The organism is Synechococcus sp. NOUM97013 (assembly GCF_014279815.1).
Classification (GTDB): Bacteria; Cyanobacteriota; Cyanobacteriia; order PCC-6307; family Cyanobiaceae; genus Synechococcus_C.
Genome location: NZ_CP047941.1, coordinates 2292510 through 2350180 on the forward strand (window position 1 = coordinate 2292510; position 57671 = coordinate 2350180).

Below are 57671 nucleotides of genomic sequence, written 5' to 3' on the forward strand. Positions count from 1 at the left end.
GGACGGCGCTGATCTCAATGGCGCCGATCTCAGCTTCACCAGCCTGCGCGGCGCATCACTGCGCGGAGCGGATCTGAGAGGGAGCCAGCTCTACGGAACGGATCTGCGAGACGCCAATCTCAGCGGTGCTCAGCTCGACCCGGACGCCCTTGAGCAGGCGCATTGGCAAGGAGCCCAGGGAATTGCAGGGGGAAGTCGCAGCCATGCAGCGCTGCATAACGCTGGAGTGGAGGCGTTCTTAGCCGGAAACTGGACATCGGCAGAAACGCTATTTAGCGATGCCATCCGCAGCCAACCGCAAGAACCCCTGAGCTGGGTGGCCCGTGGCATCAGCCGCAGCGAACAGGCCAAAGACGACCTGGCGGCAGCCGATTTCAACTACGCCGCTTCGCTGTATCAGCAACAAGGGAGCTCAGCCTGGGCTGATCAGCTCAAGGCAGCAGCTGATGCCATCAGCCAGCGCCGATTCGAAGAGAACGCAACGGAGGAAGGAAGCGGTATCGGCAGTCAACTGCTGGGCGGCGCCATTTCAGGGCTGCGCATGATCGCGCCGCTGGCCGCCAAAGCATTCATGCCATTCGGATTGGGGCTCTAAAAGAAGCTCCAATCAGTAGCCACTCATCACCTGTCGAGCCGCTGGAAGATTTGGACGATATCCATAACCAAAGCTCCCACCTTGAACATCATCGATAATTCGAGGCGTAACTAAGACGACCAACTCCCTTTTTGATCTACTTCCAGCGCTCTGCCTGAAGAACTGGCCAATGAGCGGGATATCACCCAAAATCGGCCACTTTCTGACAACTTGAGCATCGTTTTCTGAGATCACACCCGTAAGAATCAACGTCTGACCGTCTCTAACCCTTAACGAGCCTGTATCAAGACGTCGGAGACTGAGGATGCTGACAGGGCCACAACCCTCAATTACCTGCGTACGCGTCACCGCAGCAATCGATGGAGAAAGAGCAAAACTAACGAATCCATTATCATCAATCTTCGAAACTCTTGCGCCGAATGTCAGCCCTGCTGTTTGAAATTCAGGCTGGCAAGAATTAGGAGCTCCATTTTGACCCGCACGCACAGTGTAATCAACAATTTCCTGAGTACCAACAGTCACAAAAGACTCATTGGCCCTATCTCGTCCAATCGTTCCGCTTGACAAAGCCCGATCAGCATCCGAAACGCTGTCAGACGAACCGCCCTGCAGCTCTACTGGTGACTCGGAAAGAATGAGCGTTGGAGACGCCAGTGTCTTTGTACTGTTCGACTCAATCTTGGCCCTCAAAAAATCCAGAAATTCATTCTCAGGGAAATAATCACCTGGGTTAATTCTTGCAGGAGCGACAGGAGGCAAAACTTCCTGAGCAACAGCAGCATTCTCACCAGTCGCCGTGATTGTTTGAGGCTTTCCACTTTCAGCCTCCCCCGCGATCACATCAAAATTACCTTCATTTGGAGGCAGCAAAGAACCCGACACACCGATGAGCTCCCCACGATCACTAACAATAAAGTTATTGCCACTCCTAAAAGCAAAACTATTGGCGATAGAAGAGTCATTATCGAGCGCGATATCCAAAATCTTCACCGAAAGAGCCACTTGCCTCTGACGGAGATCCACTTGACGCAAATAACCCTCCGCAATTCTGACCAATCCAGAATCACCCACAAGAGTAATTGCTTGCAACCTGGAATCTGTAGTAATCACAAGCCCCCGCAAGGGACCAACCGAAGCGCCGAAAGATTCAGCAGTAGTAATCGTTGAACTTTCCTGCGATGTTCGATTACTAATCTCAGCGGTGCCTTGCGAAGCGGGATCCCCAGAAGTCACTCGGATCGTATTCGTAAAATTAACAGTAGCACCAAGATTCCCAAGATACTCAGCAGCTGCTTTTGCGCTGACTTGGTTGAGTCGAATGACCTTCGAAAACTGAGGCCCAAACGTTTTGGAAGCTGCAGCAGGGCCCACCAACAATGTGCGTCCATCAAGCTTGCCCTGCAGCCCCGAAGCCAGCAGAACACCATTCAGCGCACGCGCGTAGCTTTCATCTCGAAAAGCCATCGACACCAAAGCGTCCTGATCGTTTGGGCCTGAATCCGCAGAACTCGCAGTCGGATCCGCCACAAACACAAAGCCATACCCCCCCAAACGCGCCAATGCCATCAGGGCATCCTTCGCAGGCGCGTTATTAAGTGTGAGTGTCACGGGGGGGCCACTGACATTCACAAAGCTGCGGTTCTGCAACACCATCGAACCGACCGCCATATCGCCCAGGGGCGGCGCGACAGCTCTGGGGCGCAGCTGTGGGGCGTAGCGGCTTTGGGGAACGGCCCCAGGCGTTGCAAGATCGAGCTGTCCGACCTGACGCGACGAAGCAACGCGCAAGCCAGAAAACTGAAGGATCAAAGAGTTCCCGGCAGCGCTCACAACAGGAGCTTGAAGAAGCTGACCACCTTCGGCAGTGACACGCAGGTTGAATTGATCACCAGAACCACTGAGGGCGACTCGCTCCAGACCTGCCTGGGGATCTGACAACTGTTGAAGACCTTCTCGAAGCCCCCTTGGGCCCTGGGTCTGCAAACGCCCTTCCCAGACCTGGCCATTGAGACGCTGCTGCAGCACCGGCTGCGCACCCACGCCATCGATCACCACCTCCACAGCATCCTGCGTGCGACGGATCTGCAGGGACAGCATTCCTTGGGCCATCGCGACTGCGGAGCCGCCCTGGGTTATGCCGTGCAGCAGACCCAAATCACCAGCACTAAGGCCGGCCACCAGCATCAATGCGCTCAGCCGGGAAAGGTTGCAAGACATACCCGGGGCTGAAACGCCACGCAACTTGGCGGATGGTATCGATCGCGATCGTGGAGAGCCAGCCCTGGCGGCAGAGCTGACATCCAACCGTCAGAAGGAAGTGTCAGGAAGGCTCTTGCGCTTGAGCCTCCGCGTCGGCCCCTGACACAGAGCCATCCGACCCAGCAGCCTCATCAGAACCAACCGCTCCGTCAGAGTCAGCAGCCTTGTCGAAGAAATTCAGGGTGAGCTTCAAGCGCGTGCGCGGTGGGCTGATGGGCCCGGTCTGCTCATCATCGGCAGGCTCCTGTTGTTCCAACGCCGTGAGCTCCAGATCAACGGGCTGCACCAGCAGCTCCAGTTGTTCCATGCGCCTCAGGAACTGCAGCAAGCCCACATAGGGCCCATCCACCTGCAACAGCACCGAACTTTTGTCATAGCCACGCGCCTGCAGTGCTCCCGCAGCCCCTCTAGGACCAGAATCACTCTGCGCATCAGCCCCCGACGGAGACTGGGCGCCTGAGCTCTCGGACTCAGCTATCGGCACAGGCACTGGTTCATAGAGCTTGATCACCACTCCGGTTGCTGCAGCTTCACGACTGAGTTGGGCCAGGAAGGTCTCCATAGAGCCGCGGCCAGCGACCAGATCCACCAGCACGGCCTGCTGCAGTTCCAGCTCGGCGAGGCTCGCATCAGTTGACTCGAGCTGCCCCGCCAGCAAGGGCAGCGAGTTCCCCTTGTTCTCGAGTTCCACAAGGCGCTGCTTCTGCGCCTGAATGCGGCCCAGCATCGGCAGACCCATCAGCACAAAGACCCCACCCGCAAGTGCGCAACCGATCAAGACTGGCGCCAGCAGCAGCACGCGCTCCCGGGTGATCTGAGCTCGCCAGGCCGGCCGATCAGGACTGAGGTTGGTCATGGCGCCACTCCCTGGCGTTCCAGCAGGCGATAGCGCTGAACCAAGCCCGAGGCCCCCAACTGCTGCAGTTGCTGGATCGAAGGGCTGCGTTGCGCATCCAGAGCCCAGTCGAGACTGAAGCTGACCGACGGCTGTTCGTCATCCCGGGTCACTTTCACCACATCTACCCCTCCAGGGCGAGAGATCGGCAAAGCCCCAAGAGTGAGCACCAGAGCATTGATCCGCTCCAGCGGTCCCGGAGCGCCGCCGGCGGCAACCGTTCCTGAAACTTGAATGCGAGCCCCCTGAACGGACACATCCTCGAGCTGGATGCCCTCCGGTGTGACCCGGCGCAGTTGCTCCAGCAGAGGCGACCCGGAAGGAACAGCCACCAAGGTCTCGGCAATCTTGAGGTTGTCTTTGCGAAGCGCATCCGCGCGACGCCGGCCCGCGCTGAGACGCGCCTCCAGCGCTTGCAGCTGCTGCTCCACAGGCTCCAGGGCCTGCAACTGCCGCTTCTGGCGTGATTCAGTCCAATGGAGCAACACAAGCGAAGCCAGCGCAATCAGCAGCCCTGCCGCGCCCACCAGCGAGCCGCGCAGCAGCAGGAAACGGCTGGAACGCCATGGCGGAAGCTCAGCGGGCAAACCCAGCTCCCGGCGACGCTCCCGCAACAGATTGGGCAGGAACTGCTGCTCAGGATTGGCGCTCATACCACCACCTCCCGGGGGGCGATCAACGCCAGATCCAGCAGCGTCATCTCGGCATCGGAGTGCAGGACACCCAGCTGAGGGTCGTGCTCAGGAGCCCACTGCCCCTGCCATTGGGGGGACGCGCTCACCCACCACCCCATCCGCTCCTGCGGCTGGCGCCAGGCCTGGACCAGCTCCAGGACCTCCCGCCGCAGCTCTGGGAGTTCGACAGCTTCGAGCGCGAGATCCACATCCGGACAGCCCCCATCCAGCAACAACAGCCGCCAGCGACCGGCGTGTTCCACCAGCCAGACCAGTCGCTCTTCGCGATCCCCCCAGGCGCTGGACAGACCCCGGAACGCCGCTGACAGCAACCATTCCGCACGACGCACGGACAGATCAGCGGCGGCCAGGGTCTCGATCCACGACTGCAGCAACAGACGATCCGTGCCCATCACAAGCGTTCGGTCGTCGTGGGCCAACGGCAGCAGATCGAGATAGCTCTCCTGCAGCGTCAGCGACCAGCCGAGATCAGGCTGCAACGCCCTCAGAGCGTCCAGATCCCAGGCCTGGCCAGGCTCCGCCACCTGAACCACCCGCCACTGACAGCTGGGGAGCGGCAACAACAACTCCACGCTGACTCTGGCCGGGATCTGCCCTCGTTCCAGCAGCAGATCCGCAATCGTTTCCCCTAACGCCTGGCGGTCGAGGGGTTGCCCCATGCGGCAGAGATCCGGAGGCAAGGCCAGCGAAGCGATCTGCCGCTCCCCCTGTGAGGACAAGGCGAGGTGCAGGCTGTCATCCTCCGGAGCCAGCACCACATGGCTGGGCTCCAGCAACCCCTGCAGCTGCACCATCCAGCCATCGAGGGCGGGGAAACGATCACGCAGGTCAGCCAGCACCACGATGCAACTCCGAGCCGGTGAACCCGTGACTTGATCGCAGCGTATCGATTACTGCCAGGGCGCGCCGCTACCCACCGCCTCACGAATGTTGCGGAAGCCATGGCGATCCAACTGCTCCAGCAAACCTTCCAGCACCCGCGGCACCAAATCCGGGCCTTCAAAGATCCAGCCGGTGTAGAGCTGTACCAGAGATGCACCCGCAGCGATCCGCTCCCAGGCGGCCTCCGGCGTGCTGATTCCACCGACACCCACCAGGGGCAAGGCAGGCCCGGCAGTAGCACGCAGGCGCCGCAACACCTCGAGGGCCCGTTGCCGGAGTGGATCACCACTGAGACCACCCGCCTCTTCGCGCAGGGTTCGCCCGGTCTGGCTGATCACCCGACGCTCCAGCCCAAGGCGATCAAGGCTGGTATTCACGGCGATCACGCCGGCCAAGCCTTCCTCATAGGCCAAGCGCGCGATGCCATCGATCGCGTCATCTTCCAGATCCGGCGCGATTTTCACCAACAGCGGAGGGCAGCCCGGCAGCCGGCGCAACCGTTCCACCAAGCGGCGTAGCTGGGTGGCGTCCTGCAGATCCCGAAGCCCCGGGGTGTTCGGTGAACTGACATTGATCACCGCATAGTCGGCCAGGGGAGCCAGCAGCTCCAGCGATGAGGCGTAGTCATCGGGCGCCAGCTCCAGCGGCGTGACTTTGGATTTGCCCAGATTGATGCCGAGCACCGCTGGCCGCTGGCCGCGCGGCGGCAGCGCCTGACGCTCCAACGTGCGAAGCATCACTTCCGCACCGTTGTTGTTGAAGCCCATCCGGTTGAGCGCCGCCCGCTCATCGGCCAGGCGGAATAGCCGCGGCCGCGGATTGCCGGGCTGGGCATGCCAGGTGACGGTGCCCACCTCAGCAAAGCCAAATCCGAAACGATCCCAGACCCCCGCTGCAACACCGTTCTTGTCAAATCCGGCGGCCAAACCGACGGGATTGCTGAAGCGACAACCGAACAGCACCTGCTCAAGACGCAGATCACGGCGTTGGAGCTCCGCACCAACACCATCCAAGACACCCGACAGCCCAGGCCACTGCCGGCGAAGACTGAGCTGAGCGAGGGCCTGCAGCGCTGCACGGCTGAGCTGCTCGGCATCCACACCTTCATCCTTGGCCAGCACGGGACCAAGCCAGCGCCGATAAAAACCTGCGGTGCTCATGACCGCGGAGGCTGACGGCTCAGCCATCGGCATTCCTCGACTGTGTTGATCCTGCCTCGGCACGGCGCAACCGCCAGCGATCGCCATCCGTTGGCTCCACCAGCCAGTCGCGCCAGCGCCAGATGTCCTGACGCTCCGCCAGACGCGTAAGTGGTTGCTCCACCAGCTGGGCCAGCTCCACGGCCGACAGGGCAAAGCCACCCTCCGCAAGACGATCGGCCAATTCCAGACGCGTCAGCAACTGCTGCAACGCTGCTGGAGCCGGCGCATCGGCAGGGGGCAGATCAACAGAAGGCCGATCAACAGCCTTGGTTGGCCTGGATCGACTCCCCTGCTTCAGGCGCGGCGCGGTGCCCTTGGAGTAGGCGACGGCGATCTGATCCACACGATCGTTATCGGGATCACCGCTATGGCCTTTCACGTAACGCAGCGGCACGTCTGCGAGGCGCGCCTGATCGAGAGCCTGCCAGAGATCCTGGTTGAGCACCGGTTTGCCAGCGGCCGTTTTCCATCCCTTGCGCTTCCACCCAGCCATCCAGGAACCGAGGCCATCAATCAGATATTTGCTGTCGGTGCGCAGCACCAGATCGGGGTGACGGGGAAGCTCCGCCAATCGCTCCAACATCGCCAGGGCCGCCTGGAGCTCCATGCGGTTGTTGGTCGTGGCCGAGTCGGCGCCGCCGAACTCTTCCACACTGCCGTCTTCAAAGCGAATCAAGGCGCCCCAGCCTCCTGGACCTGGGTTGCCGCTGCATGCTCCGTCGGTGGCGGCAGCCACGACACGACCTCTGCCATCGGCCTTAGCCATTGATCACGCCACCCCTTCTCGGTACAACTCGGTTCTTCGACACCCAGGAGGTCTGGGCCATGGGCCGAACCTACTTCCGCAGAGCTGCGCTGGGTGCTGCGGCGCTGGGATTGACGGTGGCGGCCGGCAGCCTCCCCGGCTGGACACGTGCCCTCTTCGACAGCCGCCCTCTTCAACAGGAACGCTTCGCGATCTTGGCCCAACCGGTGGGCCAGGATCGCTGGAAACTGCTGGTGCTGGAGCAGATCAAGGCGCGCCCTCTCTGCTGGGAGGAGCGCCGCGATGGCTTGATGAATCCTTCGCTGAATACTTTCGATTTCACCGGAATCTGCAGCCGGTATCTCGACAGCAATGGCTACTCGCTGCGCACGTCAGGAGCGGACGCCGATCGACGTTTCCGCCTGCGCCTCAACCAAAGCCGCAATGGCCTCAGCCTCCAGGCCATGGATCCCGACCGAGGCAGTGCCATCACCGTGGCCCGGGCCAGCAATGTTCGACGCGACAAAAATGCCTTTGTGAAGCTGACACTGGAGCCCGGCTGGTCGCTTGAGCGTCGGGTGTACCAAGGGCGGACTCTCAGTCACGTCTACTTCGCCAATGCCCAGCCGATCCAGACGTTGATAGCCGCCAATCAGGCCTCAGGACGCCGGGCGACAGGCTTCACCGCCAGTCTTCCTCCAATGCCGTCGCGACCTTCACAATCCAACCTGGGAATGCAACGGGGGCCCATCCGCCTGCAGGTCATTCCCTATCGGCCCTAACCAGGGACAGTTGAAAATTCGCCCAGCTTCAGACACAACCCTGGGTGGCGTTTTTTATTTTGTGGATGTGTGAGGAGTGCTGAGCGCCTCTCCAGGGTCGAAACAAGGACAGACTCCTGAAAAGCGCTTCATCTCAAAAGCTCCGCCTTCGGCGGAGCTTTTTTATGCGTCACAAAAAAAGCCGACCCGAAGGTCGGCCGAGTGAATGGACAGTGGACAGCAGACGATGCTGCTGTCCTGACGCGATCACTTGAGGGTGACCTTGCCGCCTGCCTCTTCGATGGCCTTTTTGAGGGCCTCGGCGTCGTCCTTGGACGCACCTTCTTTGATGGTCTTGGGTGCAGCCTCGACCATGGCCTTGGCATCGCCCAGGCCCAGACCGGTGGCTTCGCGCACGGCTTTGAGGACCTTGATCTTGGCGGAAGCTTCGAAGCTTTCCAGCACAACATCAAATTCGGTCTTCTCTTCAGCGGCTTCACCACCACCGGCACCAGCAGCGCCAGGAGCAGCCATCACCACACCAGCGGAAGCGGCAGCAGACACACCGAAGGCCTCTTCGATCTGCTTAACAAGCTCGGAAGCTTCAAGCAGAGAAAGAGACTTCAGCGATTCGAGAATTTCGTCGGTTTTTGCAGACATGGTTGGGAATCAGCAACAGATCAGATAGACAGTCAGGTCGAAGACGTTCAGCTTTCGCCGGATTCGGCGTGCTGTTTGAGCGCCCGAGCAAGACCGGAGGGAACCTCGTTGATGCCCACAGCCACCTTGGTGGCGACGGCATTGATGGAACCGGCGATCTGGGCCATGAGCACTTCCTTGGTGGGAAGGTCACCGATGGCTTTGATCTCGTCCTGAGACAGGAGCTTGCCTTCAAAGAGGCCGCCCTTGGTTTCGGACTTCTTGGTTTCCTTCTGGAAGGCCTGAACAGCCTTCACGGCGCCGCCGACATCGCCCTTAACCAGGACGAAGGCGTTGGTTCCGCTCAGAAGAGAATCGAGGTTGGACCAAGCACTGTCACCATCGATGGCACGACGCATCAAGGTGTTTTTGGTCACCTTGCAAACGCCGTTGCTGGACTGCAGACGTGTCCGCAGATCAGACATTTCCTTGATGGAAAGACCCTGGTAATCCAGGACCAGTGCCATTTCGGCCTCACCGAGGAGCTGCTTGAGCTCTTCGACGATCTGTTGCTTGCTCTCCAGAGTGCGGCCCATAGGAATTGGATCGGATCGGGGGAACAAGCTGGACACACGGCCGATCAGCGCTCCCGAAGGAGACGAGGCCGCGTGTCGATCCAATCCCATGAGGGAGAAAAATCGTCGCGTCTGCCTCGGCAGGATTTATGACTCGAATCAATTCAAGGAATTGATCAAGACAACCCGCTGTCTCAGGCCGGGCGCGTGCCCGTTGTCTGGCTTTCGCCAGCTCTTGAACATACAACAAAGCCCCCACCGAAGTGAGGGCCTTGAAGTGTGATGCACCGTGATGTGACTCACAGTGCATGACGGATGGCGAACTTGAATCAGCCGTCCTGATTGATGTCCTGCAGAGCAGCGAAATCAACCTCGACCGAAGGGCCCATGGTGGAGGTCACGTACAGGCTCTTCCAGTAACGACCTTTGGCACCACTGGGCTTGTTGCGATCGATCGTTTCTTGAAGGGTCTTCAGATTGTCGAGCAACTTGGCAGCGTCGAAGCTGGCCTTGCCGAAACGCACGTGGACGATGCCGGTGCGGTCCGCACGGAATTCCAGTTTTCCGGCCTTGAATTCGTTGATGGCGGAAGCCAGATCGGTGGTGACGGTGCCGGCCTTGGGATTCGGCATCAGACCACGAGGACCAAGCACCCGGCCCAGCTTGGCCACCTTGGGCATCATGTCCGGGGTGGCGATCAGCAGGTCGAAATTCATTTCGCCTTTGCTGATGGCCTCAACCAGATCTTCATCGCCGGCGAGCTCGGCACCAGCGGCTTTGGCCTCAGCCACTTTTTCACCGCGGGTGACCACAGCGATGCGAACGGTCTGACCGGTGCCATGGGGCAGCGCCACAGTCGTGCGCAGCTGCTGGTCGGTGTATTTGGGGTCGATCCCCAGGCGCACGTGCGCCTCCATGGTTTCGTCGAACTTGGCGTTGGCGTTGTCCTTCACCAGCTGAATGGCTTCGAGCGGCTCATAGGCGCGCTCTTCAACCTTGGTGACGAGGCTGGCCAGGCGTTTTGAAAGTTTTGGCATGGCTTGGATGGGGTTCAGGCGACCGCGAGGTCTCCCCCGAAAAGGAATCAGAAGTGGAATGAGAGCTGGCGCACGTGGCGTCAGTCGCTGATGGCGACGCCCATGTTGCGGGCGGTGCCTTCGATGATGCGCATGGCCGACTCAACGCTGGTGCAGTTGAGATCGGGCAGCTTGGTCTTGGCGATCTCCTCGAGTTGGGAGCGGTTGATGGAGCCGACGCTTCCCTTGGCGGACTCACCGGAACCCTTAGCGATACCGGCTGCCTTGGTGATCAGCACCGACGCGGGAGGCGTCTTGGTGATGAAGGTGAAGCTGCGGTCTTCGAAGACCGAGATCTCCACCGGGATCACGAACCCGGCCTTGTCCTGGGTGCGAGCGTTGTACTCCTTGCAGAACGCCATGATGTTGACCCCGTGCTGACCGAGGGCAGGGCCCACGGGCGGTGCAGGGTTGGCTTTGCCGGCCTGAAGGGCCAGCTTGATCACAGCTACGACTTTCTTGGCCATCGGCGGACGGAGTTGAACATCTGCGGATCACCTGACCCTCGGGGCAGGTGCGGCGGGATGGAAACCATCCCAAAGGCCGCCCTCCGCAGGGAGACGGCCGCCGCCAGCACTAGTTCTGCTTGCTCACCTGCGAAAACTCGAGTTCGACTGGGGTCTCACGGCCAAAGATCGACAGCAATGCCTTGAGCTTGCTGCGCTCACCCGACACCTCGATCACTTCACCCTGGAAGTCCTTGAAGGGTCCGGCCGTCACAAGGATCTGATCGCCCTCAGTGAGATCCACCTTGACGACAGTCTTCTTCTCGGCGGCGCGCTTGAAGATGCGGTCAACTTCCTGGCGGCTGAGCGGACGGGGTTTGATGTGGCCCCGAGCTTTACCCGTGGCGCGGCGATCCTCCGCACCGACGAAGTTGATGACGTTCGGCGTGCTGCGCACCGCCATCATCGTGTCCTCATCGAGCACCATGCGCACCAGCACATAGCCAGGAAACACCTTCTCTTCCGTGGATTGGCGGCTGCCGTCCTTCTTGACCTTGACGGCGGGCGTCTCTGGAATCTCGATCTCCAGGATGCGATTGCTCACACCCAGGGTCACGGCCCGCTGCTCCAACGTGGCCTTCACCTTCTTTTCGCAACTGGATGCCACCTGGATGGCATACCAACGGGCGACACCGGTGCGCACTGCAGGCGTCTCAAGCGTGCCTTCCTCGCCGTCGTTCGGCGCAGGCAGATCCAGCACCTCGCTGGTCTCCGGCTGGCTTTGATCGAGATCAGACACAGGTCAGGACAGAAAAAAGGGACGAACGAAGCAGGTCGTAGCGATGGCAGACGGAAACGCTGTCAACGGAAGACCTGAGATGCTGCCCAGCCGTAGAAACGGCTGAGAGCTGCGATGGCGGCAGCGGAGAGGCTGACCATCAGGATCACCGCAATCGATTCACTGAACAGCTGCTGCCGGCTGGGCCAAACGACAAGTTTCAATTCCTCGAAGGTGGCCTGCAGGAATCCACCCTTTTTCCCAGGCTGTTCAGGGCCGGATGAAGGCGGCGGCGTCGCTGCTGCGGTGTCCTCGGAAGTAGGGCTGGTCACGGATGACGGATCACAAACTCGTCTGGGCCGGTGCTGACGCCGGCTCAGATGGCACGTGACAGCAAACAACAATCGTACCGGACGCCTTCAGAGGGTCATTCCGGCTCAAAGCGGAACGGCTCAGACGGATCGCTACCGGCCAAGACCCGCACCGCTTGCGCACCGCTGAAGCGTTCCTCCAGCAGCTCGGTGGCCAGCGGGTTTTCCAAACGGCGACGCAACACCCGGCGCAATGGCCTGGCGCCGTACTCCGGCTCATGTCCCTGGGTGACCAGCGCCTCGATCACACTGTCATCAACACGCAGTTCCAACCCCTGCTCGCAAAGCAACTTGGCGAGATCGGCCAACTGCAGACGCACGATCCGGCTCAGATCCTGCAGCCCCAACGGCTTGAAGCGGATCACTTCATCGATCCGGTTGAGGAATTCCGGCCGGAAATGCCGTCCCAGGGCCTCATCCACAGCGGTCTCGAGGGCCGAGTCGTCGACCTGAGCCTCACCCGACTGCGCCTGACGGGCTGAATCAAGAATGGCGCGGCTGGCCAGATTGCTGGTCATGACCACGACGGTGTGACGGAAATCGACGGTGCGCCCCTGCGAGTCACTGAGACGCCCGTCATCGAGCACTTGCAGCAGCACATTGAACACATCGGGGTGGGCTTTCTCCACCTCATCCAGCAGCAGCAAGGCGTAAGGCCGGCGACGGACCGCTTCGGTGAGCTGACCGCCTTCCTCGTATCCCACGTATCCCGGAGGTGCTCCAAGCAGGCGCGCCACCGCATTGCGCTCCATGAACTCGCTCATGTCGAGACGCACCATCGCCTCGTCTTCATCGAACAACTGGTCTGCGAGAGCTTTGGCCAACTCCGTTTTGCCAACGCCGGTGGGGCCCAGAAACAGGAACGACCCCACAGGCCGGCGGGGATCTTTCATGCCGGCACGAGCACGACGGATGGCCGCTGCCACTGCCTGCACCGCATCCAGCTGACCGATCACCCGATCACCGAGCCGCTGATCCAGTTCCAGCAGTTTCTGCCGCTCTCCGGCGAGCAGTCGTTGAATCGGAATTCCGGTCCAGCGAGCGACCACATCGGCGATGTCTTCCGCTTCCACCTGCTCACGCAGTAAGGACGTGCCTTTGGCCTGATCCTGCGCGAGGGCCTCCTCAAGATCACTGCGTCGCTGTTGGAGACGGTGCAACTGGTCGTATTGCAGGCGGGCCGCTTCCTCCAGATCGCCCTGACGCTCCGCCTCGGCGATGGCATGGCGCAGGTCTTCGTCCTCCTGGAGAAGTTGACGCAACTCCTGCAGCTGTTCCCGCTCAGCCTGCCAGCGCTCACGCAGCTGCGTGAGTTGGGCCGAGGCTTCGAGTCGCTGCCGCTGCAGCTGCACCCGTTCCGCTTCCGGGGCCTGCTCAGCTGCAAGCACCGCCATCTCCACCCGGCGCAGATCCATCTCAGCGTCCTCCACCACTTGCGGTTTGGAGGTCACGTCCATCTTGAGCTGCGCCGCCGCCTCATCAATCAGATCAATGGCCTTGTCAGGCAGGCAGCGATCGCTGATGTAGCGATCCGCCAGGCGAGCCGCAGCCGTCACCGCAGCGTCCGTGATCGTCACGCCGTGATGCAGCTCATAGCGCTCCTTCACGCCGCGCAGGATCTCCACACTGAGATCGATGGAGGGCTCTGTGATCGGCACCTGCTGAAAACGTCGGTTCAGAGCGGGGTCCTTTTCAACGGTGCGGCGGTAGTCCTCAGGGGTGGTGGCCGCAATGCAGCGCAAGTCACCTTGGGCCAGCGCCGGCTTCAGCAGACTGCCGGCATCGGCACTGGAGCGGTCGCTGTTCACCACGGTGTGCAGCTCATCGATGAACAGCACCACACCCGCTTCCGGATCGCTCACCTCCTGCAACACCTCGCGCAGGCGTTCCTCGAACTGACCGCGGAACTTGGCACCAGCGATCAACGCACCAGCATCGAGAGCCACCAGCCGCAAACCCTGCAGTGATTCCGGCACCTCGCCGGCAACAATCCGTTGGGCCAACAGTTCAGCAATTGCAGTTTTGCCCACCCCTGGAGCGCCGATCAGCACCGGATTGTTTTTGCCACGACGGGACAACACCTTGATCAGGCTGCGGATTTCGGCATCGCGACCGACCACGGGGTCCAGCCGTCCCGCTGCCGCTGCGGCGGTGAGGTCCCGGCCATAGCGATCCAATGCCGTTGGTTCCGGCTCAGGAACGGGCTCAAGCTCCAAGTCATCGGTTGGCGCGAAGCGTTCGCTCCCCCCTGGAGCCGAATCAAAGGTGGCGGAGACCGGAGGTGGCTCCTCGGCTGGGGGCGGCATCGAGGAAGACAACGAGACGGGCGCCGCAGTGCGTGCCACAGACTCAGGCTCAGGGACACGCGGTGCGGCTGGCGGCGTCGGGCGACGCAGCTCAGCCTCAAGCCGATCGGCGGGCAAGCCAAAACGCGCGAAAAGGTCCGCCCCAATGCGCGGATCGCGTCCGATAGCGATCAGGAGATGCGACAACGCAATCAAGCGCGACCCCCAAAGGCCGCGAACCCGGTCAGCCTCTTCAAGAAGGGTTTCCAGGTCTTCACCGACGAACAGCTCATCGGCGCGCGCCATCGGTTGTTGAGCCAGAAACCCCTCGAGTTGATCGAGCAGCTGATCGCGTGGCAAGGCCAGGGGATCGACCTCCGCCTGAAAGCGTGGATCGGTGAACAGCGCCTGAATGAGGTGCTCCACATCCAGGTCGCCATGACGCCACCGACGGGCGCAGTCCTGAGCGCAGAGCAGAAGCTCCCATGCGTCATCACTGAAGCGATCGGGCTCCACCGTGAGACTGGCAGGAGGCTGGGGCATCACACCGAAATCAGACGTCATCGCAGTCGGCCTCACTCAGACGGACGCCGAACGGGAGGACAGCGCGATTAGTTCCACCTTGTATCCATCAGGGTCTTCCACGAACGCAATCACCGTGCTGCCGTGCTTCATCGGACCGGGCTCCCTCACCACCCGGCCTCCCTTGCCGGCGATGCCAGCACAGGTGGAATAGATGTCTTCCACCCCAAGGGCGATATGGCCATAACCATCGCCGAGCTCGTAGCTCTGCGTATCCCAGTTGTGGGTGAGCTCAAGCACGGTGTTGTCCTTTTCATCCCCATAGCCAACGAACGCCAGGGTGAAACGACCTGATGGGTAGTCCTTGCGGCGTAGCAACTGCATGCCCAGCACGTCTGTGTAAAACGCCAGAGAACGGTCCAGATCACCCACCCGGAGCATGGTGTGGAGCATGCGCATGATCTGGACTTATCGCTGCTACCAGCATGGTGCATCCGGTTTATTCATGCCCAACCACAGGGGGACGGTTGGCGTTGGTGCAGACCGACACAGTGCCGGGAGGCAGGGCGACTCATAGGATCCCCGGGTCTTCGATCCACATCACGTGTTCGATTCCCTCGATCTCGTCATCGACACCATCGTGGCCCGTGAGGTGCTCGACTCCCGCGGCAATCCCACAGTGGAAGCTGAGGTTCTGCTCGAAGGTGGTGCCAGCGGACGCGCCATCGTCCCCAGTGGTGCCAGCACCGGAGCCCATGAGGCCCACGAGCTGCGTGACGGCGGTGATCGCTACATGGGCAAGGGTGTGACCCAGGCGGTGAATCACATCGAAGAGCGGATCGCTCCGGCCCTTTGCGGCCTCTCCGCTCTCGATCAGGCCGCGGTTGATGCCGCCATGCTCGAGCTGGATGGCAGCGACAACAAGTCCAACCTCGGAGCCAACGCCATCCTCGCGGTGAGCATGGCCAATGCCCGCGCCGCCGCTAACGGCCTTGGCCTTCCTCTTTACCGCTATCTGGGAGGACCGATGGCATCGCTGCTGCCGGTGCCGCTGATGAATGTGATCAACGGTGGCGCTCATGCCGCCAACAGCCTGGACTTCCAGGAATTCATGCTGGTGCCTCACGGCGCTCCCAGCTTCCGTGAAGCCCTGCGTATGGGCACCGAGGTGTTCCACACGTTGAAGAAGCTGCTCAGCGATAAAGGCATGAGCACCGCCGTGGGTGATGAAGGGGGATTCGCTCCTGACCTGGGCAATGTGGAAGCCGGCGAAATCCTGGTGGAAGCCATCACCAAGGCGGGTTACAAGCCTGGTGAACAGATCTCCCTGGCACTCGATGTCGCCAGCACCGAATTCTTCGAGAACGGCCGCTACGCCTTCGATGGCGGCAGCTATGACAGCGCCGAGATGGTCGGGCAGCTGGAGCAGCTGGTGGAGAAGTTCCCGATCGTGTCCATCGAAGATGGCCTCGCAGAGGACGATTGGGAAGGTTGGAAACTGCTGACCGAGCGCCTAGGCAGCAAGGTGCAACTGGTGGGTGACGACCTGTTCGTCACCAACACCAAGCGCCTGCAGCAGGGAATCGACAGCGCCACTGCCAACTCGATCCTGATCAAGGTGAACCAGATCGGTTCGCTCACTGAAACCCTGCAGGCCATCGATCTGGCTGGCCGCTCCGGCTACACCAGCGTGATCAGCCATCGCAGCGGCGAAACCGAAGACACCACCATCGCGGATCTGTCGGTCGCCACCCGTGCCGGGCAAATCAAGACCGGATCCCTGAGCCGCAGTGAGCGGGTGGCCAAATACAACCAGCTGCTGCGCATCGAGGACGAGCTGGGCAGCCAGGCGGTGTACGCCGGTGCTGTCGGCCAGGGCCCCCGCGGCAAGGCCTGACCGTTCACCCTTTCAAGTCAGTTCAATCGATCCACCCAAACCTCCGAAGCATCGGCACCTTGGGTGGATTTTTTATGGCTGGAATCTCAACAGCAGTCAACGTTGCTGAGATGACAGCGATTCCAGGCGAGCGTCCTTACGCAACTTGACCTGAAGCTTGAGCCATCCCATGCCCACCGGCACCGCAGCTCCCAGGGGCAGCAACGCCCAGAGAGGGCGGGCACTGGCTCCCATCAAGGCCGCCGCCACAGCCAGGCCACCGAGCAACACGGACTGACCAATGGAGTGCTGCGCCGTGACCATCCGCCGGAACTGGCGGTCGGATTCGCCCATCCGGATCTGCAGTTGCAGATCGCCTTGCTCAAGCCGTTCAAGACTTTCATCCAAACGGCGCGGAATCCCAACCGCCCGGGAACTCAAGGCACCGACCTGACGGCCGAGTTCATTGAACAGATCACTGGAGCCGGATCCACTGGATGTCATCAGAGGCAGCAGATAGGGCTTGGCGATACCCACCAGGGTAAATCCAGGATCCAGGCTGCGACCGACGCCTTCAAAAGTGGACAGGGCCCGCATCACAAAAATCAGCTCCACGGGCAGCCGGAAAGGCTGGCCGTAAACGAGCTCGTACAAATCGGTGGACAACTTGTCGATGACCGAGGCACTGAAGGGAGGCGTCAGCGCGTCTTTGAGCATCAAGCGCACCAGCCGACGCACCGGACCGGGGTCAACATCCGCAGCAATCACGCCGGCAGCCTGCATCTCCTCCACCAGCAGGGCAGCATCACGCGCCGCCGCTGCACTCACCATGGAGCCGAGCCGGCGACGCAGGCGCTCAGACAACTGCCCCATCATCCCGAAGTCGTAATAGATCAGGGCACCATCGCTGGCCACAGCGAGATTGCCGGGATGCGGGTCAGCGTGGAAAAAGCCGTAGCGAACCAATTGCTGCAGATAACTGGCCGCTCCGATCTCAGCCACTTCAGACGGATCAATTCCCGCCTCCAACAAAGCCGGACGATCGTTGATCTTGATACCAGGCAAATAGTCGAGACACAACACCCGACGGGTGCTGAGCTCCCAGATCACTCCAGGAACCCGGATACGGGACTCATCCAGAAACTGCTGACGGAAGCGGGCGGCATGCTGCGCTTCAAGACGGAAATCAAGCTCACGCAGCAGTACCCGCCGACATTCCTGGGCAATGGCCACCCAGTCACGTCCTCGCCCCCACTGGGGATGGCGTTGCAGCACTGCCGCCACCTGTTGCATCACCTCAAGATCAAGGCGGAACAGCACCTCAAGCCCAGGGCGCTGAATTTTGAGCACCACCTGGCGTCCGCTGCGCAGGCTGGCGCGATGCACCTGCGCGAGGGAAGCCGCCCCGAGTGGCTGCTCATCCAAATCGATAATCTCGGCGCAGCGGGCACCAAGCTCTTCCTCCAGCAAGGCCTGCGCCTGATCGAAGGGGAAGGAGGGAACGTTGTCCTGCAGGTCGGCCAGTTCAGCGACCCAGCCAGCTGGCAGGACATCGGGCCGAGCCGACAGCAGCTGCCCAAGCTTGATGAAGGCAGAACCCAGATGCAGCAGCTCCGCCGTCAACCAGCGGGCCCTCTGCTGCTGACGGGTCTGACGCCGCTCCGGCGTCATGCCACCGGGATAGCTCCAGCTGCGACTGTCCCACCACAACAGCACCACCAGGACCAGGACCGACCGCCAGATCCGCAACGCCCTCAGGCCCCTGCGCCAGGGGAGAGCGCGAGCCCGCCAACGGTTCAAGGTCGCTCCTCCAGTCGCATGCTGAGTTCAGCGACCTGCGCACGCAAGCGATCGATGCGTTGCTGAAGCGGCTCGTGTGACTCCGGGTCGCTTGCCTGTTCTGATGCCGACCCCGAGTCACGGGTCTGTTGCAAGCGTTCGGCCTCAGCCTTCACTTCCTCCTGAAACAGATCCCATTCCTGACGGATGCGATCGGGAGCGTCCTGAACCGCCACAGCAACACCTGCGGCCGCATCGGCCACGCCTTCGCCGACGCGGGCAATGAGGCGATTCATGGCCGCTCTGAACAGGGCGTCCGGGGGAGTCATGGCCATTGATTCAGTCATGAAACTGTGGCAGATCCCAAGGCGCTCACGTGACCTGCATCAAGGGGTTGGTGGCGCAATCGGCGGAGCAAGAAAGTTCTGCGAATCAAACGTGGGTTGCGGTGTGCTGACGGGTTCGGACACGGGCAACACCTCTGATGGCCCTGAGTCCGCTTGAACCGGAGCCTCCATCACAGGAGTCGTCGGGAAGCCAGCATCTGTCTCCTGCACTGCAGGTTCGAGCGTTGGAGAGAGCGGAGTGCCTGGATCGGGCGCCATTGTTTCCGCCGCCGCCGGCAAGGTCACAGATGCTGGATCCTGCAGCTGCTCTGCTGTAACCGGCAGCACAGGGGCCGGCTGGGGGCTCAAATCGAGAGCTGGCTCACGCAGAGCCGCCTGCTGCTGTGTCTCGCGTTGTTCAGCTTCTGCAGCAATCGCCTCGGCCTCACCATTGATCTGGCGCTTCTCTGCATCCCGGGCTTCCTTGGCCGTCACATCACCCATCAAGGGCTGATCGGCCCCATACAGACGCCGCAGGGAATCGAGGGACTGCCCGGGAAAACTACTTTGTTGAAAGGATGCTTGCTGCGTGCCCTGCTGACCTTGGCGCAGCATCACGATGCGCTGCGTGATGCCATAGCCCAAAGCGAAGCAAGAGCCGGCCACCAGAGGTCCCACCCAGAACCGAGGGCGCTTGGGCCGCTTCTTTTCAGCGTTTCTGGTGGTACTCATATCAGATCCCGATTGATGAACACCGAGCCGTCGAACGCCCCCATTCTCACCCCGAATTAGGCTTAGTGCCGCTCAACGTCATAGATCGCGAGTAGCGACAGGCAACCTCTGTGCTGTCACGACCAGCAACGAGACGCCAACTACCCACTCGGTAAAAGCGAGATCCGGACAGAAACGAGTAAAACCAAAGCTGAGAACCGTTCGGCCAAAAACAAGTATTCAACCCTGACGCTCAATTTACATTATGAATCGACTACATATAACACGAACAATAATCGTCAAACCTTTAGTATCTCGGAGCTATGCGCAACCAGGCAGGCTACGAATCAAGGCAAGATTAAAAATAGAATAAACCCATAAGTGTTAAAACCAATATAAAGAAAGCATTAACCCCAAAAGCCAAGGAAAACACACTGCGTAGCATGAAATTGCACAGCACAACTACTTACACGAGCGCTTGCCATGAGTGGTTCACCGCAAGATTTTCTCCAAGCCGTATGGAGCAGCGATGCTTCAACCCAAGAATTTGCAAATAATCCAAAATCGTTTATGGAACGCTTTGGATTCAGCTACGGAGAGAACGTGAGGGTCATTCCTCATTTTGACAATGAAACCAGCGTAAATTTAGTAGTCCCCGAAAGCACTCCCGAGGTCGAAACTGCAGCTCAAGGCAATGCCGACCCAGCAATCAATACTTTAGTCAAAGCCAGCAAGGATGAAGCTCTTAAAAGAGAATTACTCGAAAACGGAAAAACAACTTTAGCCAATAATGGAGTACCGGTCATTTCAGGGATCAATTACCAAGTATTTGCAAACACCGCGACAGAGATGCATGTCGTAATTCCGACCAATCCAGCGATAGCGCAAGCAAATGCAGAACTGGAATTGGCAGCTGGAGGATTGAGCCAAGGCGCCAAGTGTGGAGTCGGCGCTGGAGGTACTACGGTGGCTTGCGGCGCAGTTGCAATTGGCCTTGGTATCTTTAGCACAGGAGCCACAGCTGCAATAGCCGGCGGCACATCTGCCGTAGCAGCTGGTGGAACTGGCATAGGCTCAGCTGTTGCCAGCGGCTGAATCCAGAGCCGAAAGAAATACTTTTCCAAAGACGCATCAACCTAAACACAAAACAAACAAACCATGTTGCCGAAGACTCTTTTAACAAGAGGCAATACTTCGGCAACATTTTTTGTTTAAGCTTCAAGAAAAAAGCGAACCAATAAAAAAGGTCGGATCAACGTGCAATAGCAAAGGCAGGTCCAGCAAAACCTTCAATGCCAATTATTCATTCCTTGGGGTCGCTGAATCATCTCGGCAGAGTCAAGCGAATCAAAGGCACACCTTCAACTTATAAAACTCCAAACAAGACAGCCAAGGAGAGCAGCCATCACACTCACAGCTATCAGCCCTTGAATCCCAAAACATTCAGCTTAAAACCCGACAATAGTACACAAAATTAAACTAGCTGCCCACACTAAAACAACCAGCTGGCACGATCAACCAGGTACTGACAATATCCTCCAATCAGAGCATCTACAAACCAGCAAATTGTCACAAGTTGACTTTAAATTGCGCGACAAATGCTGCAAATACCGCTCAACCCCAAACATGACAAATTCATTTTGCGAACTATAATAATAATGCCAGCATAAGCAAGACTTGATCGAAGAGATTGTTGAAATCGCCCAAAGGGCATCAAATATCCGTGAGCGCATTGCGCATTATCGGTCACGAAAGCATTGCGCATATGACCCACAAGGCAAATACTATTCAGATGAATTCATAAAAAACCTTACTCCTGAGACTCAGAATGAAAACCTGTTGAGATCTCGACTTCAATATCTAGCCATTCATAAAGATGAGCTTGTTGAGGCCTTTAGTTGCATGCCAATTTACTCATCATTCACCCTGCCAAAATGGGCACAAACGCTTTTAGAAATAATGAGTACTTATGAATTAAATGAATGCAAGCCAAAAGAAATTAGACATCAAACAGAAGACGGATTCTTGCTGTTTCCAAAACTACTGGCCCCATTCACAAACCACTTCGACAAAAACTTAGAAAAATTACTGGCGGTGTACCCCTCAATATTTGAATTACAAGCAATCCTGGATTTAAAAACTGAACTTCTCATTGAACTATCAGAGGTGACAGCGAGGGTCGTCAGCACAGAACTGTCAATGAAAAAATATTTTTACGAGAAAAATAAACCAACACGAGAACCCAAAGAAAGATATCAAGACTACATGGATCAATTTGTCGACAATCCGCAGCAACACATCAGGCTTTTTCTACGCTATCCCGTTTTAGCGCGTTTACTATGCATGATATGTTCACAAACGCTGGAAAATCTTACAACATTTGCACATCGCTTTGAAAGCGATCGCTCTGAGATCGCAAAATACTTTAAACCAGAAAAAACTTATGAAAAACCAGATCTTTCAATCATCAGGCTGTCATTTACCCATTCCGACCCTCACAACCAAGGCCAAAAAGTCTGGAAGGTCACAACCAATCATTCCTTCTCATTAGCGTACAAGCCAAGAAGCTTTGATATTGACAAAGCTTACGCCGACATCATTAAGTGGTATAACAACGGAAGCCAACATCAATCTTTAAAAACAGCTCCTTTTATCTCAAGAAAACATTATGGGTGGACATTATGGATTGACACGAACAGAAGCGTAGCGAGTCGGAAAGAAGCCAGTGATTACTTTCAACGACTTGGCGCACATTGTGCGATACTGTTTTTGCTTAACGCGACAGATTTTCACGAAGAAAACTTCATCATCCAACAATCCGATCCAATTCCAGTCGACCTAGAGACAATTGGATCAAGTTGCATGTCGTATTATACGCCAGAGAATACTTCTGACCTGCCATTTTATCTTGAGTCGTTATCACTTTCAATCCAAGCACTAGGCGCTTACCCACGTTGGCTTCAAAATAAAAGCGCAGGGGCACCGGCCATAGCACTCGGGGGCTCAGCCGGTCGTCAATCCATTGACAACAATACGCTTGTCATTCGTTGGAATCAGGTTGGAACTGCGGATTTAAACTATCAATATGTGGAAGGACCTGTTGGTTGGATATCACTGTCTCCTCAAATCAACGGCGAGGAGCAAAAATTAGTTCACTATATTGAAGACTATTTGGCAGGCTTTGAAGATGCATATTTACATTGTTTAGAGAACAGATCTTTTCTCTTGAAGTCAAAAGAGTCCCCATTTTTGGCATTCGACGGACTCAACACACGCGTTGTGCTTCGCAATACACAAGAGTATTTTGATCTCCTACAGCCAGCAACCTCACACGACATCCTTACAAGTGGCCTGGCTTATTGTACTTTCCTAGAAAAGATATGCCACAGACAACTGGGCAATTATGCACATAATCTCTATTTCACTTCAGAATCAGAAGCAAATTCACTATTTTCCCGAGATATTCCGTACTTTTCAGGAAGAATTGGAAGGACAACTGCTGACGGTCAAACGGAAAAACCCTACGGAAGCAACGATCCCAAAGCATTCACCTATAAACTTAAAATTGCCAGTCAAGCCAAGCTTGAAGACTATAAACAGCAGATCAAATCGATATTTGGTTCCTACCAACAATCTATCGAACCGCCTGCGCTATCCGTTAAAGCAACACAAGCGCCACAAACGAACAAAGACATATTAATCAAAGGAGTGCGCAATCTCACAGATCTGTTTCTCAACTCAATGGTGACCATTGCTGGCTTCAATGGTTGGTATAGCGTTTACTCTTACAAGCAAAATCCAACTATATCCTACAGATTTCCACTCCCCTGGACGAGTGCGGGTACTGCAGGAACATCCATATTTTTAAACAATGCAGCAACTATGCTTAAAGATTCGAGTTTATCTACATTAGCCGAAAAATTATCAGTGAACTCATTGAGTGAGCTCATAAAGAACTTTGGATTAGCCGATCAATATTCAATTGCACTTTGCAAGGGGCTTGAAGGAATTGCATCACCAATTTATGCCTGTTTGTGCGCGCATCGGCTCTCACAATCCGAAAGAGCTTTGGAGCACGCGGCAGATTTTATTGAAACGATGGGCACAAACTATAAAAACATAAAATTGAGAGATTTATCTCTTATCTCAGGAGCCTCCGCAGACTTAATTGTATTAAGTGAACTATATCAAAGGACTCAACGACCTCTTTTAAAAGAGATTATCAATGTTTTGGCCATGAAACTTGTAATGGCACTTGAATCTCTGAATTCTTTTTTAAACACAAATCCACAACTACAACCCATAGAGCCAGGAGTTGCCCATGGCATCTTTGGAATTTTATTGGCAATCGATAGGGCTAATGATGTTGAACCGAAAGACATTTATCGATCAGTCATTCTTCACTATGGATACAAGGAAATGAAACGGTACCTTGATCAACCCAACGAACGTGATGAGCGCTTTACAGGCTGGTGTCGTGGACCCGCTGGTGAAGGCCTTGCAATTCTTGATAACCAACTCCTGCTCAATTCTCACCTATCAATGATGACAAATGATTATATTGACACAACAATAGAGCTCACGAAAAGAAGTCTCGGCCAAGATTTTGCCCATCTTTGCTGTGGGGAGTCTGGTCGTTTGATTTTTTTAGCAACAGCTGGTGAACAGCTAAATCGCCCTGAATTATCAGATTTAGCTGTCAACCAATCAGTTAATCTGCTAAGGCAATATGAGGATACAGGATATCTGATGATGCAATCTATTACATCGAGTTGCCTAGTTCCTGGATTACTAGATGGACATGCCGGCATTGGCCTTGCCTTATTAAGTGTTCTTCACCCAAAATCAACATCCAATTATTTATGCCTGCGATGAACCCTTTTTCAAACATCGATCGTGTAGAAACAATCTCGCCAAAAAACTTTTTTGATGATTATATTCTTCCCGCAAGGCCTTTAATCATCGAAGATAGTTTATGCGGTAGAGCTCTGCATTCGTTCGCCCACAAAGCGAGGCTTCCAAAACGCTACCTCCATAGCTTGATACCACTTTCTTATGGGTTTGGAAATTTTTTAGATCAGCAAAATAGAGCCTTAACGGAAGAAGAAAGTGCGGCAGTAAAGTCGCCTCCTTGCGTCACCTTGTCTGATTATTTAAATGAATATCAAACCGAAAAATTTTCGGGACTCTATTGCAATGAGGTGGCTTTGCCGAAAGCGATTCTCTCTGACTACTCGAGACCAAAACTGACGGAACTTGGCTTGCTTGATGATGTTGATTATCGATTCTTTGTTGGAGGAGAAAAAAACTATGCACATCTACATTTCGACGGCGACCTAAGACATGTTCTTTTTCATCAATTGCTAGGGGAGAAGACAATTGTTTTAATCCCCATATCTTCTACTGATAAACTTTTACCAGTAGCGCATTGGTCAGGGCACTGTCTTCAAAATTTTTCGAATCAAGAGCTGAATGATTTTGTTCACTATGTAGGTGGAAGCTGTATCAAACTTTCTGCAGGTGAGACACTTTATTTCCCGGCTGGAATTTGGCATTTTGTTCGCTACGAGTCGTTATCCATCTCCATCGCATGCCGATTTGGACGAACCCAAAAAATTAAGTTTCTTGGTAACAACGTCCACAAAAATGACGAGTTTCTGAAAATATTCTCACAGTTATCCGCAAGTCAATATTCGAACTCAAATGAGTTTTTCGAGGTGGTAACTGACAACTTAATTAAATCGTATTCACTATTTTCGGCGAGCTCGTCGGAAAAGGTGAGTCAGATGAATCAAGCTTACAGATCAATCGCTGCACAATACGGCAGAAGCAAAAGTGAATTATTCTTGCCCTTTTCCAGCGAATTTTCTTTGGCAATACAATCTTTATACGAGAGCAAATACGCCCAACACGTCGATCAAATGCTTCGAGAAAAGATGGGATGGATTAGTGCTTCGTAAAAGGCTTTTAGAGAAGCATGAAATATGGATATCCAACGTAAATGCACTTTTGATGCAAACCTCAAATCTAGAATTAAAATCTTGAAAAAACGCGAAATTCAAGACTTTTTCACTGAGTGAGCTATCGCTGAAGCAAAACGCTTTAATTACGCAGTCGCCAATCATGAGTTTTGACTTTTGCCCATGGAAACGGAGACATCCCACCTCCAACAGATTTCTAGGTCGTGTAATCGGCGTTGATTCGCACGTATTGATCCGATAGATCACAGCCCCAGCCGGATCCAGAGCCTGGCCCCGTGCCGACATTCAGACGAATGACGACGACGTCATCGTCCAAATAACGCCCACAAGCCCGCTCGCTGAGATAGATGGAGGCCGCCGAGCGATCGAAAGCGAGGGGCTGACCATCGGCCATCAGCTGGTGGTCACCGATCCAGAGGGCAACAGCGTCAGGGTCAAACAACACACCGGAACGCCCCGCCGCCGCAACAATCCGACCCCAGTTGGGGTCTCTGCCATGCACGGCGGTCTTGACCAGCGAGGACCCGCAGACCGTGCGAGCCATGTGCACAGCGTCCTGGTCGCATGAAGCTCCCTGCACCTGCACCTCGATCAGACAGGTGGCTCCCTCCCCATCGCGGGCGATAGCACGCGCCAGATGTTGCGCCACCCGGGTCAAACCCTCCTCTAACGCTGCATAAGCCGTGTCTGGAAGCGCTTCACCAGCGGCAAAGGCCAACACCGTGTCATTGGTGCTGGTGTCGCCATCGACCGTGATGGCATTAAACGATCGCCGTACAGCTCGCTGCACCATTCCCTGCCACACATCAGCGGGGACCCCGGCATCACAGGTGAGGTAGCCCAGCATGGTGGCCATGTCGGGATGGATCATCCCCGATCCTTTGGCCATGCCCCCAAGCCGGACCCTACGCCCAGCCAGGGTGGCTTCCAAAGCGATCTGCTTCTCCACCAGATCGGTGGTGAGGATGGCACCAGCAGCGGCAGCTCCACCCTCGGGATCCAAAGCGTCCACGAGCGGGTCTAAGCCACCAAGCAACACCTCCATCGGGATCGGCACGCCGATCACACCTGTGGAGCAGATCAGCACCTGATCAGCGTCGACACCCAAACGATCTGCCAGGGCCTGCGTCGCACGCTGACTGTCAATCAAGCCGCGATCACCCGTGCAGGCATTCGCCTGTCCGGAATTGATCAGCACCGCTCGGGCCTGGCCTCCAGTGGCGAGCAAACGTTCAGCGCAAAGATCCACGCAAGCGGCACGCACCACCGAGGTGGTGAAGGTGCCGGCACAGACCGCACCCTCTGGCGCCAGAACAAGTGCAAGATCCGGCTTACCCGACGCCTTCAGCCCGGCCGTGATTCCGGCACCAAGAAAGCCGGTGGGAGCGGTGACGCCTCCCTCCACCACCATCCACTCAGAGGAAGCCCTGCTGTTGTCGGCAACCACGGATCCACGCGAGACACTGGTGTCATCCTGCCGCCGCGTCATGTCTCGCCAACGCCGCATCGGCCTGACCGGTGGAATCGCCTCCGGTAAAAGCAGTGTGAGCCGCTGGCTGGCGCAGCAAAACGTGCCTGTCTTGGACGCCGACCAGTACGCCCATGACGTCATTGCCCCGGGGGAGCCCGCCTGGCAGGCCGTGATCGATCGCTACGGCAGCGCAGTCCTGCATCCAGGATCTGACCCGACACAACCTGCTTTAAACCGTGCAGCACTCGGCAGCATCGTCTTTGCGGATGCTCAGGAGCGGCGCTGGCTGGAGGGGCTGATTCACCCCGTCGTACGAGATCGCTTCGAACACGAACTGTTGAAACTCAGCAATGAGCCGGTTGTCGTGCTGATGATCCCACTTCTGTTTGAAACAGGGATGGCATCAATCTGCAGTGAGGTGTGGGTTGTGAACTGTTCACTCGAGCAACAACGTCAAAGACTCATGGCACGCAACGCCTTGAGTGCACAAGCAGCCGATCAGCGAATCCAAGCCCAGTGGCCCCTGACCCGCAAATGTGAACTCGCTGATGCAGTAATCAACAACAGCGGCCCCCCACAACGCTGGCGAGCTCAGATTCGTGGGCTTTTAACGCCATCAACACAGCAAGCTTCCGCATCAACTGACGCGATGAATGGCCATCAATAGACGCCCACAAGCAGTCGCATCCCGACACACATAGCCGTCTTGACCAATCCATCACAAATTCACTACGTTCCGCTTCTGATCAACTTTCACCATGTCAACGCGACGGCTGAGCCTCTCCTTGGGATGGTCCGCACTCCTAATGCTCTCAGCGCAGACGGCACGGAGCGAGTCGATGCCCTACCAATGCTTCGACCGAACAACGCGTCGTCCGGTCGCCGCCAGCCTTGTTGACCTCAGCACAGCGGAAGTCAGCTGCGAACCAACAACGCTGCTCCAACCCAAGAACACCTCCTCCGAACTTGGGACAACAGCATCCCCGGAACAAGTCGAGACAGAATCCGAGATCAGCAGCGGACCAAGCCCCTACGCCGATGTCACGGCCGATCCGGACGCCGTAAATGCGACTGTGCGCAACAACCCTTTAGCCGCACGACGCTCCATGAATCTGGCCCGTGGTGCTGCAACGCGAAGGAATGGCGGTTTGAGGGTCTACCGCCCAGGAATCTGTATGTATGCCAGTGCCTCCAACAATCCCTGTTTGATTCATGCAGGACCAGCTGGATTTGAATTCAACATTCCTGGTGGATCGCCAGGGTGGGAGGAAGCAGGCGACGCCCCATCGGTGATGACGCGAGTTCTGATTGCCGCGGACGGTCGATCTGTGCTTCAGATCGACCAGAACGATGTGATCAACCCTTCAACTTCTGACTGAGGATCTGGTTCGCCAGCTTGGGATCAGCCTTGCCACCGGTCTTCTTCATGAGCTGACCGACAAAGAAGCCCTGGAGCTTGTTCTTGCCACCGCGGAAGGCCTCCACCTCAGCAGGATGAGCAGCCAGCAACTCCTCAACGATGGCCGTGATCGCTGCAGGGTCACTGATCATGCCGAGGCCACGCTCATCCACGATCGACTTGGGTGAACCGCCTTTCTCCAGCAATTCCGGAAGAATTTCCTTGGCGATCTTGCCGCTGATTTTGCCGCCATCAATCAGCTGCACCATCTCGGCCAGTTGCTCAGGACGGAAGGGCAGCGCGCCGTAGGTCAGGCGGTTGCTATTCACATAGGCAGCGATATCACCCGTGATCCAGTTGGACGCGAGCTTGGCGTCAGCCCCTGCCGCCACAACAGCTTCGAAGTAATCCGCCATCGGGCGTTCATCCGTGAGCACCCGGGCGTCGTATTGAGACAGCCCCAAGTCATCGGCGTAACGATGGCGCTTGGCCGCAGGTAGTTCCGGCAATTCCGAACGCCAGCCTTCGCGCTGATCGACACTCACCTCAATCGGTCCCAGATCAGGATCGGGGAAATAGCGGTAGTCACTGGCGCCCTCCTTGCTGCGCATGCTCTTGGTGAGCTGCTTGCCCTCGTCCCAAAGACGGGTTTCCTGCACGATCGGCTCACCGGTCTCGTAAGCCTTGATCTGCCGTTGGATCTCGTATTCACAGGCCTTCTGAATGGCCGAGAACGAGTTCATATTCTTGATCTCCACCTTGGTGCCGAACGGCGCATCCGGCCCACGGCGAACGGAGATGTTGACGTCACAGCGCAGCGAACCCTCCTGCATGTTTCCGTCGCTGACGCCGAGGTAGCGCATGATGCGACGGATTTCCGAGGCATACTCCGCCGCCTCACGGCCCGTGCGCAGGTCCGGTTTGCTGACAATTTCCGCCAACGCCACCCCAGCGCGGTTGTAGTCCACCAACGAGTGGGTGGAGCCAGCCAGGCGATCACTGCCGGCATGCACGAGTTTTCCAGCGTCTTCTTCCATGTGAAGGCGCTCAATGCCGATCTTTTTCAGATAAGTGTCTTTGCCCTTTTCGGCCACCTCCACTTCGATCCAACCGTCCTCAGCGATCGGTTCGTCGTATTGGGAGATTTGGTAGTTCTTGGGCAGATCGGGATAGAAATACTGCTTGCGGTCGAACTTGCTGTGTTCGGCAACATTCAAATTCAAAGCCATCGCCGCTTTAACGGCGTACTCGAGCACCTTCTGATTCAGCACCGGCAACGTTCCCGGCAAACCACAGACCACCGGGTCAATGTGGGTGTTGGGTTCATCCCCAAACGTGGTCGAAGCCGCTGTGAAGATCTTGCTGTCTGTACCCAGCTGCACATGGGTCTCCAGACCGATCACGGCTTCCCAGGCGCTCTCCGCAGCCATCTCTTGTCTCCATGCGTTCGCTGATCTTATGGAAGCGACGCACAATGCAGCTTCACCGGCCATCCGTCATGGGCAGTCTTCGCTGGCGACGGCTTCTGAAGAACATCCTGCTGGCCACGGTGTTGGCCATCGCTCTGATCGCCAATCCAGCAACGTCCAGTCCGCAGCACCATCCACAAGCACTCCGCGTCCAGTTGCGCTGGCTGCCGCAAGCGCAATTCGCAGGGTTTTACGTGGCCCAGGATCACGAGCTGTTTCAAAACAAAGGCCTCGATGTGACGCTCGAGCCAGGTGGACCCGCCGTCAACGGTCTGCAGCGACTACTTGACGGCGAGGTGGATGTGGCCGTCGCCTGGTCATCCGACGCGCTGGATCTGCGACGCCAGGGGGGTGATGTGGTGAACATTGCCCAGCTGCTGCAACGGCCTGGAACGATGCTGGTCTGCAATGCCGATTCCGGCGTGACCAGAGCTGAGGATCTCGCTGGCAAGCGGGTGGGTACTTGGAAAATCGGAGATCAATTCGATGTCGGGTACTGGCTTAGGCGCCATGGACTCGACCTGCAAGCCATTGAACTGATTCAGCAACGTCCAGCGGCACAAGATCTGCTCAGCGGCAACGTCGATTGCGCCACTGCCATGAGCTACAACGAATTTCAGACCATTCTCAAAGCGGGGAAACTCAAAACCGATCTGTTCAGCGTGCGTTTCGCGCAAGAAGACAGCGGGTTTCTCGAAGACGGCCTTTACGTGCGGGCCGAGGATTTGAACGATGCGCGCAAACGCGATCAGCTCGTGACGTTGTTGCAGTGCCTGGCCGACGGATGGCGATACGCCGCTCGCCATCGGGTTGAAGCGGTGGCCATCACTGAGCGTTACATGGATGGCAGCGACACTGAACATCAACAGGCGATGCTCAATGAGATCCTCCGGTTGATGGATCTCGACCAAGGCTTCGGGTTGCTGGATCCAAGGGCTTTCGCCCGCAGTGCGGAGATCGTCGGCGAAGGCAGCGGTGAGCCAACGGCCATCAACCGTGCGGCCAAGGGCGCCTGGAACCTTGGCATTTGGCGGGCTTCCGAACTCGGCGGCCCGCAGCGAGGACCTCTCGGCCCCGCAGGGCGTCAGACCTTCGCCACCTTGGTGGCATCCCCCTGGTTCTATGGCCTGGATCTGATCGGGACCACGGCCTTTGCGCTCTCAGGCTTCATCAGAGCGCTACAACGTCGCTACGACATGTGGGGTTGTTTCATCCTCACGCTGCTTCCCGCTGTGGGGGGCGGCACCCTTCGCGACCTGTTGATCGGTGGGATGCGCTCGCCGCCATTCATCTTCAAAGACAACAGCTACCTGCTTGTGGTTGCAGTGGTCGTGAGTGCTGGCTCGATCCTGGCGAGCTTGTTGAGCGCTGGGGCAGCGGACAGCAAGGGGTTCAACCAGGTGCTCGGGCTGTGCGACAGCGTTGGTCTGGCCACGTTCACCATCATTGGTGCGCAGGTCGCTTTAGAGGCGGACTTGAACTGGTGGTGGATGGCGATCTGTGCTGCACTCACCTGCGCGGGTGGCGGCATGTTGCTGGATGTGGTCACTGGCCGTGAGCCGCGAACCTTTCAGGGCGAGCCCTATGAAGAGATTGCAGTGCTCGGCGCCTTGGTGCTGAGCCTGGGGCTTTGGATCGCAGACCGCTTCGAGACGCTGCAGTGGCCGGTCCTCGCCGCCATGGTCTTGAGCTGGGGCACGGTCTTCACCTGCCGTCAATTAGTGGTCCGCCACAATCTGCGCTCATGGCGTCCAGGCCTATGACGATCCCCCAGCAACCGCGCACAAGCCTGCACCAACCCGCTCCAATCCTGATCCTGGGCGGAGGGCTGATGGGCCTGGCAATCGCCCATCAACTGGCGCGCCGAGGACAAGCCGTGACCGTGATCAGCCGGCGGCGCAGTGAAGCGGCAGGATTTGTCGCCGCCGGCATGCTGGCCCCCCACGCCGAAGGCCTGAGCGGCGCCCTGCTGCAACTCGGACAACTCAGCCTGGGCCGAGTTCCCAGCTGGGTGGCCCAGATCGAAGGGGACAGCGGCCTGCCCTGTGGACTGCGCTCCACCGGCATCGTGGTGCCGTTTCAAACAGCAGCCGAACGTGACGCCTACCCGACGGCTCAGCTTGGGCAAAGCTTGAACCGACGCGACCTAGAGCGAGAAATCCCAGGCCTGGGACCTGAATGGAGCACCGGATTGCTGTTCGAGCAGGACGGCCAGATTGACAATCGCAGGCAATTGATGCGGGCCCTGGAGCGAGCCTGTGTCTCACTTGGCGTGCAGTTCATGGAAGGCGCTGAGGTGCATGGCCTGGAGTGTGATTCCACGAGACAGCTGTGTGGAGTCGATCTGCGCAGCGCCGAAGGGGAGCAGCAGCAACTGAGCTGCCAACAGGCGGTGCTGTGCAATGGCGCCTGGAGCCAACAGCTGGTGCCGCAACTGCCTGTATTTCCTGTCAAAGGCCAGATGCTGTCTTTACAAGGACCGCGGCAAGCGCTCAAACGCGTGATCTTCGGGCCCGGCACCTATCTCGTTCCACGCGAGGACGGACTGATCGTGGTGGGCGCCACCAGCGAGCGGGAGGCCGGATTCACCGAAGGCCTCACTCCCGATGGCCAAAAACAACTGCAAAGGGGCATCACGAGCCTGCTGCCGATGGCAGCGAACTGGCCGCCGATGGAGCGTTGGTGGGGCTTCCGGCCCTGCACACCGGATGAAGGCCCCCTGCTTGGCCCGGGCCCGATGCCCGGACTATGGCTGGCCTGCGGACACCACCGCAATGGCGTCCTTCTAGCGGCGATCAGCGCAGAGCTGCTCACCGGCCAGATCCTCAACACCCCGCTTTCACGCTCAGACCTAGATCTGCTGGAAGCCTTCAGCTGGAAGCGCTTCGCAAGCCCAACAACCAGGGTGTGATTTAAGTCACTACAGCGATTGACCAAATGACCAATTAACGCTGACTTGAATCAACAAAACAAAGCAATATCGCGCCGATGGTGAATGAGTTCGAGAGCACATGCTCCACTCACACTTACCAACATGAATTTCATTGCCAGGGCCTTTAAACGCAATGTGGGCACCCAACCATCTGTTTCAAGCGTCGCCATTGATGCACAAAACGTTGTCACAAGCAACAGCAATGATCGCGTTGACATCCGCGCTGGCGCTTTCAATCGTGGCGGCTACGCCGAAGCCACAGGACTGAATGATTCCACTGTTTCCACCTTGGATGGGAATGATTCTGTTCGTATTCAGGCTGATGCGCGCGGACTGAGCACGAATGCCTGGGCCATGCGCAACAGCACCCTGAATGTGGGCAACGGCGACGACAACGTTGAACTGCGGGCAACCACACGTGCTGGAGCCTTTGATCCCGCCTACGGCGCAGAGGACAGCACCATCAATCTCGGTAATGGTCGAGACACTCTGCGCATCAACGCCAACGCCCGTGGCAACACCACCGGCACCATTGCGGCCTACGGCACGGTGAACTCCCAAACCAACACGGGTTCAGGTGACGACCGCGTGGAAATCTTCGCGAGTGCCGTGAATCGCAGCGGTTATGCCGAAGCCGTTGGCCTGGATTCCTCAACTCTGGAAACCGAAAACGGCAACGACATCGTGCGCATTCAGGCCAATGCCCGTGGCCTCAGCACCAATGCCTGGGCCATGCGCAACAGCACCCTGAATGTGGGCAACGGCGACGACACGGTGGAACTACGGGCCACCACACGCGCTGGAGCCTTTGACCCTGCGTATGGAGCACTGAACAGCAGTCTCCGTCTTGAAAATGGTGAAGACAGCCTGCGCATCTTCGCCAAGGCAGGCGGCAACACCACGGACACCATCGCGGCATTCGGAACGCTGAACGCCCAGACCAACACTGGTGCAGACAACGACCGAGTTGAGATCCGCAGCACAGCAACCAACAGCCGTGGCATTGCAGACGCCGTTGCCATCGACAATTCCTTGCTGGAGACGGAAAGTGGCGACGACCTGATTCGGGTCAGCGCAGGAGCCTTTGGCAAAGACACTCAGGCAGCCGGCCTGCGCGACAGCGAAGCCAACACTGGATCCGGGCGCGACAATCTGAACATCAACGCGGAAGCTCGCGGCAATAGCACCGACACCGTTGGGGCTTTCGGCACCGTCAATTCACGCACCAACACAGGCGCCGACAAGGACCGCATCGATATTCGTGCCACCGCATCCAACCGCGGCGGAACCGCTGAAGCCGTTGGTCTGGATGCCTCGGATCTGGCCACCGGAGGCGGGGATGACCAAGTTCGCATTCAGGCCAACGCAAGCGGTCAGTACACCTATGCCTGGGCCTTGCGTAACAGCTCCCTGGATGCCGGGAGCGGCAATAACGTCATCGACCTGCGTGCCTCAACCCTTGCCTTCGGTGTCGACCCCGCCTTTGCCATCGACAACAGCTCGATCACAGCTGACGCGGATCAAGACGTCCTGCGGATGAGTGCCAATGCCCGCGGCAACACGACGGGAACGATTGCCGCCTACAGCGCCTTGAACTCACAAATCGACCTTGGCGCTGGAGACAACACCTTTGAAATTGACGCCAAAGCCTTCAACCGCCGGGGCACAGCTCTCGCCCTGGGCCTCGATGCCTCCACAGCCACCACTGGCTCCGATGACGACCTCATTCGAATTCGCGCCACTGCCAACGGCCGCAACTCAATGGCTTGGGCCATGCGCAACAGCAGCCTCGATGCCGGAGCAGGAGACAACACCATCGAGATCGAGGGCAATGTTCTGCAAAGCCGAATCCAAACCGGTGATGGCTTCGACACCATCCGCATCTCAGGACTCGAAACCGATCAACTCCAGATTGACAGCGGAGCCAACGACGACGTGCTCAAAGTCGATGGCGGCACCCGGATTTCGTATGTCTCCGGAGAGGGTTCCGACCAACTGCAGCTGACCCGCAATTACTTCGCCAGCCTGCTGCAGGCCGACAACAACGATTTGGAAAGCAACGAGGACGCAGCGCTCAAGGCCGAAGCAGCGATCGCCCAAGTGGTCGAACCGAACGTCATTGAGTCGGCGCAATTGGAAGACGCAGTTTCAGGATTGAATCTTCGTGACGCCCTGAAATTCGAGGATTTCACCACAGGAATCAATGGAGACAGCGTCAATGTTGACGACATCCTGCGCCGCTATGGAGTGGGCCTGAAAGGGCAATCGATCTTTACCGATGGCTTCCTGAGCTTCCAGCAGAACGGAAACGACAGCGTGCTCTTCTTCGATGCTGATGGCGCCTCCCAGGAAGCACAAGGCAACACCGCTCTTGTTGTTTTCAAGGGAGTCCAAACCTCGGCCTTCAGCAGCAACAACCTTGATTCCGTTCTGATCAATCAAGACGACTTCCTTCTCAATCAGCAGCAACAGTCAGAAGACGTTTCAGGGTCTGAGGTGGAGACACCGATTGAGAGCCCTGTGCTCCAAGCAACGCTCGATGACCAACTCGCGGTCGACACCAATGTTGACCCCGTGACCGGAATCGGCGCCGATCAGACCGTCGTCAACGGCATGGTTCAACCGCTGCCGATGCCTGCTGCAACCCCAGCGAACGAGGCCACAACCATGGCAATGGAGGCCAACCAGCCTCTGACCAGCACCGCTCTTGATCTGGCGACTGCAGGACTCGAAGCACCGGTGACGATCTCCGCTCTGCCGGAATTGGACGCAAGCCCTGCCGTAAGCACCACGCCTGTGGAGGCCTCCGCTGAAAACTTCAATTCAGTGTCAGCGAGCCCATCCATCGCCGGGCCCGATCGTGGCTCCGCTCTGGTCATCGCCGCAGCACCTGCAGATGTGGTCTGAAGCGTGCATCAACACATCCAAAGAAAAACCGCCCTGCTGTTGCAGAGCGGTTTTTTTTGAGCTCTAAGGGTGTCGAGATCAGCCCTCGACGCGCCAGCCCTGATCGGAAGGCGTCCACTCGCTCAGCTCGGAAGGTTGGAACCACAGACCGATCTCGAACTGGGCTGTTTCGGGGGCATCGGAACCGTGGATCACGTTGCGGCCGATGTTCACAGCCAGATCACCGCGGATCGTGCCGGGCTCAGCCTCGAGGGGCTTGGTGGCACCGATCAGCTTGCGGGCGCTGGCAATCACACCATCGCCTTCCCACACCATCGCCACCACAGGGCCGGAAGTGATGAACTCCACAAGACCAGCGAAGAACGGACGCTCCTTGTGGACGCCGTAGTGCTGCTCAGCCAGCTCACGGCTGGGGGTCAGTTGCTTGAGACCGACCAGCTTGAAACCCTTGCGCTCGAAGCGCCCAACGATCTCACCCACAAGTCCACGCTGAACACCATCGGGCTTGATGGCGATAAAGGTGCGTTCGGCGGCCATAACAACGAATAAAACCGCCGCTATCGTCCGTGGCCGACGGCCCGATTGGCAAGCCAACCGGCTACCGGTGCACTGTCCTGAACGACAACTCTGCCTAGATTCCTGCTGCGAATGCTCCTGGAGCGCTGAGTGACGCTGATGGCACGCTCCGATACAGCTGGCACCTGGACCATCCAGGACGGAGCGGATCTCTACGGTCTGGACCGATGGGGTGACACCTACTTCGCGGCCAATTCCCGCGGCCATGTGACGGTGCAGCCCCGCGGGGACAGAGGAGGCAGCATCGATCTGATCGAATTGGTGGAGGGCTTGCAGGCCAGAGATCTCGGCTTGCCGCTGCTGATCCGCTTCGACGACATCTTGGAGGATCGTCTCGAGCGGCTGCACGCGGCCTTCGACCGAGCGATCGCGCACTACGGCTACGGCGGCCGATACCAGGGCGTGTTCCCAGTGAAATGCAACCAGCAGCGCCACGTGGTGGAACGGCTGGTGGAAGCCGGTCAGCGCTGGCACTTCGGCCTCGAGGCCGGCAGCAAAGCTGAATTACTGATTGCCCTGTCCTTGCTGAACGATCCAGAGGCCTTGCTGATCTGCAACGGCTACAAAGATCAGCGCTACATCGAAACCGCCATCCTGGCGCGGAGACTCGGGCGGCAACCCGTGGTGGTGATCGAGCAACCCGATGAGGTGGAGCGGATCATCGCCGCCAGCCAGGAACTGGGCGCCGCACCAATGATCGGAATCCGGGCTCGGCTCTCAACCCGCAGCACAGGCCGCTGGGGCAGCTCCGTGGGCGATCGGGCCAAGTTCGGGCTCTCCATTCCGGAACTGCTCGAGACCACCGAACGACTGCGCAGCGCAGGACTGCTGGACGATCTGAAGTTGTTGCACTTTCACATCGGCAGCCAGATCAACGACATCGCGGTTCTGAAGGATGCCCTGCAGGAAGCCGGGCAGATCTATGGAGAACTGCACCGCCTTGGAGCCCCGATGGGGTATCTCGACGTCGGTGGTGGCCTTGGCATCGACTACGACGGCAGCCGCAGCGCCACCGCAGCCTCAACCAACTACTCCTTGCAGAACTACGCCAACGACGTCGTTGCAACCATCAAGGAGTGCTGTGAACCATGTGGCGTGCCGGTCCCGACCCTGGTGAGCGAAAGCGGACGGGCCCTCGCCAGTCAATTCAGTGTGCTGGTGTTCGACATCCTGGGCCTCGGTGGCGCTCCCGACGAGCGTCCACAGCGCAGGGACGACGACCCCCTGATCGTCCGCAATCTGCATGACACCCTCGACGGCATCTCCGAAGCCAACCTGCAGGAAGCCTGGAATGACGCCATCAAGTTCAAAGAGGATGCGCTGAGCGCCTTCCGACTCGGTTATCTGCGACTTCCCGAGCGGGCACGGGCAGAGCAACTGGCCTGGGCATGCGCCCGACGCATCGTCGAGCTGCTTCCCACCGATGACAACAGTCCTGACGCGCTACGCAGTCTGCGCGCCAGCCTGGCCAGCACTTACTACGGCAACTTTTCAGTATTTCGGTCGGCACCGGACACCTGGGCCATCGATCAACTCTTCCCGGTGATGCCCATTCATCGGTTGCACGAACAGCCGGAACAACTGGGCAGCATTGCGGACCTCACCTGCGATTCCGATGGCAAATTGGCTCGCTTCATTCAAGGCGGCCAAAGCAAATCGCTGCTGGAGCTGCACACCCCAGCCCCGGGACAGACTTACCTCGTCGGCCTGTTCCTGGCCGGCGCCTACCAAGAGGTGATGGGCAACCTGCACAACCTGTTTGGCAGCACCAATGCGGTGCACATCCGCCTGGCACCCGGTGGTGGTTATCAACTGGAACACGTGGTGCGGGGTGACACCAACGCCGATGTTCTCAAGGCCATGGAACACGACCCCGACCAGATGCTGGAACGGCTGAGACTTGCGAGCGAAGCGGCCATCCGAGATGGACGCCTGGCCGTCAGCGATGCACGACGACTGATCAACCATGTGACCAGCAGCCTGCAGCAGAGCACTTATCTGCAGGCCTGACGCGTCTAACCAGGCAACAACCCGCGTTGGATCAGTGGCTGCAGATCAACGATCCGGAACTGCCCGTTGGTTTCTATCACGGTGCCGCGGTTGCGCAGCTTGCTGAGCGTGCGAGACGCTGTTTCCCGCGCCAATCCAGCCAGCAAAGCAATTTCCCGTTGGGCCAGCAGTGGGATCTCCGCCTGAGGATTCTGATCGCGAGAACTTTTGCGAGCGAGGTAGGCCAAGGCATCCAGCAGGCGCGTGGTGGCATCGGCGCTCTGCAGCGCAAAGCGCTGATTGAGATCACGCAAACGCGAAGCCTCCAAGCGCGCCAAGGCAAGAGCGAACGACGCCTGCTGACCGAGCAGAGCCACAAACGGCACCGAGTGCAACTTGATCAGGTGCAATGGCGTGAGCGCCACCACATCGGCCGAACGCGACGCACCATCGAGAGCGGCCATCTCACCGAACACATCGCCTTGACCCAGCAACGACATGATCACTTCATCACCATCTGCGGTGTAAGTGCGCACCTTGGCCAGCCCCTCACGGATCAGGAACAGCGACTCACCCCAGTCCTGTTCCATCACGATCACCTGATCGACTTGATGGCTCGTCTCACGATGGCGATCCAGCAGCAGGCTGCGCTGTTCTTCAGCCAGCTCTGCGAACAGAGGCATGGCCACGAGATCCTCAGGCGTGAGCGCAGACATGATTCAGACCAGAACGACCGGAGTGGCCAAGTCCAGCTTGCCGACAAAACGCAGAAGTGGGCCGCCGACAACAGAACAAGCGTGATCTCGATCAGAACGTGACGCTCAAACCGGGGAGGGTGCCTGATCGGCCGAGAGAGGCCAGCATGCGTGCAGCGGTACCCCGCCACGCATGACGAGCGACAACCCAAAGCTCAGCCAAATTCGTGACCGACTGCGGATGTTGGTGAACACCCATCTCTCCACCGTCAGCCATGAAACGCTCATGGCTCCAGTGGGTGAGGTGCTGATCGAACAGGACAGTCCGGCCAGACGGGTGCTGCTGGTGCAAACAGGGGAATTGACAGTGGAGCGCTGCGAAGCCGGTGGCAGCCCTCAGGTGATCGCCCGAATCGGCCCGAATGAACTCGTCGGAGAAATGGCGCTGATCGGTGATGAACACCACAGCGCAACCGTCAAAGTCAGCAGAGGACCCGCAGAAATCCTGGTGGTTCAGGCGGATGATCTGCTGCAGGCCGCGATCTATGACAGCGACCTAGTGATGGAACTGTTGGCCTTGAGCAGCAACCGCTGCCGTCAAACCAACAGCCATCTGACACTGGTTCTGGAAGCCTTAGAGGCCTTGGACCGAGCCCATGACGCATCACTGGAACGCTGCTGCAGTGAACTAGAACGCTGCACTGATCCAGGACTCTTCAGCACGGCACAACGGTTGAGACGACTGGGGCAGGCCCAAAAAACGGCATGAGACGGTTGTGCCCTTGTTGCTGCATTGGATGGTTGGAAACCACCGGTCAGCAGGTCCATTAATCGAATCACGAGCCCCAAGTTCCACCACACACACGCCACAGCCGCACTGTCATGCAGCTCAAACTCCAGGAACGCCTGCAAAGCCTGAAGATGGTGGCCAGCCTGGCCACGTTTCTCAAAAACCCTGGCTCGCTCGACAGCGTGTTTGCTGTCGCCAACAGCGTGAAGGACAGCCCACTGGCTGAGCAGATGCAGCGGCACCTGCTCGGGCACCCCCAGTTCGGTGCACTGGTGAAGGAAGGTTGGCGACCCAAGGCGATCGACCTGGGCGAACTGCAGAAACTTCCGGAAGGCACCCTCGGACGCTGCTACGCCGATCAGCTGATCAGCCAGGGCATCACACCGGACGCACTGATCGACCCGTCCCCCATCAGCAATGACGCTGAGTACATCACCCACAGGCTCCGGGAAACACACGACATCATCCACGTGCTCACAGGCTTCGGGATCGACGGCGACAGCGAGCTCGGCTTGCAAGGTTTCAACCTTGCTCAGACACGATCCCCCTTGGCCGTAATGCTGATTTTTGGCGGCATGTTGGCCGCGCTTCAGGACAACGAGCCACTGGCACCGATGCTGCGAGCCCTAGCACGAGGCTTTCAACTGGGCCTGGATGCTGATCTGGTGATCGCGTGCAAGCTTGAGGAAGGATGGAAGAGGCCTCTGCAGGACTGGCGCCAAGAGCTGAAACTTGCCGTGAACAGTGACCAGTAAGCAGAACTCGGAGAGGACAGCGATGACTCACCAGGAGCATCAACAGGAGCTGAATCCACACAACGTTCTATTGCCGGAAGCTGCCGTCCTGTGTCGACAGGATGAGCCCATCGACGCTGGATAATGCATTCATGCTTAGTGCACGGATCACGTCATCGAAATACTCACATTGACGCGTGAGCGATGCCGCCGGAACACTTGAAGAACTGTGCAGGCGGCACAATTGCCTGGCAGACGCAAAGAGCCAGCTCAAGCGCCGCAGACGCAGCGACAAAAGCCTGATCAAAACCAAACAACCGCGGCTTTAGTCACAACACAGCCCGATCCGGACAATGCACTTAAGGTTTGGGAAAACGCGGCGTCTCGATGGACCGGAACGAGCTGATCTCAACGCTCCAGGATGAAGGGAACCTGAAGCATTCCTTCAGCGCCGAAGACATCGCCGTCCTGGCGCATCACATGTCGATCAAATCATTCGACGACAATGCGATTTTGATGCACAAAGACGAGCCCGCTGACTGCATGGCATTTCTGATCAGTGGCAGGGTTCAAATCATTGAAGACGAAAGACAGATTGCAATCCTGACAACTGGGGACTGCTTTGGCGAAAGCATGTTCTCTGAAGAGGCAACGCGGGTGGCCAGCGTTCAGGCCCTAGAGGCCACAAAAGTCGGCTTGTTCAGCATCGACGACTTCCATGCATTGTTGGAAACCAATCAGAGACTGGCACTGCAATTCAGAGAAATCTTCAAAGCTGTCGGACGGGCCCGTGCCGAGCAGCATGCCGCCGAAACCTACACAGACAAGCGCAAATACTTGGCCCTCATTGCCCACAACAACATGAAAGAAAGCCTGATGGAGTTCTGCAGCATGCACACCAACAAGCTGGAACAATTCCCTCTGATTGCGACAGGAACGACCGGCAGCATGCTGTTCAAAAAAACAGGCCTATGCCTCAGCCGTAAAGTCGCTTCAGGTCCCTTGGGTGGGGACCAGGCTGTTGGGACTCTGATTTCCACACAAAACATCATCGGCGTCATCTTCTTCCGAGATCCACTCTCGTCACACCCGCACCACGCCGACATCGAAGCCCTTGGACGACTCTGCGACGTCTACCAAGTTCCTTTTGCCACGAACCCTCAAAGCGGAGAGGCGATTCTTGATTATCTTCTCTCTGGAAAGGCTGATCACGACCCCCTTCCCAATCGCGTGCTAGAGGCCTACGTCAAAGGACAAAAAAAGGTCGTCGAAGCCGGGTGAAGGTTGAACATAATCAAGGCTGGGACCGAAGAGCAATCAAGCCAAAAACAGTGATCGGCTCTGGCCAACCCTTAACGGAATGATCGCCCAATTCCTCTACAACAACATCGTCATCTAGCAAGTCGCGAACATCCGCACTCATCAAGATCGGATGTTCGGGAAATTGTCGTGTCAACGATTCCAGTCGACTCGCAAGATTCACCGTGGCCCCGATCACGGTGTACTCCAAACGATCGCTTGAACCAAGGTTGCCGGCAATCACTTCGCCACAATGAATGCCGATGCCCTGGCGTAACGGAGCTTGACCCTCCATCTCCAGCTCTCGGTTGAGTGCATCCAAGTTGGCCTGCATGGCCAGGGCGGCGCGCACAGCAGCCAATGCTTCAGCACGTTCTCCACGATGCACAGGAACACCGAACTCGGCCATCAAGGCATCACCAATGAATTTGTCCAGCAGGCCTTGCTCATGAAGCACAGGTGCAGCAATCGCTTCGAAATAGCGATTCAACAAACGGAAAAGACCCTCTGCATCCATCACATTGCTGCGGGCCGTGAATCCGACCAAATCGGTAAACAGCACCACACATTGCTCACGCCTTCCGCCCAAGCGCATCCAGCTCTCCTGACCTGAGCGCAACATGTCGCGCAGGAGGTTTGGAGACACCCTCCTGGACAGAACAGAGTGAAGAAATCGACGCTGAGCACTCTCCTTCTGGAACAGATCACCAGACCGCACGGCGCCAGCCACCAATGGCATCAGCGTTAAGGCCGCTCCAGGCAACCACAACCCGCAAAGCCAAGCCAAAGTCGTCAGCCCCATCGCAAAACACCCCAGAAGCAGTGCGGAAATCGCGGAGCCGGAAGCAGTCGAAGGCGCGGCAAGACGCCAATTGCACAGCAACAACCAGCTGATCACGATCAACGCCAGCGGGAAGGAATCCAAACTTCGGAAACCACGTCCGCTGCGCAGACCTGAAATCGCTGATAACAGCACCTCAGATCCGCTTTGCTGTCCAAATGGCGTCTCCAACTGATCGCCAAGGGACGGAGCGGTCGAACCGATGATGACGATCTTGTTTCGCCAAGTGTCTTCAGGGAGCGAACTGACTGCCCAGGCAGGAATCACTGGAATCGATTCACTAGGGCCAAGAAAATCGATCCCATCGTCTCCCTTTGACGGAGAGACACCCGCTCCTAAGTGAGCCAATGAGGCAGGGTGGGGAGTCGGGAATGGCGCGAGCAACAACTGCAATTGCTTTGTGCCCGGAACCGACTGAACAACGCCGAAGTCGTCCATCGAGAATGCGGACAGACCACTTGGATACGAAGCATCCCAAGGACGACGCAGTTCGACCTGCTCGAAATCCTGTGCTTGCTGACGCACCAAGGACGCACTGAGCACAACCTTGTCCTGCCAGGGTTTCAACAGCGATTGGAACGCCATGTCATCGGCTGAACCCAAACGACTGGGGCCGGCATGGACAATGTTGAACACAACACGCGCAGCCCCAAGGCGAAGAACCTCACGTGCCAATGCTGCCTGCGTTGCTCGCGGCCAAGGCCAAGGTCCAAATTCAGTGAGCTGAGGGTCGAGTGACGCCTCATCAATCCCCAGCAAAACAACATCTTCAGCCAGAGGAATTGGCCCACGCACCTGAAAAAGAAGCTGCCGACTGGCTGCATCCAGGCGCGTCAACCACGGCAAGAGTGCAAGTGGGGCAAGGAGAGATGCGCGCCATGCAATGGCGATCAAACGCTGACGGATCAAGCCTTTCAAGGCGAAGGGGCCATGACGCCCAATTCACGCTCGATCACGGGCAAGGTGTCGAGAGGGGAAGAAAAGCCGTTGATCAGACGACTCTTCTGAAGACGGCGCTCGATGTCTGCCTCGGGAATCACGACGGGCGGGGCCCAGATCGCATTACGCGCAGCATCCAGGGAAAGATCCGTAATGGAACCAACAAACTCGGAATCCAACAACAGTTGCTGACCACTGTTCAACGTAAAACGCTGTCCACTACTGGTCGTGACAGTGACCTTGCCTTCCCAACTGAAAATCTTGAATTGGTTATCGGTGTACTGAATGAAAACGGTGGTGCCTTGGATCGAGGCTGTGGCCAGACGTGTCTTGATCGTGAACGGGGCACGATTTTGCGTGCCGGGGTTAATCCATCCAATGATGGCTCCCTTGATCAGCTCAACACCGGAATTGCCAAGACGTAGCTGAGCATCACCTCCCATCCTGAATTGACGCCCGGTCCCAAGCATCACCTGCATTCGCCCAGGCTTCGTCGTTCGCAACAGCGCATCAGTACTGAGCACTTGCCCGGAAATGGCATCAACCTCCGACATACCGGGAAGTCGCACAAAAGCAGGTCCATTGGGAACCTCAACAATGCGAGGCTGAATGGCTCTTGACGGTAGACCCGAGAAAACGATGCCAGCAATGGCGAGGGATAGAGCCTGAACGCGAAACGACAACCCCAACTGAACGTTGCAGCTTTGGAGGATCCTGACAGGAGTCAGACAGAGCGGCAGCGAGGGATACAAGGAGGTCAACGAACCGAAACGCGTTGCAAACACAAGCAGGCATCGTCAGATTGGGGCAATGCGTCACCTCGATACAGATGGCATACGAAGAAGTGCTCAACAACCCCGCTGGGTTCAATTTCGAGATTGAACAGTTGGGGGAAGCGCAGTTTGCCAATCCAAGCAGCAAAGAGGTCTTCGTGGAGGAAGGAGAAAGAATCATCTTCTCAAGCCAACTGAAGAACCTGAAGCGACAACTGGAGACATGCGAAGAGATTCCGACATTTGAAAAAGCAGGAGCCCGTCGAAAGATCTTCCACAATCCCGCTCAAACAAAAGCAGCGATCATCACCTGCGGCGGCTTGTGCCCCGGCTTAAACAACGTGATCAAAGGATTAGTGAATGTCCTTGAGCAAGATTATGGAGTCGAAGAAATCCATGGCATCAGATATGGATACAAGGGACTGACTGAGGCATCTGAACACGATCCAATTCGATTAAATTCAAAATTTGTCGACCAGATTCACAAGCAAGGTGGCACTATTCTTGGATCATCAAGGGGGAATCAAGACCCTGAAAAAATGGTTGACACGCTTCAAGCCAAAGGGATCAATTTACTCTTTTGCATCGGTGGAGACGGCACCTTAAAAGGGGCTCGGGCGATCGCAGAGGCAGCAACACAACGGAAGGCCAATATCAGCGTCGTCGGCGTGCCAAAAACAATCGACAATGATCTTGGCTTTGTTGAAAAAACCTTCGGCTTTGAGACCTCTGTTCAGGTCGCATCAGAGATCATCACATCAGCCCACCACGAAGCGGAGGGAGCGGAGAATGGCATTGGCATCGTGAAATTGATGGGTCGAGATTCAGGATTCATCACAGCAACAGCATCACTGGCCAATTCAGTGGTTGACGTGTGCTTAATCCCTGAAACACCATTCAAAATCGGCGGGACCGATGGGATCTGCAGAGATTTGGAGCAAAAGCTGGATCGAAACAATCATGCAGTCATCGTCGTCGCAGAGGGAGCAGGGCAAGAGCTCTTCCAAAACAGCGAGAAGAAACAAGACGCATCCGGAAATATTTTAAAAGACGATATCGGCGAGCTACTAAAAAATGAAATTACAACTCACTTCAAAAGCAAGGGCATTCCGATCAGCATCAAATACCTCGACCCCAGCTACCACATTAGAAGCGTTGCGGCGAACGCTTCAGATGCCGTGTTATGCCATCTTCTCGCAGAATATGCTGTTCATGCCGGAATGAGTGGAAAAACCAACCTGGTCATTGGATACTGGAACAACTTCTTTACACATGTGCCTATCAAGCTCGCCACAAAAGAACGAAGAATGGTCGACCTGGACGGCGCCTTATGGAGAGGGGTCATCAGCGCGACACGACAAGACGAGTGAGCAAAACAGGCTTACTTAGAAATTGATCAACAGACCAACGATGAGTCAATATATAAAAGTTCTTGAGGAGAGTGCAACAAGGGCATCAATCAAACCAATCAACCCAATGATCGCGATAATGGCATTAGTCCAGAATCAAATAAAAGGAATGACTTGCAGAAAGTGTCAGCTCAGGCAATGAGCCATAAGCCAAAGGCGAATTCATTTACATGACTGAGTCAACTACAATGGCACGATAAAAAGCATTGCTCATCTTGGCAGCGTCCCTCCAACAGGAATGAAGTCGAGGCTGCAGGGCTCATACTCAATTCAGTCGTCATGTTTCCTCTCTTAGCCCAACTAGTCGCACCTCCGATCCAACCCGGACCAGCACGCATACCTGAGCGACAGAGTCCTGCTGCAAACGATGACGCCATTCAGTTAGAGGTGGAGGATCAAAAAGAAGAACAGAATGAAAGCGAAATCAATGAGCAAAGCGATGGACAATCGATCGAATTAGAGGGTTCATCCCCATACAATGCTGAAAGAACAAAGCAAATCCTGAGAAACTGCGAATTATCGGTCGACACCAGCCTCGAAAACAGCTGCGTCAATCAACTCAATGCTCAGTTGCAAATAGATGGATACATCAATACACGCGTCGTTGCCGAGGAAATCGATGGACAGGTCAAGTTGATCATCATTCCTGGTAAATTAGTTGAAATCAATGTCAACTCTAAAAATGAAGAGCTTGCCAGAGAAATCAAAGATAAATTAGCCCCACTTCTTGATCAACCCTTTAACATCATCCAAATCAAAAATGCACTGCTGAATCTGGAGCGCTTGGGAATCGTCAGCAGCCTCTCAGGAAGTATTGGGAAACTAGGCAGCAATCCAACGAAAGCAACACTAAACATCACAGCGGAAGTCGCAGCAAAACCATGGCGAGGGCTGTCGTCCGTTCGGAATGATGGAAATGCGGGGAGCGGCGAGTGGAGAGGCTTAGCTGTCCTGCAAAAATCAGATCTCTTCGCTCGAGGCGATCAATTTCAATTTTATGGAGAATTAAATATTGACCGAGACCCAGAACTTGGTGCTGGCATTGGCTCCATCAGCTATACCTACCCGTTATCCCGAACATGGGGAGTGACAGGATCTTTTGGCGCGAGCAGGCGCTATCTGGTTGAATATCCAAAACCATTCCGCGATTTAAGCTTTAGACAATATCAGGGATTAATCCAGACCGATTGGACCTTTTTAGAAACTGAATCAACGAACACCTATATTTTTCTCGGAGTAAGTGCAAACCACAACAATAGTTACTACAAAAATGAGACGTTCCCAGTTATCGCCGGTGGAGGAATTGATGGAGACCTAACCAGTGGATATGCTCGCATCGGTCTTGGGCATCAAGGTGCAAGAAATTCACTGTCTTGGACGGGACAGATCTATGCACTACAGGGGATCAATTCATTCAGCAGCCCCGATGAACTGAATAACCTCAAAACACTTGGAATTCAACCAAGTAGTGCACAAGCAGTGGGCGCTTATGCAACAGGGCTCTGGGCCATCGATCGGAACTTGATTGCAAAGGCTGTTGCTGGAGGACAATATGCATTCAACCCTTTAACCAGCAGTATGGGATTTGGCGTCGGCAGCGACAACGGCTTAAGAGGGTTGCCCGGAACCTTGATCAGTGGTGACAACGGTTGGATCAGCAACTTAGAGTTGGAATGGTCATTCCTAAAATTAAAAAATAACCAGTTCAAACTTGTCCCTTTCGGAGGGGCGGGAGGAATTACGACAACACGTCTGGGAGAAACATTCAGCGACACAATTGGTTCCTATGGAATGCTATTGAGATGGCAACATAAAAATCAACTCGTTGTTGATCTTGGTTGGGCGAGTCAATTCAATACGGATGACAATGAAGGACTGTGGAACGACTGGATTATTGGTGACGGAATTTACTCAAAGGTGACATTCCAGTTTTAATAGTCTGCTATTACCAGGGCGTACCAAGCAGAATAAATCCAGACCAAAAGAATGGATGTCGAAAGTCGCTTGGATAATTATATTTCTGCGATGCAGACAGACCCGACAAAAGGACATCACCGGCTTCGAAAACAACGTCTGAACCTTCAATCTTGATTTTTCCCGAAGCGAAGTCGCGCTGGGTCTGCGTCAACGCGGTCGATTTAGACACTCCACGACTCAAATAGCGATAAAACTGTGAGAAGAATGCTGAAGTAGCCAAATCATCCACATACCAAAGGGAACCAATGGCACTCTTGGAACCAGCTTGAAGAGCCAAGCCAGCAAGACCCATTTCACTATCACTGTCGCCTAGAGCACTACGACAAGCGCTGAGAACAAACAAGTTGATAGGATTCAATTCTCGATTACGACGTATCGACTTGAAGGCTTCAAAAGAAATTGAGCCATCAATTGTATAAATCATTGATTGATCAGGACTTCCTCCTTTGAAATCAGCATGGGTTGCCAAATGAATCAGAGACTCATTCGATGAACGTAAATCTGAAACAGCCCTCGATGAAGTGAACTGTTCTCCAAGCACAGATTGACCACCATAATATTGACCAATATTTTCAACTTCTTGATTCACATATGGAAGCGGGGATAATTCCGAAAACTGGGTGGAGCCCATGATCAGAATTCGATCCAGTTCAGAATTTGCCAGTGGTATGGATAAATCAGTGAGTGATAGCGAAGGTGTAAACGAGAATGAAAGGTTTTCAACAGTGTATTGTCCTTGTCGGGCAAGCGCAGAGAAAGGAATTGCTTGTAGACCACGGTCAGCGGAAACTAAGACAGTTGTGATTTTTTCGGTGGTCATCACATCCTGAAGCGGCTCAAGAAACAATGAATACAGCCGTGATGCTTCTGATGTTTGAAGAGCAGGATCTAATGAACGTTGACTGGTAATTTTTCCATAAAAACCACGCAGAAGATTTGAAAATTCTGCGACAGGAAGCTCTGTACGTCGACCAGTCACGGTTCCATCTGATGTGATCAAAGTAAGATCAACAAACCCCTTCGCAGAATCACCCACACCAAGATCAGAGTTTTGGGTAAATGAAATATTTAAAAAAGCAGGGTTAAACTCTGACTCGGATGAGCTTGAGCTGATGAAAGCACTGTTACTAGAGAGCTCACTGGCAATGATCGATGTCGATTGGTCCAGTGCAGAAATACTTAGGGACTGATAAACCTGACGTGCATCATTCAAACTTTGGGAAATGCGTGCCGGTGTCAACTCGCTGGCAGGAATAGGGCTGATGTCATCAAGACCGAGAGCCGAAAGCACCTCTACCGTATTGGAATCAATCGAATCCCTCAGATTTGAAGCAACAACATTTGCATCAATGGTTGAAATCTGGAAGGAAGGAGCTGATGAGTCTCCGGGCTCACTGGAGGTTGATTCACCCGATTGTGAATCAGAAGCGTCTTCATTCGTCGCCGTAGTGGATGCGTTTTCATTGCCACCTTCATCAGTAGAACTCTCAGCATTGGATTCAGATTCGGAATCCGAACTGGTCTCGGCAGCTGATTCAGAATTCGATCCTGTTGCACTCGTGCTGTCTCCATCCGACTCAGAGGAAGAGGAAGATGAAGATGAAGATGAAGATCCATACAATGACGATTGTTGTGACGAAGAAGATGTGTCTGAAGAGGAAGTCTCTGGGCCAAGAGAGCCTGAATCTTGCGTCGAACCACCTAGTGAAATATCAACTAAACCACTCTCACTCTCATTTGTAGACGCAATGATTAAATCATTAGCACTATCCACCACCAGACCTTCGTTGTCAGACATGGTCGTGGAGTCAATCAGCGCATCATTACCAACATCAATCACCACAAGCTCATTACCACTCACAGAAGATTCTGATATCGCAACATCAAAATCAGCAACAAAGGCAAGCTCTTGATTATTAATAAACTCGGAGTTAAAAACATCAATATTACCCGTCAGCGCCGCAGCCTCAAACACACTCTCATCAACATTCGATCCCAAAACAACAACATCACCCTCAGAAGAAATAGCGAGAACGTCGCTCCCGATCACTTCAGAGCCTGCAATCGCTGCATCACCCGTTTCAGAGCCCACATCGGCCACGGTATTCACAACGCTCGAATCAACGATGCCTGAATCGCCATCGGTGGAAACAACAACAACATCAGTATCAACGACATCAGAATCAACGATGGCAGCATCACCAGATTCAGAGACAACATCCAAAACATTGCTGCTTGAATTTGAATCAATAATTAATGCATCACCGTCGGTAGATCGCACGGTGGCGACATTATTTAAAAGGTCTGAGCTGACAATCTTTGCGTCTCCTTGCGGAGCACGAATCAGCAGATCATTGCCTTCAACCAAAGAGTTGAAAATCACAGCATCGCCCTGCAGAGCTTGAAACACGAGATCATTTCCAGCCACGGAAGAACTCAAAAAAGTGGCATCAGCAAAGGCAGTGACGTCAAAGTAAGCATTGTTAGACAACGCTAAATTGTCAAACGTCACATTACCCTCAATTGACTCCAAGTAAGGATAGAGATTATCCAAGAAATCAGAATTAGTAATTAAAAGGTCAGACGTGGACGAGATCAATGTGAAGGGACCATTGAGGTCAAAACTTGAATCATCAATATCAATCATCCCAACAGCTTGAATCGTGAAGAAAGGCAGTGCATCAACAACTTCAAAGCTGGACAGAAATTGCGAGCTTGTGTACGGCAAATTCCCAATCAGATCGGAACCAAAAAATACAAAATCGGCACCACTATCAATGGTCACACTCGAATTGCCGCTAATACTTGAATCAACAATATCGATATCACCAAATTCTGTGTAGAGCGAGATCAACGAATTATCGTCAAGTATTGAGTCAGCAATTGAAAGCGTGCCACCAACATCAAGAGTAGACGATGCATTGAGGACCGTATTCGAGACTGTTAAATCAGAATTTGCATGCACATACAACGAGCCATCAACAGAGAGCGTGATGCCACTAATGGTGATCGGGGAATTGGACGCAACAGTTGACAAGCCTGGATTTGTACGGCTAAGCACTGGTGAACCAGTCAACAATTCAACTTCACTTTTAGTTGAATTAACCGAAAACTGTCCTACACCGATCGGGAATGCGGAGAGATTAGCAAGCGTCAGATCAGTAACATTGGAGAAGGAAGCACCTGTTGATAAAGAAACGCCATCAGGGGAAACAATGAACAAGTTGGCATTCGAGTCAAGACTCAAGGGAACACTAAGATTGAAGCCGTTGGATGACGAAGCCACTCCAAGAATGACGTTGCTCTGGGAGTCTGTTTCAATTGTCACTCCAGATATGGAAGACTCGGAAGTTCTATTTGCATCAAACAAAGTGAAACGATGAAATTTATTCGAGCCAGCATCGGTTCCACCACTAATGGCACAAACACCCGAAACGCAGGACTGTGTACCAGACCCGCCATTAATGGATGTCTCAAACCGACCTGACGTTGCAATCTGCGACCTTGCTGGCTGGGCTGCGGAAGCAATCAAAGCAAAGGGCAGCCCAAGAGACAAAACAATCCGCTTACAAGGAAAGCCAGTCATTTGCCTGAGAGAAAAAGAATCCGCTCAAAAAGAGCTCATAATTCCAATTATACACCAATAGTCAAAATAATCACAATATAATGATTTAAATGCTCAATCTCCGAGGGAGACACACAACAAACGCAACGACACGAGGCAAATACCAGGAAAATTCGAAACTCAATCAAGGCTGAGTTCAGCCTTGCTCAATAACCGCAAATCAGAGGCAAAGCCACACGACGAGTCGCGAACCAGACAGTCCCTGTGCACGCCTACTGCAGAAAAACGCATGAAGGGTGACGAAGGGGTACTGGAACTTCCAACGTTGCAGTTCGACCACAGAATGCAGAACAGCCACACATAAGGAGCCAACCTGGGACCAATCAGGCGCATCCAAGGTTGAACCGGCGATGAATCGCTTCCGCCAACTGCTGCAATCCACCGGCCCCTATCTCGCCGCCTTGGGAATCTTGGTGCTTCTGCGCAGCACGGGCTTGGCCCAAACTCTTGATTTGGTGATCTATGACCTGATCACAAGTGAGCGATCCAAGGATTCAAGGCAAGACCAACCGATCACTGTGGTGGGCATTGAAGAAAGCGACATCCAACGCTTTGGATGGCCCATTGATGACAGCATCTTTTGCGAAGCCTTTGACGCGCTCAATGCCAGCGGCGTCGCCGCCATCGGCTTCGACATTTACCGAGACCAGGGTGTAGGAGAACAGCAGCAATGCCTGCGTGACCGCTTCCGTGATGAGCCAACCCTGGTGGCCATTTTCAACGTAGCTGCCGGCATTGCAGCTGTTCCCGGCACACCGGTCGAACGCCAGTCGTACAACGACCTCACCCTGGATGCTGATGGAGTGGTGCGTCGAGATCTGGTGCATGTCACAGGACAGGACGAAGCAACGGTGGCCTTTCCATTGCGCGTGCTGGAAGTCGCCACCGGCGATCGATCCTTACGGGACGCCTTGGATGCAGGTGCGGATCAAGGCCCATGGTTGTCGGCAAATAGTGGTGGATATCACAACGAAATTGATGCGGGGCTCGGGATGCAGCGGTTGATGCGTTACCGCGAACCGGGAAGCTTCGCGACCTACACCTTGGCGGAGATCATCGACGGTGAGGTGCCGGAAGCGATGCTTCGGGACCACATCGTGCTGATCGGCAGCACAGCACCCTCTCTTCGTGATGTCTTCGAGATGCCACACACGCGGTTTAACCGGGGCGAGCGGCTTTTCACAATTTCGGGTGTGGAAGTGCATGCCAACCGGCTGGCCACCTTGATGGACGAGCGCAACGGAAGCTTTCAAGCGGGTTGGTTGATGCCTGGCTGGGGCAATCTGCTGATGGTGATCGGCTTTGCCAGCACCGGACTGCTGCTCGGAGAGCGGATCCCAAAGCAACGAGTCAGCATTCTTGTTGTTGGCCTCGTGGCCAGCGGAACCGCTGCTGGGCTCTCAGCACTGCTCTGGAATCACATCTGGATCGGCATGGCAATGCCGATCACAGGTCTACTCAGTTTCAGCGGTGCTGCCTGGCTGCGCCGTGGCATGGAAAGCCAACAACACTCCCAACAAATTCAACAATTACTCGGCCAAACAACATCGCCGGCGGTTGCGCAACAACTCTGGGAACAACGCGACTCCTTGCTCAGCAACGGACGTTTCCAAGGACAACAGCTACCGATCACTTCACTGTTCACAGATATCGCTTCATTCACCACTGTGTCCGAAAGCATGAGTCCGCCGGAGTTAATGGACTGGTTGAACCGCAGCATGGAAATCTGCGTGCCCGCCATCACCCAAAGGGACGGCATGGTGAACAAATTCACCGGCGATGGGATGTTGGCCGTCTTCGGGGTGCCGTTACCAGGGAATCCATCGGCAGAAGCTCAGGCGGCGATTGAAGCCGCATTTGAAATCAAAGAGGGACTGGAGAATCTCAACGTGAAGCTCCAGGCCGAAGGAACACCCACCATGCGCGTGCGCATGGGCATTCACTCCGGTGAGGCACTGGTGGGTTCGATGGGAAGCACTGAACGGATCGAATACGCAGTGATCGGAGACGCTGTGAACTGCGCATCAAGACTAGAAAGCTATGACAAAAATCGCCATAAAGGAGTACTGCGCGTTCTGATCTCCAGCACCACATTGGAACTCCTCCCAACCGAATTCCGCCAATCCTTAAACTTGGACTATTGGGGCCCTATTCAGGTCAAAGGACGCGAAGAGCCGTTAGAAGTCAGCCAGTTGAAGTTCGACAATTTGAACGATTAAAAGAGCTTGGGAATTGGCTCCTGAAGCCGTTTCGAGACGAATCAAAGTCTCAACAAGGAGAAACTTTTATAACTTAAGAGCTGAAATCACACTTCACAACGAACAGGCAATTGCTGAAGCCAATCATCTGTCACCAAATCAGACAGACCAAAGTGCGCCAACGTTTCAGCAGTCGAAACACTGGTTCCACACTTGGCACGCAGACCATTCAAAAGAGACTGAACTGACTGATCATTGGATTCAACATCCAACACCAACAAGCTCAAGGCCGGAGGAGACGTGGACTGGACAAACGCCATGGGATCGGAATGATCAACATCCTCTCCGGACACACAATTGAAACTCGACTCCCAAACCGTCGGACGACTAATCTGCGCATCAAACAGAACAATGCTGGTCGGCCCCGCAGAGAGCGTGCGCGTGCTCTCAGCTGAGCCATCCTCAGGCTTCAAGCTCACCTGAAGGCTGACAGGGCTGTCAGACGGCCCTTGGATTAACCCCACAAGACCTGATGCACCAGGTGCGAAGACACTGGTCTCAGGGACCAGATGGATCAAAGTGCGCGCACTACATTCACCTCGGGTTCCTCCGCCAACACGACGACCGGGGAACGTGCTGCGTGGATTGGCGTGGACGTCGCCCATTATCCCGAAACAGCTGAAAGCCAAAACGCCTACGACAGCTGAAGTAAACGTTGATCGCACTGAGACGCTTCCCATAACCCGAAGGGTTTTCACAACTGATACAGCTTGGCCACAATCCAGACAGCTGTCCAAAAAAACGAGCAATAACCGTATTTAAGCCGCGTTGTCATCCTGAAGAGAACAACCTTGCGAAGGTCTTGCGCATGCGTTCAACCAAATCAAGCTCATAGGTTTCGGTCTGATCCGCAGTGAATTCGCAACGGCGTGCCTCCCGATGCGCCATGAAGGCGGCGAAAGCTTCCATGGCATCACCGTTCTTCAGGAACTGATCATTGATCGTGCGCTGACTGATTTTCTGAACCATCACATGCCCCTTCGCCAACACAGATGCCTTTCGGGGCTCGTCAGTCAAAGCAGCCATTTCACCAAAAACATCACCCTGCGATAACTCAGCCACCTCAATCTGGTCCTTGGAACCCATCACCGCATTCACATAAACAGAGCATGTCCCTTCAAGCACGACATACATCGAACCTCCCTCTTCCCCTTCGCGAACAATCGCCTCATCGTCACCGAACGACAAAACAGGGTCGTGAACAACAATGTCTCTGATTTGAGCATCGTTCAGCGACGCCAACAGAGGCTCACGACGCAGAACAGCAAAGCTTTCATCTTGCAATTGCTGTTCAAGCTCCCCATCTCTCCGTTCGGTATCAGCAAATGTTCTGACATCCTCGACCGGATAGGGGAATGAGTAACCCGCACGATGCACCGCATACCAAGCATCAGCAAAAAGACTTGACTTAATAACAGCCCTTTGCATGTAGTCTTCGATGAAAAACCATAATCGATAATTAATCGATGAATCACTAAATTCTTCGACTAAAATATGTGCGTCATTCGCATCGACGACACCAGGATGCTGATCTAAAACAGTGGATAAAATTGCAATAATCTTCCCAGGCGGCGCTTCGTAGGGAAGGCCCATAACAATATCGAGTTGATAACGACGCGCAGTGGGCCTGGAAAAATTAATCACTTTTCCAGTGTCAATCACAGAGTTAGGAAGAATGATCATTCGGTCTCGCGCGTTGTCATAGAGGTAGGCACTATTCCATGACACAGTCTCAACACGGCCAACACAACCATCAATTTCCACCCAATCACCAACTGAAAACTGCCGCTCAACCTGGAACGTGAGCGCAGAAGAAATATTGCTGATTTGCGAAGCAGTGCCAGGACCCACCACAAACGCAAGGCCCCCCAGTACGGCGGCCGAACCCAGGGTGGTCAACAGCCCCTGACTCTGAAGCTGGACCGCAACGATCAACATCGTGGCAGCAACCAACAGCAGATCCTTGAGAATCCTGGGCGGCGCAACGCGTCGACGACCCAACCTGGCCAAAACAAGCCAGAGCACATCCAGAAAAACCTCAACAAGAGCGACATACAATGCGCCGCTCTCAACCAGTCGAAGCCAAATCAGTGCTTCACCCTGCTGCTCAAACAACAGAAGCAACCGCGTCAAAATTGCAGCAGTCAGTGACACCCGGAAAAAGAGCATTCCGGGGATCCAACGGCTGTACTTAAACGACCGGGACTGACGAACACGGCCCAAGACAAACGTCAGCAGCCAAAGCAGTACCAACCAGAACAACGACATGACGATGCTTCAAGCCTCAGGAGAGTCTTACAACCACTTTGTCAGAACCAACACCCAAACCACCTTGCAAACCACATGCATCAGCTGATCAGCAGCTAACGAGTAACGAAAACGACATTTACCGTAGTCAATGGCAGCATGAAAGATCATTTCGGCAAGTCCGACGAATGGAACTCCAGTGAGAAGGGACACCACCAAACCATGCGTTGCCGAGTGAGCAGCCAACCACCAACGCCAATCCAAAACAGCATCCTTTCCCGGACACTTTTCAACCGCCATCCGGTCACTTTGAAGCGGAAAATCAGCCAAAAAATGGCCAAAAACAAGCAGAATCAGCAGTTCAAAGGGCTGCTCCGCAAGCAAGGCCACGTCAAGCATCTGCGGGAATCCACAACCTGCTTTCATCGTGGCTCATCCCCAAAAGATTTCAACAGAACAACGCGACCCGTTACGCACAAGCTTCATGCGATTGAACGGCGTGAATTTCAGCTTCACCGAATGCGCATCATCCGCTTTGGCGGTTGTGGCTGCCTCACCGCGTTAAAAGTGCAAATTCAGCAAAAGCTCCGGGACGTGGACCATGCGAGAGGCCAGCTTGAGCCACTGCAGACGATCGCGCTCAAAAGCACTGCACCGTGACGGTTTCTGGCCAGGAGTCGTCGATCACCTCATCGCCAAAGTCGAACACCTGCTTGAGAGGTGCTACAGCGGTGGAGCTGCCACAGACAGCCTGCAACGAAGCCAACTGCTGCTGGAGCAACCCAACCTGCGAATCAGCTTCAGGCAGAAGCAACGTAAGGGCTGGGGGAGCGGATGCCGTGACGAAGCCGAATTCATCCGCTCCATCGTCCTCGTCACATTGGTAGGACGATTCCCAGAGCAAAGGGCTGGAGGCTGCCGGCACGCGAAGCAGCACCAGCCGATTCACCGAAGCGCCCAACGATTGCTGCAGCAAAGGGCTGACATCTTGCGCGGCAAACCCGTCATCTGATGCGGGCCGCAAGATGACCTCCAAGGGCATCGGATTGGCCGCTGGCCCTTCCAGCAAAGCAATCAAATTGGCATTCCCCAAAGAGAACACATTGGAGGAAGGCACCAGATGCACCATCGGCCGGGCAGCACACTCACCCCGTGTGCCGCCGCCAATGCGACGGCCAGGGAAGGTACTGCGCGGAGCCGCCTCCCCAGACGAAGCACAGATCATGGGAACCACCAATGCACTCATCAAAAGCGCGGCTACGGCATTGACAGACTGAAAGCGAGACATCGGATGACGAACACCTACAGAGCAATGGTGTGAACCTCTTCAGCTTGATCACAAGAAGCACCGACACAACTGATTCACATCACGCGCAGCTGTGATGTGAATCACAAAGCAGGGACACTCAGGGCTACCAGGCTGAACCAATGAGCTCAATACCAGACCAGAAATAAGGGTGCTGAACACCACCTGCGATGCGGCGACGCTGGGCGGGGGTCAGCTCGGTGAGCAAAGGAACTTCACCAGCACCGACAACCACATCGCCCTGCAATTGAATCGCACCAGAAGCAAAGAGTTGGCGCGTGCGTTGGAGCGCTTCAGCTTTCGGCAAACCCTGATCGAGCAAGCGATAGAACTGCACAAAGAAAGCAGACGTCACCACATCATCGACGTACCAAAGTGTGCCCACGGCACTGCGGGCTCCGGCCTGAAGCGCAAGACCAGCAAAACCAAGCTCACTGTCCGGATCACCAAGGAGCGTGCGGCAGGCACTGAACACAATGAGATCAAGCGGCGTGTCACGTCGCTCACTGCGCAACTTGGCCAATTGCGCCATCGACATCGGCCCAGTGCCCGTGTGGAGCACCGATTGCGCGGGTCCTCCAGGCCGGAAATCGGCATGGGTCGCCACATGTACCCGGTCGTAACGCTGATCAGCGG

The 57671-nt window shown here is 55.8% G+C and carries 47 protein-coding genes (2 of these 47 cut by a window edge); 18 read left to right on the top strand and 29 right to left on the bottom strand.

Annotation, left to right across the window (positions count from 1 at the left end; all coding sequences use genetic code 11):
* Window positions 1-595 carry the 3' portion of a pentapeptide repeat-containing protein gene (locus SynNOUM97013_RS12475; protein ID WP_370586428.1) on the top strand. The gene continues 317 nt to the left of window position 1, outside the view, so 595 of the gene's 912 nt are visible here — the last part of the coding sequence; the start codon falls outside the window, past its left edge; it ends in the stop codon at window positions 593-595.
* Between the two features lie 12 nt (window positions 596-607).
* On the opposite strand, the gene SynNOUM97013_RS12480 is transcribed toward SynNOUM97013_RS12475, so the two are convergent.
* The 6 genes from SynNOUM97013_RS12480 to SynNOUM97013_RS12505 all read right to left on the bottom strand — a co-directional run bounded on the left by SynNOUM97013_RS12480 (window position 608) and on the right by SynNOUM97013_RS12505 (window position 7294).
* Window positions 608-2779: a type II secretion system protein GspD gene (locus SynNOUM97013_RS12480; protein ID WP_255442799.1), complete on the bottom strand. Its 2172-nt coding sequence runs from the start codon at window positions 2777-2779 to the stop codon at window positions 608-610.
* A gap of 136 nt (window positions 2780-2915) precedes the next feature.
* Entirely contained in the window at window positions 2916-3710 is a 795-nt protein-coding gene (locus SynNOUM97013_RS12485; protein WP_186480064.1) for a hypothetical protein, read from the bottom strand.
* A complete protein-coding gene (locus SynNOUM97013_RS12490) occupies window positions 3707-4402 on the bottom strand; it encodes a PilN domain-containing protein (protein ID WP_186480065.1) in 696 nt (231 codons plus the stop codon). Before SynNOUM97013_RS12490 ends, SynNOUM97013_RS12485 begins: the two co-directional genes overlap by 4 nt.
* Window positions 4399-5286 carry a hypothetical protein gene (locus SynNOUM97013_RS12495; protein ID WP_255442800.1) on the bottom strand — a complete coding sequence of 296 codons (888 nt, stop codon included), beginning with the start codon at window positions 5284-5286 and terminating at the stop codon, window positions 4399-4401. Before SynNOUM97013_RS12495 ends, SynNOUM97013_RS12490 begins: the two co-directional genes overlap by 4 nt.
* A 48-nt stretch (window positions 5287-5334) precedes the next feature.
* Window positions 5335-6513, bottom strand: coding sequence for a quinone-dependent dihydroorotate dehydrogenase (locus SynNOUM97013_RS12500; RefSeq protein ID WP_186480066.1), 1179 nt, complete (start codon window positions 6511-6513; stop codon window positions 5335-5337).
* Entirely contained in the window at window positions 6506-7294 is a 789-nt protein-coding gene (locus SynNOUM97013_RS12505) for a ribonuclease H (protein ID WP_186480067.1), read from the bottom strand. The genes SynNOUM97013_RS12500 and SynNOUM97013_RS12505 overlap by 8 nt, the downstream gene beginning before the upstream one ends.
* A gap of 59 nt (window positions 7295-7353) precedes the next feature.
* Between SynNOUM97013_RS12505 and SynNOUM97013_RS12510 the strand changes: the two genes are divergently transcribed.
* Complete coding sequence (locus SynNOUM97013_RS12510; RefSeq protein ID WP_186480068.1) at window positions 7354-8055, top strand: DUF3747 domain-containing protein; 702 nt, start codon at window positions 7354-7356, stop codon at window positions 8053-8055.
* 246 nt (window positions 8056-8301) lie between these two features.
* On the opposite strand, the gene rplL is transcribed toward SynNOUM97013_RS12510, so the two are convergent.
* The 8 genes from rplL to gloA form a co-directional block, all read right to left on the bottom strand.
* Window positions 8302-8694 carry a 50S ribosomal protein L7/L12 gene (gene rplL, locus SynNOUM97013_RS12515; protein WP_186480069.1) on the bottom strand — a complete coding sequence of 131 codons (393 nt, stop codon included), beginning with the start codon at window positions 8692-8694 and terminating at the stop codon, window positions 8302-8304.
* Window positions 8695-8741: 47 nt separating this feature from the next.
* A complete protein-coding gene (gene rplJ / locus SynNOUM97013_RS12520) occupies window positions 8742-9269 on the bottom strand; it encodes a 50S ribosomal protein L10 (RefSeq protein ID WP_186480070.1) in 528 nt (175 codons plus the stop codon).
* A gap of 308 nt (window positions 9270-9577) precedes the next feature.
* Window positions 9578-10285, bottom strand: a complete 708-nt coding sequence (gene rplA, locus SynNOUM97013_RS12525; protein WP_186480071.1) for a 50S ribosomal protein L1 — start codon at window positions 10283-10285, stop codon at window positions 9578-9580.
* A gap of 80 nt (window positions 10286-10365) precedes the next feature.
* The gene (gene rplK, locus SynNOUM97013_RS12530; protein ID WP_186480072.1) at window positions 10366-10791 is read right to left on the bottom strand and encodes a 50S ribosomal protein L11; all 426 of its coding nucleotides are present in this window, start codon (window positions 10789-10791) and stop codon (window positions 10366-10368) included.
* 109 nt (window positions 10792-10900) lie between these two features.
* On the bottom strand, window positions 10901-11569 hold the full coding sequence (nusG, locus tag SynNOUM97013_RS12535; RefSeq protein ID WP_186480073.1) for a transcription termination/antitermination protein NusG: 669 nt from the start codon (window positions 11567-11569) through the stop codon (window positions 10901-10903).
* 62 nt (window positions 11570-11631) lie between these two features.
* Complete coding sequence (secE, locus tag SynNOUM97013_RS12540) at window positions 11632-11880, bottom strand: preprotein translocase subunit SecE (protein ID WP_186480074.1); 249 nt, start codon at window positions 11878-11880, stop codon at window positions 11632-11634.
* A gap of 95 nt (window positions 11881-11975) precedes the next feature.
* Window positions 11976-14768 carry an ATP-dependent Clp protease ATP-binding subunit gene (locus SynNOUM97013_RS12545; protein ID WP_186480075.1) on the bottom strand — a complete coding sequence of 931 codons (2793 nt, stop codon included), beginning with the start codon at window positions 14766-14768 and terminating at the stop codon, window positions 11976-11978.
* Between the two features lie 15 nt (window positions 14769-14783).
* Window positions 14784-15185, bottom strand: a complete 402-nt coding sequence (gloA, locus tag SynNOUM97013_RS12550; RefSeq protein WP_186480076.1) for a lactoylglutathione lyase — start codon at window positions 15183-15185, stop codon at window positions 14784-14786.
* A 145-nt stretch (window positions 15186-15330) separates the two neighbouring features.
* Here gloA and eno point away from each other — a divergent pair, with 145 nt between their 5' ends.
* Window positions 15331-16623 (top strand): phosphopyruvate hydratase, encoded by a 1293-nt coding sequence (gene eno, locus SynNOUM97013_RS12555; protein ID WP_186480077.1) that lies wholly within the window; start codon window positions 15331-15333, stop codon window positions 16621-16623.
* Window positions 16624-16719: 96 nt separating this feature from the next.
* Here the strand turns inward: eno and SynNOUM97013_RS12560 are convergent, their stop codons facing one another.
* The 3 genes from SynNOUM97013_RS12560 to SynNOUM97013_RS12570 are packed head-to-tail and all read right to left on the bottom strand — an operon-like array spanning window position 16720 to window position 19439.
* The gene (locus SynNOUM97013_RS12560) at window positions 16720-18402 is read right to left on the bottom strand and encodes an AarF/ABC1/UbiB kinase family protein (protein WP_186480078.1); all 1683 of its coding nucleotides are present in this window, start codon (window positions 18400-18402) and stop codon (window positions 16720-16722) included.
* Window positions 18399-18710 (bottom strand): hypothetical protein, encoded by a 312-nt coding sequence (locus SynNOUM97013_RS12565; protein WP_186480079.1) that lies wholly within the window; start codon window positions 18708-18710, stop codon window positions 18399-18401. The genes SynNOUM97013_RS12560 and SynNOUM97013_RS12565 overlap by 4 nt, the downstream gene beginning before the upstream one ends.
* Before the next feature lie 57 nt (window positions 18711-18767).
* Complete coding sequence (locus tag SynNOUM97013_RS12570) at window positions 18768-19439, bottom strand: hypothetical protein (protein WP_186480080.1); 672 nt, start codon at window positions 19437-19439, stop codon at window positions 18768-18770.
* Between the two features lie 462 nt (window positions 19440-19901).
* Here SynNOUM97013_RS12570 and SynNOUM97013_RS12575 point away from each other — a divergent pair, with 462 nt between their 5' ends.
* The 3 genes from SynNOUM97013_RS12575 to SynNOUM97013_RS12585 all read left to right on the top strand — a co-directional run bounded on the left by SynNOUM97013_RS12575 (window position 19902) and on the right by SynNOUM97013_RS12585 (window position 25378).
* Entirely contained in the window at window positions 19902-20513 is a 612-nt protein-coding gene (locus SynNOUM97013_RS12575; RefSeq protein WP_186480081.1) for a hypothetical protein, read from the top strand.
* A 582-nt stretch (window positions 20514-21095) separates the two neighbouring features.
* Complete coding sequence (lanM, locus tag SynNOUM97013_RS12580) at window positions 21096-24293, top strand: type 2 lanthipeptide synthetase LanM (RefSeq protein ID WP_186480082.1); 3198 nt, start codon at window positions 21096-21098, stop codon at window positions 24291-24293.
* The gene (locus tag SynNOUM97013_RS12585) at window positions 24281-25378 is read left to right on the top strand and encodes a cupin-like domain-containing protein (RefSeq protein WP_186480083.1); all 1098 of its coding nucleotides are present in this window, start codon (window positions 24281-24283) and stop codon (window positions 25376-25378) included. Before lanM ends, SynNOUM97013_RS12585 begins: the two co-directional genes overlap by 13 nt.
* 217 nt (window positions 25379-25595) lie before the next feature.
* Here the strand turns inward: SynNOUM97013_RS12585 and argJ are convergent, their stop codons facing one another.
* Window positions 25596-26810, bottom strand: a complete 1215-nt coding sequence (argJ, locus tag SynNOUM97013_RS12590) for a bifunctional glutamate N-acetyltransferase/amino-acid acetyltransferase ArgJ (protein ID WP_255443107.1) — start codon at window positions 26808-26810, stop codon at window positions 25596-25598.
* A gap of 76 nt (window positions 26811-26886) precedes the next feature.
* Between argJ and coaE the strand changes: the two genes are divergently transcribed.
* Both coaE and SynNOUM97013_RS12600 read left to right on the top strand, forming a co-directional pair.
* Complete coding sequence (coaE, locus tag SynNOUM97013_RS12595; protein WP_186480085.1) at window positions 26887-27537, top strand: dephospho-CoA kinase; 651 nt, start codon at window positions 26887-26889, stop codon at window positions 27535-27537.
* Window positions 27538-27628: 91 nt separating this feature from the next.
* A complete protein-coding gene (locus SynNOUM97013_RS12600; protein WP_186480086.1) occupies window positions 27629-28249 on the top strand; it encodes a hypothetical protein in 621 nt (206 codons plus the stop codon).
* On the opposite strand, the gene gatB is transcribed toward SynNOUM97013_RS12600, so the two are convergent.
* On the bottom strand, window positions 28227-29699 hold the full coding sequence (gene gatB / locus SynNOUM97013_RS12605) for an Asp-tRNA(Asn)/Glu-tRNA(Gln) amidotransferase subunit GatB (RefSeq protein WP_186480087.1): 1473 nt from the start codon (window positions 29697-29699) through the stop codon (window positions 28227-28229). The two genes, SynNOUM97013_RS12600 and gatB, sit on opposite strands and share 23 nt — an antisense overlap.
* 68 nt (window positions 29700-29767) lie before the next feature.
* On the opposite strand from gatB, the gene SynNOUM97013_RS12610 reads away from it, so the two are divergent.
* From SynNOUM97013_RS12610 to SynNOUM97013_RS12620, 3 genes are all read left to right on the top strand, one after another.
* Window positions 29768-31501: a TRIC cation channel family protein gene (locus SynNOUM97013_RS12610; RefSeq protein WP_186480088.1), complete on the top strand. Its 1734-nt coding sequence runs from the start codon at window positions 29768-29770 to the stop codon at window positions 31499-31501.
* Window positions 31498-32649 carry a glycine oxidase ThiO gene (gene thiO / locus SynNOUM97013_RS12615; protein WP_186480089.1) on the top strand — a complete coding sequence of 384 codons (1152 nt, stop codon included), beginning with the start codon at window positions 31498-31500 and terminating at the stop codon, window positions 32647-32649. Before SynNOUM97013_RS12610 ends, thiO begins: the two co-directional genes overlap by 4 nt.
* Window positions 32650-32772: 123 nt before the next feature.
* Window positions 32773-35577 (top strand): hypothetical protein, encoded by a 2805-nt coding sequence (locus tag SynNOUM97013_RS12620; protein ID WP_186480090.1) that lies wholly within the window; start codon window positions 32773-32775, stop codon window positions 35575-35577.
* A 78-nt stretch (window positions 35578-35655) separates the two neighbouring features.
* Here the strand turns inward: SynNOUM97013_RS12620 and ndk are convergent, their stop codons facing one another.
* A complete protein-coding gene (gene ndk / locus SynNOUM97013_RS12625) occupies window positions 35656-36114 on the bottom strand; it encodes a nucleoside-diphosphate kinase (protein WP_186480091.1) in 459 nt (152 codons plus the stop codon).
* Window positions 36115-36252: 138 nt separating this feature from the next.
* Between ndk and speA the strand changes: the two genes are divergently transcribed.
* Window positions 36253-38163, top strand: a complete 1911-nt coding sequence (gene speA / locus SynNOUM97013_RS12630) for a biosynthetic arginine decarboxylase (protein ID WP_186480092.1) — start codon at window positions 36253-36255, stop codon at window positions 38161-38163.
* Window positions 38164-38168: 5 nt separating this feature from the next.
* On the opposite strand, the gene SynNOUM97013_RS12635 is transcribed toward speA, so the two are convergent.
* Entirely contained in the window at window positions 38169-38858 is a 690-nt protein-coding gene (locus SynNOUM97013_RS12635) for a Crp/Fnr family transcriptional regulator (protein WP_186480093.1), read from the bottom strand.
* A gap of 172 nt (window positions 38859-39030) precedes the next feature.
* On the opposite strand from SynNOUM97013_RS12635, the gene SynNOUM97013_RS12640 reads away from it, so the two are divergent.
* The 3 genes from SynNOUM97013_RS12640 (at window position 39031) to SynNOUM97013_RS12650 (ending at window position 41642) form a co-directional block, all read left to right on the top strand.
* Window positions 39031-39606 carry a cyclic nucleotide-binding domain-containing protein gene (locus tag SynNOUM97013_RS12640; RefSeq protein ID WP_186480094.1) on the top strand — a complete coding sequence of 192 codons (576 nt, stop codon included), beginning with the start codon at window positions 39031-39033 and terminating at the stop codon, window positions 39604-39606.
* Between the two features lie 113 nt (window positions 39607-39719).
* On the top strand, window positions 39720-40382 hold the full coding sequence (locus tag SynNOUM97013_RS12645; protein WP_186480095.1) for a Coq4 family protein: 663 nt from the start codon (window positions 39720-39722) through the stop codon (window positions 40380-40382).
* A gap of 366 nt (window positions 40383-40748) precedes the next feature.
* Window positions 40749-41642 (top strand): methylglyoxal synthase, encoded by an 894-nt coding sequence (locus SynNOUM97013_RS12650; RefSeq protein WP_222929826.1) that lies wholly within the window; start codon window positions 40749-40751, stop codon window positions 41640-41642.
* A gap of 13 nt (window positions 41643-41655) precedes the next feature.
* Here SynNOUM97013_RS12650 and SynNOUM97013_RS12655 read toward each other — a convergent pair whose 3' ends face one another.
* Entirely contained in the window at window positions 41656-43419 is a 1764-nt protein-coding gene (locus SynNOUM97013_RS12655; RefSeq protein ID WP_186480096.1) for an adenylate/guanylate cyclase domain-containing protein, read from the bottom strand.
* Complete coding sequence (locus tag SynNOUM97013_RS12660) at window positions 43416-44129, bottom strand: FecR family protein (protein WP_186480097.1); 714 nt, start codon at window positions 44127-44129, stop codon at window positions 43416-43418. Before SynNOUM97013_RS12660 ends, SynNOUM97013_RS12655 begins: the two co-directional genes overlap by 4 nt.
* A 140-nt stretch (window positions 44130-44269) precedes the next feature.
* On the opposite strand from SynNOUM97013_RS12660, the gene SynNOUM97013_RS12665 reads away from it, so the two are divergent.
* On the top strand, window positions 44270-45583 hold the full coding sequence (locus SynNOUM97013_RS12665) for an ATP-dependent 6-phosphofructokinase (RefSeq protein ID WP_186480098.1): 1314 nt from the start codon (window positions 44270-44272) through the stop codon (window positions 45581-45583).
* A gap of 426 nt (window positions 45584-46009) precedes the next feature.
* Window positions 46010-47557 (top strand): ShlB/FhaC/HecB family hemolysin secretion/activation protein, encoded by a 1548-nt coding sequence (locus SynNOUM97013_RS12670; RefSeq protein ID WP_186480099.1) that lies wholly within the window; start codon window positions 46010-46012, stop codon window positions 47555-47557.
* Between the two features lie 10 nt (window positions 47558-47567).
* Here SynNOUM97013_RS12670 and SynNOUM97013_RS12675 read toward each other — a convergent pair whose 3' ends face one another.
* Window positions 47568-51185, bottom strand: a complete 3618-nt coding sequence (locus SynNOUM97013_RS12675; RefSeq protein ID WP_186480100.1) for a CHAT domain-containing protein — start codon at window positions 51183-51185, stop codon at window positions 47568-47570.
* A 389-nt stretch (window positions 51186-51574) separates the two neighbouring features.
* Here SynNOUM97013_RS12675 and SynNOUM97013_RS12680 point away from each other — a divergent pair, with 389 nt between their 5' ends.
* A complete protein-coding gene (locus tag SynNOUM97013_RS12680; protein WP_186480101.1) occupies window positions 51575-53443 on the top strand; it encodes a CHASE2 domain-containing protein in 1869 nt (622 codons plus the stop codon).
* 86 nt (window positions 53444-53529) lie between these two features.
* Here the strand turns inward: SynNOUM97013_RS12680 and SynNOUM97013_RS12685 are convergent, their stop codons facing one another.
* From SynNOUM97013_RS12685 to SynNOUM97013_RS12705, 5 genes are all read right to left on the bottom strand, one after another.
* Window positions 53530-53895, bottom strand: a complete 366-nt coding sequence (locus tag SynNOUM97013_RS12685; RefSeq protein WP_186480102.1) for a hypothetical protein — start codon at window positions 53893-53895, stop codon at window positions 53530-53532.
* 358 nt (window positions 53896-54253) lie between these two features.
* Window positions 54254-55750, bottom strand: a complete 1497-nt coding sequence (locus SynNOUM97013_RS12690) for a mechanosensitive ion channel family protein (RefSeq protein WP_186480103.1) — start codon at window positions 55748-55750, stop codon at window positions 54254-54256.
* Window positions 55751-55777: 27 nt separating this feature from the next.
* Window positions 55778-56155 carry a DUF3307 domain-containing protein gene (locus SynNOUM97013_RS12695; protein ID WP_370586429.1) on the bottom strand — a complete coding sequence of 126 codons (378 nt, stop codon included), beginning with the start codon at window positions 56153-56155 and terminating at the stop codon, window positions 55778-55780.
* Window positions 56156-56369: 214 nt separating this feature from the next.
* A complete protein-coding gene (locus tag SynNOUM97013_RS12700) occupies window positions 56370-57017 on the bottom strand; it encodes a hypothetical protein (RefSeq protein WP_186480104.1) in 648 nt (215 codons plus the stop codon).
* Window positions 57018-57141: 124 nt separating this feature from the next.
* A protein-coding gene (locus SynNOUM97013_RS12705) for a CHAT domain-containing protein (RefSeq protein ID WP_255442803.1) crosses the window boundary here: on the bottom strand, window positions 57142-57671 show its final stretch. The gene runs 3538 nt beyond the window's last position; 530 of the gene's 4068 nt are visible here — the last part of the coding sequence; its start codon lies off the right edge, out of view; it ends in the stop codon at window positions 57142-57144.

Excerpts from the sequence above, each read along its gene's own strand:
- SynNOUM97013_RS12480 (WP_255442799.1), bottom strand. The coding sequence starts at position 2,779 with ATGCTGGTGGCCGGCCTTAGTGCTGGTGATTTGGGTCTGCTGCACGGC.
- SynNOUM97013_RS12485 (WP_186480064.1), bottom strand. The coding sequence starts at position 3,710 with ATGACCAACCTCAGTCCTGATCGGCCGGCCTGGCGAGCTCAGATCACC.
- SynNOUM97013_RS12490 (WP_186480065.1), bottom strand. The coding sequence starts at position 4,402 with ATGAGCGCCAATCCTGAGCAGCAGTTCCTGCCCAATCTGTTGCGGGAG.
- SynNOUM97013_RS12500 (WP_186480066.1), bottom strand. The coding sequence starts at position 6,513 with ATGGCTGAGCCGTCAGCCTCCGCGGTCATGAGCACCGCAGGTTTTTAT.
- SynNOUM97013_RS12505 (WP_186480067.1), bottom strand. The coding sequence starts at position 7,294 with ATGGCTAAGGCCGATGGCAGAGGTCGTGTCGTGGCTGCCGCCACCGAC.
- SynNOUM97013_RS12510 (WP_186480068.1), top strand. The coding sequence starts at position 7,354 with ATGGGCCGAACCTACTTCCGCAGAGCTGCGCTGGGTGCTGCGGCGCTG.
- rplL (WP_186480069.1), bottom strand. The coding sequence starts at position 8,694 with ATGTCTGCAAAAACCGACGAAATTCTCGAATCGCTGAAGTCTCTTTCT.
- rplJ (WP_186480070.1), bottom strand. The coding sequence starts at position 9,269 with ATGGGCCGCACTCTGGAGAGCAAGCAACAGATCGTCGAAGAGCTCAAG.
- rplA (WP_186480071.1), bottom strand. The coding sequence starts at position 10,285 with ATGCCAAAACTTTCAAAACGCCTGGCCAGCCTCGTCACCAAGGTTGAA.
- rplK (WP_186480072.1), bottom strand. The coding sequence starts at position 10,791 with ATGGCCAAGAAAGTCGTAGCTGTGATCAAGCTGGCCCTTCAGGCCGGC.
- SynNOUM97013_RS12545 (WP_186480075.1), bottom strand. The coding sequence starts at position 14,768 with ATGACGTCTGATTTCGGTGTGATGCCCCAGCCTCCTGCCAGTCTCACG.
- gloA (WP_186480076.1), bottom strand. The coding sequence starts at position 15,185 with ATGCGCATGCTCCACACCATGCTCCGGGTGGGTGATCTGGACCGTTCT.
- SynNOUM97013_RS12565 (WP_186480079.1), bottom strand. The coding sequence starts at position 18,710 with ATGACTCCCCCGGACGCCCTGTTCAGAGCGGCCATGAATCGCCTCATT.
- SynNOUM97013_RS12570 (WP_186480080.1), bottom strand. The coding sequence starts at position 19,439 with ATGAGTACCACCAGAAACGCTGAAAAGAAGCGGCCCAAGCGCCCTCGG.
- SynNOUM97013_RS12575 (WP_186480081.1), top strand. The coding sequence starts at position 19,902 with ATGAGTGGTTCACCGCAAGATTTTCTCCAAGCCGTATGGAGCAGCGAT.
- SynNOUM97013_RS12585 (WP_186480083.1), top strand. The coding sequence starts at position 24,281 with ATGCCTGCGATGAACCCTTTTTCAAACATCGATCGTGTAGAAACAATC.
- argJ (WP_255443107.1), bottom strand. The coding sequence starts at position 26,810 with ATGGTGGTGGAGGGAGGCGTCACCGCTCCCACCGGCTTTCTTGGTGCC.
- coaE (WP_186480085.1), top strand. The coding sequence starts at position 26,887 with ATGTCTCGCCAACGCCGCATCGGCCTGACCGGTGGAATCGCCTCCGGT.
- SynNOUM97013_RS12600 (WP_186480086.1), top strand. The coding sequence starts at position 27,629 with ATGTCAACGCGACGGCTGAGCCTCTCCTTGGGATGGTCCGCACTCCTA.
- gatB (WP_186480087.1), bottom strand. The coding sequence starts at position 29,699 with ATGGCTGCGGAGAGCGCCTGGGAAGCCGTGATCGGTCTGGAGACCCAT.
- SynNOUM97013_RS12610 (WP_186480088.1), top strand. The coding sequence starts at position 29,768 with ATGGGCAGTCTTCGCTGGCGACGGCTTCTGAAGAACATCCTGCTGGCC.
- thiO (WP_186480089.1), top strand. The coding sequence starts at position 31,498 with ATGACGATCCCCCAGCAACCGCGCACAAGCCTGCACCAACCCGCTCCA.
- SynNOUM97013_RS12620 (WP_186480090.1), top strand. The coding sequence starts at position 32,773 with ATGAATTTCATTGCCAGGGCCTTTAAACGCAATGTGGGCACCCAACCA.
- ndk (WP_186480091.1), bottom strand. The coding sequence starts at position 36,114 with ATGGCCGCCGAACGCACCTTTATCGCCATCAAGCCCGATGGTGTTCAG.
- speA (WP_186480092.1), top strand. The coding sequence starts at position 36,253 with ATGGCACGCTCCGATACAGCTGGCACCTGGACCATCCAGGACGGAGCG.
- SynNOUM97013_RS12635 (WP_186480093.1), bottom strand. The coding sequence starts at position 38,858 with ATGTCTGCGCTCACGCCTGAGGATCTCGTGGCCATGCCTCTGTTCGCA.
- SynNOUM97013_RS12640 (WP_186480094.1), top strand. The coding sequence starts at position 39,031 with ATGACGAGCGACAACCCAAAGCTCAGCCAAATTCGTGACCGACTGCGG.
- SynNOUM97013_RS12645 (WP_186480095.1), top strand. The coding sequence starts at position 39,720 with ATGCAGCTCAAACTCCAGGAACGCCTGCAAAGCCTGAAGATGGTGGCC.
- SynNOUM97013_RS12650 (WP_222929826.1), top strand. The coding sequence starts at position 40,749 with ATGGACCGGAACGAGCTGATCTCAACGCTCCAGGATGAAGGGAACCTG.
- SynNOUM97013_RS12665 (WP_186480098.1), top strand. The coding sequence starts at position 44,270 with ATGGCATACGAAGAAGTGCTCAACAACCCCGCTGGGTTCAATTTCGAG.
- SynNOUM97013_RS12675 (WP_186480100.1), bottom strand. The coding sequence starts at position 51,185 with ATGACTGGCTTTCCTTGTAAGCGGATTGTTTTGTCTCTTGGGCTGCCC.
- SynNOUM97013_RS12680 (WP_186480101.1), top strand. The coding sequence starts at position 51,575 with ATGAATCGCTTCCGCCAACTGCTGCAATCCACCGGCCCCTATCTCGCC.
- SynNOUM97013_RS12690 (WP_186480103.1), bottom strand. The coding sequence starts at position 55,750 with ATGTCGTTGTTCTGGTTGGTACTGCTTTGGCTGCTGACGTTTGTCTTG.
- SynNOUM97013_RS12695 (WP_370586429.1), bottom strand. The coding sequence starts at position 56,155 with ATGAAAGCAGGTTGTGGATTCCCGCAGATGCTTGACGTGGCCTTGCTT.
- SynNOUM97013_RS12700 (WP_186480104.1), bottom strand. The coding sequence starts at position 57,017 with ATGTCTCGCTTTCAGTCTGTCAATGCCGTAGCCGCGCTTTTGATGAGT.